Source organism: Streptomyces sp. NPDC031466 (genome assembly GCF_055581265.1).
The window spans coordinates 1-57671 of sequence record NZ_JBVIJT010000013.1 but is presented as its reverse complement, the minus strand read 5'-3'; the positions used below and the strand labels follow the sequence as shown (position 1 = coordinate 57671).

Genomic DNA, 57671 nt, shown 5'->3' with positions numbered 1-57671 from the left:
TGGAGTAACCGGCGCGCCGGTACGCGGAACCGATCCTGCCGCCTGAGGCGTCTTGGGGGGCGTGCGTCAAGGCTCGGGCGGCCGTACTGCCGCCATCCGCTTCCGTGCGGCAGGGGGATTCCTCCTCGTCGCACATCTTCTGCTCGTCGGATGGATCACGCTGCGTCCGCTGGACGTGCCCTGGGTGAGCGCCGCGAATCTGCGGCCGCTGGCCGGGATCAAGGCGGATCTGGCGCTCGGCGGCCTCCAGGCGGCCCGCCGGATCGGTGAGGCGGTGCTGCTGCTCGCCCCGCTCGGGGTGCTGCTGCCCCTGGCCGGCGGGCGGCTCGTCGTCTCGCCGTGGGGTTCGCTGGTGCGCACGGTCGCCGCCGGGGCGCTGCTCTCGCTCGGCATCGAGCTGTTGCAGACCGGCGTGCCGGGGCAGGTCGTCGACATCGATTCGCTGCTCCTGAACACCTTCGGGGTCGCCGTCGCGCATGTCGCCGTGGTGCCCTGCGCCCGGACGTGGCTGCGTCGCCGGACGGATCCCGCGCATGTCACGGCCCTCCTGCGGGAGGAGGCCTCTCAGGGGTCGACCCCGACGATTCCCAGGGTCGGGATCGCACCGTAGAGCGATGTTTTGGGGTACTTGGCAACCGTAGCTTTGAGGTATCGGGGTACACAGAGAGCCTCGGTCCCGACGGTTTGTGAAGGAGCCCGACATGAGTGCCCTTGCCCGCCCCACCCACGGCCGGATGATCGGCGGCGTGTGCGCCTCCCTGGCCCGGCGATTCGGCATGTCCGCGGCCAAGATGCGGGTGATCTTCGTGGTCTCCTGCCTGCTGCCGGGCCCGCAGTTCCTGCTCTACATCGCCCTGTGGATCCTGCTGCCCTCCGAGGACAAGGTCCGCCAGGCCTGGTGACGCCACGCGAAGGGCGCCCCTCCTGCCGGGAGGGGCGCCCTTCGCGTGCGTCGCGCGGGCGGGGCTCAGCCGAGCGGCAGGCCGTTGAGGCCGGTGCCGCCGAGGGGCACGCCGCCGAGCAGGCCGGAGAGCGGGGCGGCGGGGCCGCCGGGGCCCTTGCCGTGGGGCGCCAGGCTCTCGGGGGCGGCCTTGTCGAGGGCGGGCTGCGTGGCGGTCAGGCCGCCGGCGACGGCGTTCTGGGCGGCGGCGAGGGACTGGGGGGCGCCGGCGGGGAGCGTCTTGGCGGCCTGCTCCAGCGGAAGGACCGAGCTGACCGGACCCAGGGCCGAGGTGGCATCCGGGAGACCGGCGGCGGCGCTCGCGCCGCCCGCACCGGCGGCGGCGAAGACGGCACCGAGCGCGGCGACACCGAGGGTCTTGGCGGCAGACTGCTTCATCTTGAATGCGTCCTTGCGAATTCGATGACGGGGATCTGCGGGGTTCAACGACCGCGCGCATCCCGGATCACGGGCAGGGGACCGCGAAAAGCGGCCGGGTGACACGCACCCGGCCGCCATATCGTCGCGACAGACGCGAAAAGGCCGGCTAATCCGCCACAGACGCGCTGGTCGGGACGGTCTGGCGGAACAGCCATTCGGACTTCAGCTCGGCGTAGCCGGGCTTGATCACCTCGCTGATCATGGCGAGGCGTTCATCGAAAGGAATGAACGCTGATTTCATCGCATTGACTGTGAACCACTGCATGTCGTCGAGCGTGTAGCCGAAGGTGTCGACCAGGTGCTCGAATTCGCGGCTCATGCTGGTGCCCGACATCAGCCGGTTGTCGGTGTTCACCGTGGCCCGGAAATGCAGCTTCCGCAGCAGCCCGATGGGGTGCTCGGCGTAGGAGCTGGCGGCGGCCGTCTGGAGGTTGGACGTCGGGCACAGCTCCAGCGGGATGCGCTTGTCCCGTACGTAGGAGGCGAGGCGGCCGAGCTTGACGGTGCCGTCGTCGGCGATCTCGATGTCGTCGATGATCCGCACGCCGTGGCCCAGGCGGTCGGCGCCGCACCACTGGAGGGCCTGCCAGATCGAGGGCAGGCCGAAGGCCTCGCCCGCGTGGATCGTGAAGTGGTTGTTCTCGCGCTTGAGGAACTCGAAGGCGTCCAGGTGGCGGGTGGGAGGGAAGCCCGCCTCCGCGCCCGCGATGTCGAAGCCGACGACCCCGAGGTCGCGGTAGCGGTTGGCCAGCTCGGCGATCTCCAGCGCGCGGGCGGCGTGCCGCATGGCGGTGAGCAGGGCGCCGACGCGGATGCGGTGGCCGTTGTCCTTCGCCCGGCGCTCGCCCTCGCGGAAGCCCTCGTTGACCGCCTCGACGACCTCTTCGAGGGTGAGGCCGGCCTCCAGGTGCTGCTCGGGGGCGTAGCGGATCTCGGCGTAGACCACGCCGTCCTCGGCGAGGTCCTCGGCGCACTCGGCGGCCACGCGCCGCAGGGCGTCCTTGGTCTGCATCACCGCGCAGGTGTGGGCGAAGGTCTCCAGGTAGCGCTCCAGGGAGCCGGAGTCGGCCGCCTCGCGGAACCAGATCCCGAGCTTGTCGGGGTCGGTCTCGGGCAGTCCCTCGTACCCGCACGCGCGGGCGAGGTCGACGATCGTGCCGGGGCGCAGGCCGCCGTCGAGGTGGTCGTGGAGGAGCACCTTGGGGGCGCGGCGGATCTGTTCGGCGCTGGGCGTTTCGCGGTCCGTGTGACCGCCCTTGATGGTCTGGCTCGTCATTTCGGCACTCTAACGCCTACGCGCGTAGAACTCACTGGTCGATACGTAACAGTGACCCTGCGGACGGGTGGCGTACACCGGGCCTTCTGACACTGTTCTGTCATGGCACACCAAGGGACGGCGCGGTCCACGGACGCGCCGCGGCTCGGGCGCGTGATCGGCACGGCACCTTCCGCGGTGGGCGGCGCGGTCCTGCTGCTGCCCGGCGGCTGCGAGACCTCCACCCGCAGACCATCGCCGCTCGCGGCGGGCGCCGTGCGCGCGCTCGGACGCCGCCTCGCGCGGGACGGGCGCGCGGCGGGCCTCGCCACGCATGTCGTGCGCTACCGCTGCCGGGGCTGGAACGGCGTGCGGGCCCAGCCGGCCGAGGACGCCGCCTGGGCCGCGGACGAGATCGTACGGCTGTACGGCGACGTCCCCGTCTGTCTCGCCGGGGTGGACATGGGCGGCCGGGCCGCGCTGCGCGCGGCGGGGCATCCGGCGGTCGACTCCGTGCTGGCGCTGGCCCCTTGGCTGCCCGAGGACGATGTGGCGGCGCCGCCGGAGCCGGTGCGGCAGCTCGCGGGGCGGCGGGTCCTGATCGTGCACGGCACGAACGACGAGCGGACCGACCCCGAGCTGTCGTTCCGGCTCGCGGCGCGGGCGAAGAAGGCCAACCGTGACGTGTGCCGGTTCGAGGTGCACTCCGACGGGCACCGGCTGCATCAGCACCACGCGGAAGTCCTGGCGCTCGCCTCCGACTTCGTACGGGGCACGCTCTTCGGGGAGGACTTCGCGCGGCCCTTGCGGGACGCCCTCGCGGCGCCGCCGCCCCTGGGGTTGCGGATGCCGCTCGCCTCGGGGTTCGGGCGGTCGCTTCGGCGGTGAGCCCCCGGGTGTGAGGCGCGGTCATCACCGGCTTCGCCGAGTTCGTCCTCAAGCGCCGGACGGGCTGTTGCCCGCTTCCGGCAGCAGTTTTCCCTTTCTGCTCAGCAGGAACTGCTTGAACGCCGCCACCGGTGGTGTGTCCGGGTGGCCGTCCAGCCAGGCCACGCCGATCTCCCGGACCGCTCGCTGGCCGGTCACCGTCAGTTCCACCACTCCGGGGCGGGGCACGGCGGGCGGCGGCAGCAGGGCGACGCCGAGGCCGGCCGCGACGAGGCCGCGCAGGGTCTCCGCCTCCTCGCCCTCGAAGGCCACGCGGGGCTTGAAGCCCGCTTCCTGGCAGAGGTCGTCCGTGATGCGGCGCAGGCCGTAGCCGGGCTCCAGGGTCACGAAGGCCTCGTCGGCGGCCTCGGCCAGGCGCACGCGCTTGCGGGACGCGAGGCGGTGGTCGTCCGGCACGACCAGGCGCAGCCGCTGCTCGTCGAGGCGGCGGGCGACCAGGTCGGGGGCGTCGGGCACGGGTGAGGTGAGGCAGAGGTCCAGCTCCCCCGCCCGCAGGCGCTCCAGCATCGCCTCGCCGTAGTTCTGCACGAGGCTGAAGCGCACCCTCGGATGGTCGGCGCGGAAGGCGCGGATGAGGCCGGGCACGGTCTCCGAGCCCATGGTGTGCAAGAACCCGAAGGCGACCTTGCCCGAGGCCGGGTCGGCGTCGGCGCGCACCGACTCGGCGGCGCGCTCCACCTCGCCGAGCGCCCGCTCGACCGAGGCCAGGAAGGCGCGGCCCGAGGGGGTGAGCGAGACGGTGCGGCCCCGGCGGGCGAACAGGTCGACGCCCAGGTCGCGTTCGAGCCGTACGAGGGCGCGGGAGAGCGTCGACTGGGGGATCTGCATCTCCTGCGCGGCGCGGGTGACGTGCTCGGTGCGGGCGACGCCCGCGAAGTACGCGAGGCGCGGCGCGAGCAGCGTCACGATGTCCTCCACGTCACTGTCGCGTGACAGGCGCTGCTGTGACCTCTGCTGATGCGGCATGGGAACGATTATGGCGATTCCATGCATTGGACGCATCAAAATGCGGATCGTACGTTCATGGCATGCCTCCCGCCAGTAGCGGGGCGTCCGCCCTCCACGCGGACGCCCTCACCCCGTCGTCCCCCGCCGCCGATTCCCGACTGTTCCCGGGCGGTCCCGGCTACCGCCGGATGAGCTTCGCGCTCTTCCTCGCGGGCGTCGCCACCTTCGCCCTCCTCTACTCCACGCAGGCCCTGCTCCCCCTGCTCTCCGCCGACTTCGGCGCGAGCGCGAGCACGGCGAGCTGGACGGTCTCGGCGGCCACGGGCGCACTGGCTCTCCTCGTCCTGCCGCTGAGCGCGCTCAGCGAGCGCTTCGGGCGGCGCGCGATGATGACCGCGTCGCTGGGCGTCGCGGTGGTGGTCGCCCTCCTGGTGCCCCTGGCCCCGTCGGTCGAGGTGCTCATCGCGCTGCGGGCCGTGCAGGGCGCGGCCCTCGCGGGGCTCCCGGCGTCCGCGATGGCGTTCCTCGCCGAGGAGGTGCGGCCCAAGGCGCTGGTCGGCGCGATCGGCATGTTCGTGGCGGGCAACTCCATCGGCGGGATGAGCGGCCGCATCGTCACGGGCTGGGTCGCGCAGGCCTGGGGCTGGCGTGCGGCGCTGGCCGTGGTGGGCGTCGTGGCGGTGCTCTGCGCGGTGGCCTTCCGCGCGCTGCTGCCCGCGCCGAGGCACTTCACGCCGGGCTCGCCGACCCCCAGGTCGCTGGCGCGGACGGTCCGCACACATCTGTCGGACCCGCTGCTGTGCAGGCTGTACGCGATCGGGGCGCTGTTCATGACCGTGTTCGGCGCGGTCTACACCGTGATCGGATACCGGCTCACCGAGGCGCCGTTCTCGCTCCCCCAGGGTGTCATCGGCTCGATCTTCCTGGTCTACCTCGTCGGCACGGTCTCCTCGGCGGCCGCCGGGAAGCTGGTGGCCCGGCTGGGGCGGCGCGGGGCGCTGTACCTGGCGGTGGGCACCACGGCGGGCGGGCTGCTGATGTCCCTGTCCTCGTCGCTGGTCCTGGTGCTGCTGGGACTCGTGCTGATCACCGCCGGATTCTTCGCGGGGCACGCGGTGGCGTCCTCGTCGGTGAGCCGTACGGCCACCACGGGCCGCGCGCAGGCCTCCGCGCTCTACCAGTCGGCGTACTACCTGGGCTCCAGCGCGGGCGGCACGCTCGGCGCCGTCGCCTTCCACTCGGGCGGCTGGGCGGGGACCGTCGCGCTCGGGCTGTTCGCGGTGCTCGGCGTCGTGTCGGTGACCGTATGGGGCTCGCACGCGGCGCGGGCGGAGCGCCGGCGCGGCCTCATCGCCCGCTCCTGCTGATTTCACCTGCGGGTTATCCCACTCCGTGGGCCGTTGTCGGTGGGCTGCGGTAGCTTCCGTTGTGTCGGGCCTCAAGGTGGTCCGGCGCCGGTAGCCGCAGGGGTGGGTGGGGATGGGCGACATCGCAGGGACGACGACCGATCTGGACGTCACGCTGGAGAAGTACCGGGTCGAACTGACCGGGTACTGCTATCGGATGCTCGGTTCCGCGTTCGAGGCCGAGGACGCCGTGCAGGACACGATGGTCCGCGCCTGGCGCAGCTTCGAGAAGTTCGAGGGCCGCTCCAGCGTCCGCTCCTGGCTGTACCGCATCGCGACGAACGTCTGCCTGGACATGCTGAACGCCGGCAACCGCCGCGCCCGCCCCATGGACCTGACGGCCGCCGCCCCGCTGGCCCAGGCGGCGCTCACCCCCCGCCCGGACAACACCTGGCTGGAGCCGATGCCGGACGCCCGTGTGCTGCCCACGCCCAGTGACCCCGCCGAGGCCGCCGTCGCCAAGGAGTCGGTGCGCCTGGCGTTCGTCGCCGCCCTGCAGAGCCTGCCGCCCAAGCAGCGCGCGGTGCTGATCCTGCGGGAGGTCCTCGCCTGGAAGGCCAGTGAGGTCGCCGAGCTGATCGACACCTCGGTCGCCTCGGTGAACAGCGCGCTCCAGCGGGCCCGCGCCACGCTCGCGGAGCGGCCGCAGGACGACACGGCCGTCTCCGATCCGCTGGACGAGGAGCAGCAGAAGCTCCTGGAGCGCTATGTCGCCGCCTTCGAGGGGTACGACATGGTGGCGCTGACCGCGCTGCTCGCCGAGGACGCCGTCATGACGATGCCGCCGTTCGACCTGTGGCTGCGGGGCACGGCGGACATCACCGGCTTCATGGCCACGATGGGCGCCGCCTGCGCCGACGGCCGTCTGATCCCGGTGGACGTGAACGGCTCGCCGGGTTTCGCCCAGTACAAGCCCGACCCGGACAACGGCGGCTTCATGCCGTGGTCGATCCAGGTCATCGAGATCTCACAGGGCCGTATCGCCGGCTTCCACTGCTTCCTGGACACCGAGCGGTGGTTCCCGCTGTTCGGGGTGCCCCTGCACCTCGACGGCTAGCCCGAGCAGTTCGACCAGGCCGACGAGCCCGAGGAGGGACAGCAGCGCGGGGGCGGGGTTCCGCAGGCGGATCCGGGCCCCGGCCCTGCGGGCGGCGAGGTGCAGCCGGGCGAGGGCGTCGACGGTGGCGAGGTCGGCGGTGGTGACGCCGGAGACATCGCAGACGACGTCCCTGCTCGCGCCGTCGCCGGGCCCGTGCCGGGCGGCGGCGACCCGCTCGCACAGGGACGGGACGTCGGCCGGGCGCAGGGGCCCCGTGACATGGATGAGGTTCGCTTCGGAATCGGCCACGCAGGGTGGACCGGCGCGGCGGACGGAACTCATCGGTCCTCGCCCCCGCGATGGGCATGCCCGCGTCAGTCCCCGGGGAACGCGCTGGTGTCGATCGGCAGGTCGAAGGGGGCGGGCAGCTTGATGGTCTCGCCGAACTTGCAGGCGCTCAGGAGGCGGTAGACGCCGCCTCGGGGCTCGCCGTAGAGGGTGACGGTGGGGCCGCCGGGGGCCCAGCGGTCGATGAGGAGGTAGAGGGGGATGCCGGCGGCGGCGTAGGCGGCGGGCTTGCTGACGCGGTCGTGGCGGGCGTTGGAGGGGGACGTCACCTCGACCACAAGTTCGGCGGCGCCGGCCGGAACGTACGTCTCCGGCCCGTCGATGTCGGCCAGCGGGACCACGACCAGGTCGGGGACGAACATGCCGGCTTTCGACGGCACCGCGAGGGACAGCGTCTGGTAGACGCCCCAGTCATCCGGAAGCACGGAGTACAGCAGGCGGTGCACTTTCTCCGCGATGAGATTGTGGTAATTGGCAGGACTGGGCGACACGGTGATGACCCCTTCGATGATCTCCACCTTGCTGCCCTCGGGCCACTCCATCTCCTCCCAGAGCCGGACGAGGTCGTCCCAGTCCTGGCCGGATCCGTGGCCTACGGTGAGTGCGCTCATGGCGGTCTCCTCTATCGGTGCGTCACCGATCCCAGCATGCCGAACGGGACCGGCGGCGGTCCACCGATCCCGTTCACCCGTACGAGTAAGCCCTGGTCAGAGCAGCGCGGGCCCAGCTGTCAGCCGATCCGGTCCAGCACGATCGGCGGCGCCGAGAAGTCCGTCCCCGGGGCGGCGATGTCGTACGCGCCCTCCACCGACCGAAGCGCGTACTCGAACCGCTCCGGGGTGTCCGTGTGCAGGGTCATCAGCGGCGCGCCCGCCTCGACCGTGTCGCCCGGCTTGGCGTGCAGCTCGACGCCCGCGCCGGCCTGGACGACGTCCTCCTTGCGGGCGCGGCCGGCGCCCAGGCGCCAGGCGGCGACGCCGACGCCGTACGCGTCGAGCCGGGTCAGGACGCCGGACGTCGGGGCCTTGACCACGTGCGTCTCGCGGGCCACCGGCAGCTTCGCGTCGGGGTCGCCGCCCTGGGCCGCGATCATCCGGCGCCACACGTCCATCGCCGAGCCGTCGGCCAGCGCCTTCGCCGGGTCGGCGTCCTTCAGGCCGGCCGCGTCCAGCATCTCGCGGGCGAGGGCCAGGGTCAGCTCGACGACGTCCGCCGGGCCGCCGCCCGCCAGGACCTCCACGGACTCGCGGACCTCAAGGGCGTTGCCCGCCGTCAGGCCGAGCGGGGTCGACATGTCGGTGAGCAGGGCGACGGTGCGCACGCCGCTGTCGGTGCCCAGCTCGACCATCGTGGACGCCAGTTCCCGCGCGTCCTCGATGTTCTTCATGAAGGCGCCGGTGCCGACCTTCACGTCCAGGACCAGCGAGCCCGTGCCCTCGGCGATCTTCTTCGACATGATGGACGAGGCGATCAGCGGGATGGCCTCCACCGTGCCGGTGACGTCGCGCAGGGCGTAGAGCTTCTTGTCGGCGGGGGCGAGGCCGTCGCCCGCCGCGCAGATGACCGAGCCGACGGAGTCGAGGACGTTCAGCATCTCCTCGTTGGAGAGCAACGCGCGCCAGCCGGGGATGGCCTCCAGCTTGTCCAGGGTGCCGCCGGTGTGGCCGAGGCCCCGGCCCGACAACTGCGGGACGGCCGCGCCGCACGCGGCGACCAGCGGGGCGAGCGGCAGCGTGATCTTGTCGCCGACACCGCCCGTGGAGTGCTTGTCGGCGGTCGGGCGGGAGAGCGAGGAGAAGTCCATGCGCTCGCCGGACGCGATCATCGCGGCGGTCCAGCGGGCGATCTCCTTGCGGTTCATGCCGTTGAGGAGGATCGCCATCGCCAGGGCCGACATCTGCTCGTCGGCGACCGCGCCGCGGGTGTACGCGTCGATGACCCAGTCGATCTGTTCGTCGCTCAGCTCGCCCCGGTCGCGCTTGGTGCGGATGACGGAGATGACGTCCATGGCGGTCCTTCCAGCAGTACAGCGGCGTACGGAGATATGGGCCGACTCTACGCGCATAGAGCCGTGAGCTGAAGGTGGCCCCGCAGCCAAGATCTCCAAGGATGCGGGGCCAGGCGTCAGTTGAGGTGCTGCGGGCCGAACGCGTCGGGGAGCATGTCCGCGAGCGTGCGCACGCCCGAGGCCGTCTCCAGGAGCAGTTCGGGGCCGCCGAACTCGTACAGGAGCTGGCGGCAGCGGCCGCACGGCATCAGGATCTCGCCCTTGCCGTCCACGCACGTGAAGTGGGTGAGGCGGCCACCGCCGGTCAACTGTAGCTGGGAGACCAGGCCGCACTCGGCGCACAGGCCGAGGCCGTAGGAGGCGTTCTCCACGTTGCAGCCGACGACCGTCCTGCCGTCGTCCACCAGCGCCGCGGCGCCGACGGGGAAGCCCGAATAGGGGGCGTACGCGCGGGACATGGCCTCGCGCGCGGCCTCCCGCAGGGCGTCCCAGTCGGTGTCGGCGGTGGTCGTCACTTGCCCTGTCCCTTCCGGTACGGCATGCCGTCCGCCTTCGGCATCCGAAGGCGCTGGGCGGAGAGCGAGAGCACCAGCAGGGTCACCACGTACGGCGTGGCGGTGACGACCTGGTTGGGCACCTCGTCGGTCAAGCCGTACCACAGGAACATCAGCGCGGAGATGGCCGCGGTGATCACCGCGGGCACGTACCGCTTGCGCCAGGCGAGGTAGATCGCGCCGATGACCAGCAGGATCGCGAGGAGCAGCAGCAGCGCGTGGACGTTGGTGCCGCCACCCCGCAGCTTCAGGCTGTCGGTGTAACCGAACAGGCCGGCGCCGAGCGCGAGGCCGCCCGGCATCCAGTTGCCGAAGATCATCGCGGCGAGGCCGATGTAGCCGCGGCCGCCGGTCTGGCCCTCCAGGTAGATGTTGGAGGCGACCAGCGAGAGGAAGGCGCCGCCGAGGCCGGCGAAGCCGCCGGAGATGATCACGGCCAGGTACTTGTACTTGTAGACGTTCACGCCGAGCGACTCGGCCGCGATGGGGTTCTCGCCGCAGGAGCGCAGCCGCAGGCCGAACGAGGTGCGCCACAGCACCCACCAGCTCAGCGGGACCAGCGCGACGGCGACCACGGTGAGCGGCGAGAGGTTGGTGAACAGCCCGCCGAACAGGCCCGCGAGGTCGGAGACCAGGAACCAGTGCTTGCCGTTGAGGTCCATGAGCCAGTCGGACAGGCCCGGCACGGAGAAGTCGCCGAGGGATTCGACGGGCGGGGACTGCTTCGACGTACCGCCCTCCTCGCCCTCGAAGACGAAGGTGGCGAGGTAGCGGGTGACGCCGAGGGCGAGGATGTTCAGGGCCACACCGGAGACGATGTGGTTGACGTTGAAGGTGACCGTCACGATCGCGTGCAGCAGGCCGCCGAGCGCGCCGCCGAGGATGCCGAACAGGACGCCCGCCCACGGGCCCCACTGGAAGCCGGCCCAGGCACCGAACCAGGTGCCGAGGATCAGCATGCCTTCAAGGCCGATGTTGACGACGCCCGCGCGCTCGGCCCACAGGCCGCCGAGGCCCGCGAGACCGATCGGCACGGCCAGCTTGAGGGCCGTCGACATCTGTCCGGTGGAGGTGATGCCGTCGGCGCCGGTGATCACGCGCACCAGCGAGGTCAGCACCAGGACGCCCGCGACGCAGAGCAGGAGGACGGGGAGCGAGATGCGGCGGCGGCCCGCTGCGGGCTGCTTGACCGGGGGTTTGGCGACGGATGCCGTGCTCATCGGGCAGCCACCTCCTTCACGGAGTCGTTGTTGCCGTTGTTGGCGTTCGCCCGGGCGGCGGCGGCCAGTTCCTCACCGACGCGCCGCTGCTGGCGGCGCAGGCCCCAGCGGCGGACGGCCTCGGAGGAGACGACGACCGCGATCACGATGAGGCCCTGCATGATCACCGCGATCTCCTTGTCGTACGCGACCGGGGTGGCGTAGTCCAGGGCGGGTGAGGCCTTGTCGAGGAAGGCCCACAGCAGCGCGGCGAACGCGATGCCGACCGGGTTGTTGCGGCCGAGCAGCGCGATGCCGATGGCGGTGAAGCCGAGGCCCGCGGGGAAGCTGAGGCTGTAGGTGTGGGTGTCGCCGAGCAGGATCGGCAGGCCCGAGAGGCCCGCGACGCCGCCGGAGATCAGCATGGCCGTGAGCACCATGCGCTTGGCGTTCACCCCGGAGGCCGCGGCGGCGGACTCGGAGGCGCCGGTGGCGCGCAGGTCGAAGCCGAAGCGGGTGCGGTTGAGGACCAGCCAGTACAGGACGCCGGCGAGGACGGCGACGAAGACGAAGCCGTAGACCTCACCGCCCGCCAGCTTGATGCCGGGGAACCAGCCGGACTCCTTCATCACGCCGGTGGTCTGGTTGTTGCCGACCGGGACGCCGAAGTTGTCGGTGAGGGTGAGGTAGCCGATGACGCTCGTCGCGATGGCGTTGAGCATGATCGTGGCGACCACCTCGCTGACCCCGCGCGTGGTCTTGAGCAGGCCCGCGATGCCGGCCCAGGAGGCGCCGGTGAGCATGGCGACCACGATGAGCAGCGGGATCTGGAGGGCGGCGGGCAGCGCGACGTGCGCGCCGACGACGGCGGTCACCACCGCGGCGAGGCGGTACTGCCCGTCCACGCCGATGTTGAACAGGTTCATGCGGAAGCCGATGGCCACCGCGAGCGCCGCCAGGTAGTACATGCCGGCCTGGTTGATGGTCAGGACCTGGACGTCGGAGTAGGAGATCTGCTTCAGCATCAGGGTGTACGGCTCGATCGGGCTCTTGCCCGAGGCGAGCAGCACGACCGAGGTCAGCGCCACGGCCACGACCAGCGCGATGACCGGGGCGGCCACCGCGAGGAGCACGCGCTCCTTGTCGAACTTCTTCATCGGGTCTCGTCCTCCTGTGAGCCGTCACCGGGCTCGGTGTGTTCCAGGTGGCCGGAGGCCGCGCCCGTCATCGCCGACCCCAGCTCCTCCGGGGTGACGGTGGCCGGGTCGGCGTCCGCGACGAGCCGGCCGCGGTAGATCACGCGGAGGGTGTCGGAGAGGCCGATCAGCTCGTCCAGGTCCGCGGAGATCAGCAGGACGGCCAGGCCCTCGCGGCGGGCCTCGCGGATCTGGTCCCAGATCTGCGCCTGCGCGCCGACGTCCACACCGCGGGTGGGGTGGGCGGCGATCAGGAAGCGCGGCTTGTGGCTCATCTCGCGGCCGACGATCAGCTTCTGCTGGTTGCCGCCGGACAGCGAGGCGGCCGTCACGTCGATGCCGGGCGTACGGACGTCGTACTCCTGCACGATGCGGCGGGTGTCGGCCTGGGCGGCCTTGGGGTCGAGCCAGAAGCCGCGCGCGTTCGGCCGCTCCGTGACGTGGCCGAGGATGCGGTTCTCCCACAGCGGGGACTCCAGGAGGAGGCCGTGGCGGTGGCGGTCCTCGGGGATGTACCCGATGCCGTCCTCGCGCCGCTTGCGGGTCGGCACGGCGGTGATGTCCTCGCCCGCCATGCGGATCACGCCGGAGTCGGCGTGCTTGAGGCCGATGAGCGCGTCGATCAGCTCGGTCTGGCCGTTGCCCTCGACGCCCGCGATGCCGAGGACCTCGCCCTCGTGGATCGTGAAGGAGATGTCGTCCAGCAGGGCGCGGCCCGAGTCGCCCTCGGCGAGCAGCCTGAGGCCCTCCACCTGGATCATCGGGCGGTCGGTGACCGTGGACTCCGCCGTCTCGGGGGTGGGCAGTTCGCTGCCCACCATCAGCTCGGCGAGCTGGCGCGGCGTCGTCTCGGCGGGGATCGCCGTACCGACGGTCGTGCCGCGCCGGATGACGGTGATGTCGTCGGCGACGGACAGGACCTCGCCCAGCTTGTGCGAGATGAAGATGACGGACAGGCCCTCGGACTTGAGCTCGCGGAGGTTGTCGAAGAGCGCGTCGACCTCCTGCGGCACGAGCACGGCCGTCGGCTCGTCGAGGATCAGCGTGGTGGCGCCGCGGTAGAGGACCTTGAGGATCTCCACGCGCTGACGGTCGGCGACGCCGAGGTCCTCCACGTACGCGTCGGGGCGCACCCCGAGGCCGTAGCGGTCGGAGAGGTCGAGGATCGCGCGGCGGGCCGCGCCGCCGATGCCGTGCAGCTTCTCGCTGCCGAGAACGATGTTCTCCAGGACCGTCAGCTGGTCGGCGAGCATGAAGTGCTGGTGCACCATGCCGATGCCGCGGGCGATGGCGTCGGCGGGGCCCGCGAAGGCGACCTGCTCGCCGTCGACGGCGATGGTGCCCTCGTCCGGCTTCTGCATGCCGTAGAGGATCTTCATCAGCGTCGACTTGCCGGCGCCGTTCTCGCCGACCAGGGCGTGCACGGTGCCCTTGCGGACGGTGAGGTGGATGTCGTGGTTGGCCACGACTCCGGGGAACCGCTTGGTGATGCCGGCGAGTTCGACGGCGACGGGCGGAGGGTTGGTGGACGCGTCGATGGCGCACTCTCCTCGGGGGTGCCTGAAGGAAAGGGGCCGCCTACGCGCGCAGTGCCCCTGCTACTGGTGCTGCTGGGTGGTGCTGGTCGTCCCCCGTACGGGATCACCCCGTACGGCGGACGTCACGGCGTGGCCCGCGCGAACGGGGCGCGGGTGGACCATCGTCCCCCACACCCCGTCACACGAGAATCACGCTGCCGTCACGGCGGTCGGCCCGCCGCTCAGGCGGTCACGGCGTGGAGTCGACCTTGATCTTGCCGCTCTTGATGCCCGCCTCGGCCTTCGCGACCGCGGCCCGGACGTCCTTCATCTTCTGGAACTCCGGGTTGGAGTCGGCGAGCGCGACACCGCCCGACTTGAGGTCGGCGCGGACGACACCGCCCTTGGCCTTGCCGTCCTCGACGGCCTTGGCCAGGTTGTACACCGAGGCCGCGACGTCCTTGGTCGCCGAGGTGAGGATGTACTTCTTGTACTTGGCCAGCGCGTTCTGCTTGTACTGGTCGGAGTCGACGCCGATCGCCCAGATCTTCTTGGCGGCGGCGGCCTCGATGACGCCCTGACCGGAGAGGCCCGCGGCGTGGTAGACCACGTCGGCGCCCTTCTCGATCTGGCCCTGGGCGGCGGTCTTGCCCTTGTCGGGGCTGGTGAAGCCGCCGTCCTCGGCCTTCTCGGTCAGGTACTGCTTGACGACCTTGACCTTGGGGTCCGTGTCCTTGACACCCTGCGCGAAGCCCGCCTCGAACTTGTGGATGAGGGGGACGTCCACGCCGCCGACGAATCCGACGGTCTTGGACTTGGTCGCCTTGGCGGCGGTGACGCCCGCGAGGTAGGACGCCTCCTGCTCGCTGAAGACCAGGTCGGAGACGTTGTCGGCCTTGACGGTCTCGTCATCGACGATGCCGAAGGAGGTCTTCGGGAACTTCGCCGAGACCTCCTTGATGGCCGGGGCGTAGGCGTAGCCGACACCGATGACCGGGTTGTAGCCCTGCTTGGCGAGCTGCGTCAGGCGCTGCGCCTTGTCGGCGTCCGACTCGCCGTCGACCGGCTCGACGGCCTTCTCGCCGGTCTTGAACTCCTTGGCGGCCTTCTTCATGCCCTCGGTCGCGGCGTCGTTGAAGGACTGGTCGCCGGCGCCGCCGACGTCGTAGGCGAGGGCGACGCCCTTGTTCTTGTCGTCCTTGGCGGCGTCGCTGGACGTGCCGCCGCAGGCGGAGACGGAGACGGCGAGGGCTGCGGTCGCGGCGCCCGCGACAGCTATTCGAGACACCCGGCGCATAGGAACGAACTCCTTGAGGGAAGCAAGCACAAGCAGGTACGAGCGCCTACCCGGCGCTGATTTCGCCGCAGCGTAACGCGCGTAGACCTCACATAAGAACCCTTCTGTCCGGTCCGTTATCGAGCTGTGGCCACCAGGCGTCCGTGGCCTGAACGCGCGGTGGGCGCCCCCCAGATGGGAGGCGCCCAGGCGCCGCAGGACGTACTACGTACAACGGCGGGAGGCACGCGGGGAAGGTGCTACGTACAACCTTCGCGGGGTCCCGGGCGGGCCGGTGGCCTACGGAGCCGTCCGGACCTTCACCTTGCCGCTGATGATGTCCTTCCTGGCCTTCTCCACGGCGGCGACGACGTCCTTCATCGCCGTGTACCTCGGGTTGGAGTCGGCGAAGCCGACGCGGCCGGACTCCAGGTCGTAGCGCTGCTCGCCCTTCATCGGCTTGCCCTCGACGACCGACTTCGTCAGGTCGTACACCGCGCCGCCGACATCCTTGAAGGCCGAGCCGAGGATGTGGTCCTTGTACTTGGCGAGCGCCTTCTGCTTGTACTGGTCGGAGTCGACGCCGATCGCCCACTTCTTCTGCGAGCCGACCTCCTGGATGACGCCCTGACCGGAGAGCCCGGCCGCGTGGTAGATCACGTCCGCGCCGGCCTCCAGCTGGCCGCTCGCCGCGTTCTGGCCCTTGTCGGGGCTGGAGAAACCGCCCTCTTCGGGCTTCTCCGTCAGATAGCGCTTCTCGATTTCGATCTCGGGGTCGACGGACTTCACGCCCTGCACGAATCCGGCCTCGAATTTGTGGATCAGCGGAATGTCCACGCCGCCGACGAATCCGACGTGCTTGGCCTTGCTGGCCTTCGCGGCGGCGACGCCCGCCAGATAGGAGCCCTGTTCCTCGTGGAAGACCAGATCGGCGACGTTGTCCGCCTGCACGGTGTTGTCGTCGATGATCCCGAAGGTGGTCTTCGGGAACTTCTTCGCGGCCGCCTCCACGGCGGGCGCGTAGACGAAACCGACGCCGATCACCGGGTCGTACCCCTGCTTGGCGAGCTGTTCGAGCCGCTGGACCTTGTCGGCGCTGGACTCGCCGTCGCCCGGCTCCATGTCCACGCCGCCGATCTCGAACTCCTCGCGGGCCTTGCTGTAGCCCGCGTAGGCGGCGTCGTTGAAGGACTGGTCGCCCTGCCCGCCGATGTCGTACGCGAGGCCGATCCCCTTGCCCTGGTACGAGGACGACGTGCCGGAGCCCTCCTCCTTGCCGCCGTCCTCCCGCGAGGCCTCACTGCTGGTCTTGCCGCACGCCGAAGCGGCGAGGGCGAGCGACGCCACCGCCACGGCCACTTGGGAAAGTCTTGATACACGACGCACAGGACGCACCCCTCACATTTCCCAACACGCCGTTGACGGCGCGGATTTCGGCGCACATTAACGCGCGTAGAAAGGGAGGGGAACGGGTTTTCGCGGGGCCGTTACCCATTCGTGCCGAAGCCCGCGAATGCCGGCCTCGCTCGTCTTACGCCCCGGCCCGCTCCCCCGCGTCCTGAGTCCCCGGCGTGCTCCCGCGCGTCCTCACTCCCCGGCGCGCGCGTGGTCCAACAGGGCGGCGGCGGTGAAGAGTTCGACGCCGACCGCGATGGCCGACTCGTCCACGTCGAAATCCCCCTGGTGGAGGTCGCGGACGGTGCGCTCCCCGGGCCTGCGCACGCCGAGCCGGGCCATGGCGCCGGGCACGTGCTCCAGGTACCAGGAGAAGTCCTCGCCGCCGAGGCTCTGTTCGGTGTCCTCGACCGAGGCGATGCCGCACCGCTCGACCATGGCGTCACGCAGCAGGTCGGCGACGCCGCCGTCGTTGACGACGGGCGGGACGCCGCGGACGTAGGTGACGTCGGACTTGGCGCGGTAGAGGCCGGCGATCTCCTGGACGGCGTCGTGCACCAGGTCGGGCGCCTCCCGCCAGGTCTTGAGGTCGAGGCAGCGCACGGTCCCGGACAGCTCGGCGTGCTGCGGGATGACGTTCGCCGCGTGGCCGGACTCGATGCGGCCCCAGGTCAGCGAGAGGCCCGAGCGGGCGTCGGTACGGCGGGCGACCACGGCGGGGACCTCGGTGGCGACCTTGGCGACGGCCGTGACCAGGTCCGTGGTCAGGTGCGGGCGCGCGGTGTGTCCGCCGGCCCCGTCGAGCGAGACCTCCAGGCGGTCGCAGGCGGAGGTGATCGGGCCGTGCCGCAGGCCGATGCGGCCCGCGTCGACGCGGGGGTCGCAGTGCAGGGCGATGATCTTGCCGACGCCGTCGAGGACGCCTTCCTTGATGGCTTGCGCGGCGCCGCCCGGCAGGACCTCCTCCGCGGGCTGGAAGATCAGCCGCACCGCGAAGGGCAGCGTCCCCTCGCGTGCCATGGCGGCGAGGACCAGGCCGGTGCCGAGCACGACGGTGGTGTGCACGTCGTGGCCGCAGGCGTGGGCGCGGTCGGGCACCGTGGAGCGGTAGGGCACGCCGAGCTTGGTGTCGGGGATCGGCAGGGCGTCGATGTCGGCCCGCAGGGCGAGCATGGGGCGCGCGCCGCTGTGCGCGCCGCTCCCCACGTCGCAGACGAGGCCCGTGCCGCCGCCCAGTACCCGGGGCGCGAGGCCCGCCTCCTCAAGGCGGGCCTTGATCGCCGCGGTGGTGCGGAACTCCTGGTTGCCGAGCTCCGGGTGCATGTGCAGGTCGCGACGGAAGGCGACCAGCTCGGCACGCAGCGCTTCGGGCAGCTCGCCGGGGAGCGTTTCCGTGAGTTCGCACTCCATTGCGGACAAGCCGTCGGACACCTCTTCGGTCGCACAGGACATCAGTTGGTTCACCCTTTGAAGGGTAGGGCGATGCAACGGCCAACTGACCCACGATCAACAAAAGTTCAGCCCGATAGGGGAAGAAACTTTGGCCTCGTGGCGCATGGCCGCTGATCGGGATGGGTACATATTCACGCCGCCACGGGGGATGCGTAAGCCGTCCTTCGCCGGTAGTAGGCGAGGGCGACCGCTATCAGCAAGGGCGGCCAGGCGATCAGCGGTATATAGCAGAACACAAGCAGGGCGGTTTGCGCTGTACTGTCCGTCACACCCGTTTCGCTCCCCAATCCGGCTATCTGTACGTAGCAGGCCCAGCCCAGCAGGCAGAAGAGCCCCGCCGCGCCCAGCAGGGCCGGGACGACGGCGCCGAGCGGACGCACCGGCCGCCCGCCCAGCACGGGTACCCAGCCCGGGACGATCTCACCCCACTCACGCACCAGACCGAGCGTGAGCAACGCGAGCCCCTCGGACACTAGGCTGAGCATCAGGATGTACGCGGCCTCGCCGGCGCCGCTCTGCTCCCGCGCGGCGACGGGCAGCTCGGCCACCAGGGCCACCCGCCACAGCCCGGAGGGCAGCGTCAGCCAGGGCACGGCATGGGCGGCGAGGACGGCCCAGCGGGGGACATCGGGCAGTGCGGAGATTCTCGGCATGGGGCGATGCTGGCCGGGCGGGGGCGGCCGACGCGTCGTCGCGCGGGCGCATTCGGCCCTGGTGGACTCCCCCGGGCGGGGGAGGGAGTGCTGCCCCGGCGGGCTCGCCGGGCGGGGGCAAGGAGCGCCGGCCTGGCGGGCTCGCCGGGCGAGGCAAGGAGCGCCGGCCTGGCGGGCTCCGCCGGGAGCGGGCCTCAGGTCGTCACCTCACGGGCCGTTCTGGCGAATGCCGCCACCGCCCCCGTGTCGTGGCCGAGGCGCCACACCAGGCCGTAACCGGTCGGTTCCGCGTCCGCGAAGGGGACGTAGACGACACCCGGGCGGGCGTAGTAGACGGCCGTGTGGGCCGGGGCGAGGAGCGCGCCCCGGCCGGCCGCGACCAGGATCAGGCCCTCCTGCAGATTGATCACGCCGGGCCCCCGCTCGATCGGGCGCCCGCTCGGGGTGCGGGCGGGGACGTGGTGCTCCAGCCAGTAGTCGGGGACCTCGCCCGCGAGGGTGAGGAGCGGGACGTCCGCGAGGTCCTCCCGGGTCACCGTCTCCCGCGCGGCCAGCGGATGGGCGGCGGGCAGGGCGAGGACGCGGTCCTCGGCGAGCAGCTGCGGGCCGCCGTCGAGGTCGTCCTCCCGGACGGGGAACTCGGTGAGCTGCACGTCGAACTCGCCCCTGCGCAGCTGTCCGTACGGATCGGCGAGGGGGACCTCGCAGACCTCCACGGCGAGGCCGGGGTGGCTGACGCGCAGGGCTTCCGTCGCCTTCATGACGATCTCGCCGGTCAGCGGGTTGGAGAAGCCGACGTGCAGCACCGCCTCGATGCCCCGCGCGGTGGCGGCGGCCCGGTCCAGGGCGTCCTCGATGGCCCGGTGGTGCGGCGCGAGGTCGGCGCGCAGCTGCCGGCCGAGTCCGGTGAGGGCGACGCGGCGACTGGTGCGGACGAACAGCGCGGCGCCCACCCGGCGTTCGAGCCGCTGCACGAGCTGGGTCACGCGCGCCCTGGACAGCCGCATCCGCTCGGCGGTGCGGCCGAAGTGCAGCTCCTCGGCGAGGAGGAGGAAGCACTCCAGTTCGTCGCGCTCGATCGGCATCGGGCCCCCAGGTCGTCGGATCGTTCAGCCTGCTTGAACGAACGTTGCGATCTTCGGCGTTGTTCCGCTCCGCCGGCCCACCGAAGGTGGTTGAGGAGACAACAACAGCGATCGCCAGCAGGAGAGTTGAGCCGCCATGAGCGCCCATGCCCCCGGCCCCGCCGAAGGACCGACCCCCTCCTGGACCCCTCGTCAGTGGGGTGTCCTCCTCGTCCTGTGCGGGGCGATCTTCCTGGAGGGCATCGACATCGCCATGCTCAACGTCGCCCTGCCCGCCATCCGCGCCGACCTCGGCCTGTCCACCGGCTCCCTCCAGTGGGTGATGAGCGCGTACGTCCTCGGCTACGGCGGTTTCATGCTGCTCGGTGGGCGCGCCGCCGACCTCTTCGGGCGGCGCCGGATGTTCGTGTTCTGGCTCACCGTCTTCCTCGCCTTCTCCGGGCTCGGCGGGCTCGCCACCGAGGGGTGGACGCTGATCGCGGCCCGGTTCGTCACCGGGATCGCGGCGGCCTTCATGACGCCCGCCGGCCTCTCGATCATCACCACCGGGTTCGCGCAGGGGCCGCAGCGCAACAAGGCCCTGCTCTTCTACTCCGGCACCGCGGCCGGCGGCTTCTCGGTCGGGCTCGTCGCGGGCGGGCTGCTGGCCTCGGTCGGCTGGCGCTGGGTGTTCTTCGCGCCGGTCGTGCTCTGCGCCCTGATCCTGCCGGCCGCCCTCGCCCTGGTGCCGAGGACGGCGCGTCCGGAGCGGGTGGCGGGCGGGGGCTTCGACCTGGTGGGCGGGCTCACCGTCACCGGCGCCATCGTGCTGCTCGTCCTCGGTGTGGAGCGTGCCCCGCACGCCTCGGCCGGCTGGACCGCGGCCACGGTCGGCGCCGGTCTCGCCCTGCTCGCCGCTTTCGTCGCGGTCGAACGCCGCGCGGCGGCCCCGCTGGTGCGCCTCGGCATCCTGCGCGGCGGCGACCTCGTGCGCGCCAACCTCTCCGGACTGCTCTTCGCCGGGGGCTTCTTCGGCTTCCAGTTCCTGGTCGTGCTCTACCTCCAGGAGCTGCGGGGCTGGTCGACGCTGCAGACCAGCCTCGCGATGCTCGTCATGGGCACCGACGCGATCCTCTCCCCCCTGCTCACGCCCAGGCTGGTGGCCCGCTTCGGCAACGCCCGGGTGATCTTCGGCGGGCTGCTCCTGGCCGCGCTCGCCTACGCCCTGTTCCTGCCGGTCGGCGCCGACTGGACGTACGCGATGATGCTCCCGAGCCTGATCGTCGTCGGCCTCGCGTTCTCGCTGGCCTACGGGCCGCTCACCATCGCCGCCACCGAGGGGGTCGCCGAGGAGGAGCAGGGGCTCGCCGGGGCGCTGCTCTACACGTCCTTCCAGTTCGGCGCGGCGCTCGGCCTCTCGGCGGCCACGGCCGTGAACGTCGCCGCTACGGCGTCCGGTGCGCCCGACGACCTGCTGGACGGCTACCGCGCGGCCCTGTGGGTGCCCCTGGCCGCCGCCCTGCTGGCCGCGCTGGTCAGCGCCTTCGGGCTGCGCGGCAGGCGAAGTGCGCTGCCCCGGCCGGTGGCGGCGCCTAGTCTGCGGGCATGACCGGCAGTGAGAACACGGGTACGTGGCGGGCCGACGGCGCCGGGGTCCTGCGGCTGCCCTCCGGACGGCTCGTCCGGGGGCGGGGGCTCCGGCACCCCCTGCCCGAGGGGGACGCGCCCGACTTCGGCGTCTACCTCCTCGGCAAGCGGCCACCCGAAGTCCCTTGGGAGTCCCGGTGGTTGCGCTGGCCCGACTTCCGGCTGCCGAGCGACCGCGGCCGGGCGCGGGAGCTGCTGGGCGAGGTGTGGGAGCGGGCGGCCGGGGAGCGCGTGGAGGTGGCGTGCGGGGGCGGGCGCGGGCGCACCGGGACGGCCCTCGCCTGTGTGGCCGTGCTGGACGGGGTGCCCGCCCGGGAGGCCGTCACCTTCGTACGCGCCCACTACGACCGGCACGCGGTGGAGACGCCCTGGCAGCGGCGGTACGTGGCGCGGTTCGGCGGCTGAGCACTTGCCCGGCTCACCCGGCCGCCGGGGACCTCACACCCCTCGGGCCGCCGGCCGAGGTGATGACCGACGTCAGGCGGTGCACGTCCCGGGCCGTGCCCGTCACGCCGGACAGGAAGCCCTGGGCGCGCGGCGAGGCGTTCTCCGTGAGCCAGGCCGGATCGATGTCGCAGACCGCCACCTTCACCTCGGTGCCCGCGAGGGCCAGCGGCAGGGTGTGGACGACCGTGGAGGGGAAGCTGAGGATCGTGGGGCCGATGGGGCCGCGGCGGGCGATCAGCTCCAGCGGCAGGTCCGGGCGCACCACCTGTAGGCCCGTCTCCACCGCGAGCCGGTGGAGCTTCTCGGAGCTCTCCCGGCGGTGGGCGAAATAGCGCCGGGCGCCGTGGGCCAGGGCCAGTGCGCGGACCGCCTCCACATAGCGGTCGGGGTCCACCACGCCCGTCTCGACGAGGGAGGTGCCGACCAGGTCGGCGCCGCCGGTGATGCGGGGCGGGCCGAAGCGTTCCTTCGTCCAGGCGAAGGCGTTGACGGTGATCTCCACGCCGGGCGGCGCCTGGTCGATCGGCATGGCGGAGAAGACCTCCACCGTGCGCGCCCCGCCGGGGGTGAGGCGGCGCCGGGCCGAGGCGGAGACGGGGGCGAAGACGAGGTCGCGGGGGCCGGGCCGGCCGCCCTTGCGGTGCCAGCGCACCAGGCGCTCGCCGCGGGCGAGCTGGGAGACGAACTCCATCGTCGCCGTGCCGTCGTCCACCACCACCAGGGAGCGGGCGCGGGTGATCGTCAAGAGGAGTTGTACGTAGCGGGAGAACGGATCGCCTATGACGATCCGGTCCGCCTTGCGCAGCACGCCCGCGAGGCCGCCTATCGTCTGGAAGGGGGCGCTCGCGCCGCCGCGCGCCTCCTCCCAGCGCACTTCCACGCCCTCGTCGCGGGCGAGCTGCGCCATGCGGCGCAACTGGCCCCGCGTCATGGGGTCGTTGGGCGACAGGACGACGACGGTGAGGCCCCCGGCCGGGCCGGTCGCGGCCGCGGCGTGCGCCCACTCCAGGACGTTCAGCAGCTGAACAGGGCTCTCCACGAAGGCGAGCGTGGAGGGGGCGGTGGTGTCGGCCGTGCGGCCGGCGCGGGGGCTCATCGTCGTCTGTCCGTCTCCCGGTGCTCGGTGGGCGCTCAGACCGCGACCGGCTCGGCGTCCGCCGACTCGGCCTCGGCGACGACGCCCGTGACGCGGCGCAGCTTCTTCATCGGGCCGAGCTCCGACTCGTAGACCTTCTTGACGCCGTCGCCGAGGGAGGCCTCGATGGTGCGGATGTCGCGGACCAGCCGCGTCAGGCCCTGCGGCTCGACGGAGGCGGCCTGGTCGGAGCCCCACATGGCGCGGTCGAGGGTGATGTGGCGCTCGACGAAGGTGGCGCCGAGGGCGACGGCCGCGAGGGTGGTCTGCAGGCCCGTCTCGTGGCCGGAGTAGCCGATCGGGACGTTCGGGTACTCCTGCTGGAGGGTGTTGATGACGCGCAGGTTCAGCTCCTCGGCCTTCGCCGGGTAGGTGGACGTGGCGTGGCAGAGCAGGATGTTGTCCGAGCCGAGGACCTCGACGGCGTGGCGGATCTGCTTCGGCGTCGACATGCCGGTGGACAGGATGACGGTGCGGCCGGTGGCGCGCAGGGCGCGCAGCAGCTCGTCGTCGGTCAGCGAGGCGGAGGCGACCTTGTGGGCGGGCAGGTCGAACTTCTCCAGGAAGGCGACGGCCTCGGTGTCCCACGGGGAGGCGAACCAGTCGATGCCGCGCTTGGCGCAGTGCTCGCTGATGGCCCGGTACTCGGACTCGCCGAACTCCACGCGGTGGCGGTAGTCGATGTACGTCATGCGGCCCCAGGGCGTGTCGCGCTCGATGTCCCACTGGTCGCGCGGGGTGCAGATCTCCGGGGTGCGCTTTTGGAACTTCACCGCGTCGCAGCCGGCGTCGGCGGCCACGTCGATGAGCGCGAGGGCGTTCTCCAGGTCACCGTTGTGGTTGATGCCGATCTCGCCGGTGATGTAGACGGGGCGGCCGGGGCCGGCCGTCTTGGAGCCGAAGCGACGCAGACGGGAGGTGGCGTCGATCGAGGTGGTGGAGCTCATGGTGATGCGTTCCTTACTTGTCGGGGGAGTCGAGAGAGGGGCCGAGGATCCAGCTGGCGATCTCTCGGATCGCGCCTTCACCGCCGGGCAGGGAGGTGACCGCGCGGGCCGCGCCGCGTACGACGTCATGGGCGCTCGCGACCGCCACGGGCCAGCCCACGAGGGCGAAGCACGGCAGGTCGTTGACGTCGTTGCCGACGTAGAGCACGCGCTCGGGCGCGATGCCCTGTTCCTCGCACCACTGCTTCAGTGCGAGGTCTTTGCGGTCGATGCCGTGCAGGACCGGGAGCCTGAGCTTCCTGGCGCGCGCGGCGACGACCGGGTTCTGTTCCGTGGACAGGATCAGCATGTGCAGGCCGCTCTTGCGCAGCGCCGCGATGCCGAGGCCGTCGCCGCGGTGCACGGAGACGAATTCCCGTCCCTCGGAGTCGACCAGCACCCTGTCGTCGGTCTGGGTGCCGTCGAAGTCGAGGACCACCGCGTCGATGTCGGCGGCGGTGGGGAGCGCGCCCTCCGGGCGTTCCGCGTCGAAGAGCGGGGCGAGGGCGCGGGCGCGGGCGAGGTCGTGCGGGTCGTCGACCTCCAGGACGCGGGCCGGGTCGGTGCGGACCGGCTCGGTGTGCCCGAAGAAGCGGTGCTTGTGGGTGCGGAAGCCCGCCGCGTCCATCGCGTAGGCGGCGCCGGTCTCCAGGAGGTCCTGGGGGCGGTCCTGGCGGCGCGGCCGGAAGGACTTGTCGTGGTTGACGCCGTAACCGCCGCGGGTACGGGTGGAGTTGGCGAGGGTCGCCGTGCCGCCCACGGAGTCGGTGCGCTGCGCGGGGACGTCGGCGGGGCCGTCCGCGTCGTCGGCCGCGTCCCGCCAGATGAAGCCGTGGAAGGGGGCGACCGTGACGGCGGTGTCGGCGCCCTTGTCCAGGACGGCGCCGGCCACCCCGTCGACGTCCTCGCGGGTGAGGAAGGGGCTGGTGCACTGCACGAGCAGGACGACGTCGACCCGGGCGCCGTGCAGGGCCTCGTGGGCGTCCATGGCGTGCAGGACGGCGGCCTCGCTGGTCGCGGTGTCCCCGGCGATCGCGGCGGGGCGCAGCACCACCTCGGCGCCGGCGGCGCGGGCGGCCTCGCCGATCACGTGGTCGTCGGTGGAGACCACCACGTCCGTGACGTGCCGCGCGGCCAGGCACTCGCGGACGGCGCGCACCACCAGCGGCACGCCGCCGACCGGGGCGAGGTTCTTGGCGGGCACCCCCTTGGAGCCGCCGCGGGCGGGGATGACGGCGAGGACGCGGCGGACCGGCGGCTCCGCTGGGCCGGGGTGGGACATGGGGACTCCTGGGAGTGGGAGGTCGTGGGAGTTCACAGCTCGCCCATCCGCCGGATGACGGGGGCCACGCGCTGCACCCCGTGGCGGTAGGCGCCGCGGGCCGCGCGGCGCACGATCTGCCGTACGGGGCCCGGGTCCTTGTCGGCGGCGGGGGCGCCCGGCAGCGGGGAGCCGTCGGGGCCGAGGTGGTGGCGGGCGAGGATGCCGGGCAGATAGCCGCGGGCGGTGGTGAGGCTGTAGTACGGCTTCAGGGGTGCGATGCGGCCGGCGGCGGCGTCGGCGAGGAGGTCGGCGACCTTCCGCCGCGCCTCGTCGAAGGCCCGTTCGTAGGCGCCGTCGGCGGCGACGCCCTGCCGGGCCAGCCAGCGCTCGTCGGGCACGGGCAGGTGGCCCGCGTCCAGCTGGTCCCAGGAGGCGAGGCACCCGGAGCCGGTGAAGTGGTGGTTGCCGAGCGCCTCGCGCACCCCGAGGTCGGTGAGGACCGCGGTGGGCACGCGCCGGTGCAGGGACTCCAGGGCGGCCGTGGAGCTGACGGTGACCAGCAGGTCGGTGCGGTCCAGGACCTCGCCCATGTGTCCGTAGACGAGGCGGCAGTTGGCGGGCAGGCCGCCCTCCAGCCGCTGGACCAGCTTCTGGTAGGGCAGTTCCTCGATGTGGGTGGTGTGTTCGCCGGGCCTGCTGCGCAGTTTGAGCAGGACCTCGCGGTCGGGGTGCAGGCGGGCGTGCTCGGCGAGGCGGCGCAGCAGGTAGACGCGGTGGGCGGCGCTCTCCGGGACGGAGGGCTGGGCGGCGAAGACGACCGTGTACGGGTCGTGCCCGGTGTAGGGCGCGCCGCCGAGGAAGGGCAGGGCGGCCTCCGTGACCGACGAGGCGTCGGCGCCCACTCCTTCGTACACGGCGCGGAAACGTTCCGCGTCCTGGCGGGAGTTGGCGAGGACGACGTCGGCGCCGTGCCGCAGCAGGAGGCCGTCGGCGAGCTTCTCGTAGACGACGCCGACGTAGCCGGTGACGACGACGGGGCGCTTGGTGGGCCGCCCGGTCAGGCGGGCGTCCTCGGTGACGCGGGCGAGTCCGTGCAGCATCGCCTGGACCGCCCCGCCCACCAGGGCGAGCACGATCACATCGGGCGTGTCCCGCTCCATCTCGCGCAGGAACTCGACGGCGGTGACCTCGCGCAGGCTGTCCGCGCGCACCCCCACCTCGTCGAGCTGCCGGGGCGTCGGGGTGGCCCGGCCGCGGAGCAGGAACCCGCTGAGGCGGTGGCCGTCGGACCCGGACCGACTGTCCGACGCGATGCGGTGCGCGGTGAGGGCGCCCCACTTCCATCGTGTGTCGGAGTCGGCGAGCACGGCCACCCGCGGCGGGTTCTGGTTACTTGCTGGCACGCCCCAGACGCTAGGAAGCGATGTCGATTCGCGGCCCAACTCAGGTGCAACAAACGGTTAACAGCGTGCCGACGAATGGCGAAGCGGCTCCGGAAACGTCTCTTCGGCGGCCCGGTTAACCATTCCGCCACGCGTCGTTCACCTCGCATCCCCCTGCGGGTCGAGACGAATGACGGGCCGACACCTAACGTCACCCTCGTGGTTAAGCTCTCCGTCATCGTGCCGTTCTACAACGTGCAGCAATACGCGCCCGACACCTTGAGGAGTCTGCGCGCGAACGCGCGTGACGACTTCGAATTCATTCTCGTCGACGACTGTTCGCGCGACGAGACACCGGACATCCTGGAGCGTGCGGCGCGCGAGCTTCCCGGCGCCGTCCACCTCAGACACGAGAAGAACGGCGGCCTCGCGACCGCCCGCAACACCGGCCTCGACGCGGCGCGCGGCGAGTACCTCACGTTCCTGGACGGCGACGACTGGCTCGCCCCCGGGTACTACGAGCAACTCCTCGCGTCCATCGAGGAGTTGGGGTGCGACTTCGTGCGCACCGACCATGTGCAGTGCACCGCCCGGGCCCGTACGGTGCACCGGGTCCCGCACGGCAGGCGCGGCGAAGTGATGAGCCCGCGGGAGGTGATCCTGCCCGCCGACCGCTCGACGTCCGTCGACTACGCGTACGCCTGGGCGGGCATCTACCACCGCCGGCTCGCCGACGTGGGCCTGCTGCACTTCACCGACGGGCTGCGCACCGCCGAGGACCGGCCCTGGATCTGGCGGCTGCACCGCGAGGCCGAATCCTTCGCCGCGGTCGGACTGCTCGGGGTGTTCTACCGGCGCGGGGTCGCCTCCTCGCTCACCCAGATCGGTGACGTGCGCCAGCTCGATTTCATCAAGGCATTCGACCAGGTGGTACGGGAAACCGCGGCGGACCGGGACGCCGAAAAACTCCTGCCGAAGGCCGTGCGCACCTATTGCGCGATCATCTCCCATCATCTGGGATCCATCGAAAGGTTCGAGCCGGCCGTGGCGCGCAAATTGAAGTCGATGAGTGCGGCCGCCTTGAAGCGGATGCCGCAGGGCGTGCTGGACGACGCGCTGGACTCCATGGACATCCAGCGGGCGACCCGGCTGCGCAGGCTGCGCCGCCGCCCCGTCTCCGCGGAGGTGGCCGCGTGATGACGACCTCACCCACCGGCCGGCGCACCACGCAGATCTTCCTGGCCTCCACGCTGTACGGCGTCGCGACGCTCGCCGCGGCCCTGGACGCCGACCTCTTCGGCCCCGCCGACCGCCGCGTCCTGCTCGTCAGCAACAACGCGGCGACCCCGGAGACCACGACCTCGCTCGACGGGATGCCGGGCTTCGAGCGGCTGCGCGGCCGCTTCGACGACGTACGGTCCTGGAACGAGGCCATCGCCCCCTTCCACCCCGGCGGCTGGTCCCCGCGCGGCGACGACGTCGTGCTGTGGGAGCGGTACGTGCGGCTGCTCTGGGACCTCGGTGACGACCAGGTGGAGCTGGCCGTCGAGTCGATCCAGGTCCATCCCGCGCTCGCGCTGACCCAGATCTTCACCGGCGCCCCCGTGGACGTCTACGCCGACGGCCTGATGAGCTACGGCCCCACCCGCAACAAGCTCGACCCCCTGGTGGGCACCCGCGTGCGGCGGCTGCTCCACCTGGACCTGGTGCCGGGGCTCACCCCGCTGCTGCTCACCGAGTTCGGCGTCCGGCCCGAGATCGTGCCGACGGACGCCTTCGTCAAGGTGCTCGCGGTACTCGCCGAGGACGGAGCCGAGTTGGAGGGGGCGGCGCCGTCCGGTCCCGAGGCGCCCGCCCTCGTCCTCGGCCAGTACCTGTCGGCGCTGTCCATCCTCACCGCCGAGGAAGAGGAGGAGCTGCACATCCGCATGGTGCGCGGCGCCGCCGAACTCGGCCACACCCGTGTGGTGTTCAAGCCGCACCCCACCGCGCCCGCCCGCTGGTCGCGCGCCCTGGAGAAGGAGGCGGAGGCGATCGGCGTCGAGCTGACGGTGCTCGACTCCCCCGTACTCGCCGAGGTCCTCTACCAGCGGATGCGGCCCGCGCTGGTGATCGGCTGCTTCTCCACGGCCCTGCTCACGGCGTCCGCGCTCTACGGCCTGCCCGTCGCCCGCACCGGCACCGATCTGCTGCTGGAGCGCCTCGCGCCCTACCAGAACAGCAACCGCGTCCCCGTCACGATCGTCGACGCGCTGCTGCCCGAACTGGGCGACCGCGCGGCGGTCGAGGAGCGGCGTCCCGGCCTTGGCACCGGCGAGCTGACCGACCTGCTCAAGGCGGTCGGCTTCGCCATGCAGCCCCAGATCTACCCGGCGCTGCGCCCCGCCGCCGAGCGCTATCTGACCCAGCACCTCGGCGCCGGTACCTGGCGCTACTTCAAGCGGCGCCGCCTCACCGCGCTCGCCCTGCCGGGAGCGCTGCCCTCCCAGCTCGCGTTCATCCCGCGCAACGCGGCGGTGCGGCGCGTGGCCCGCCGGGCCCGTTCGGTGCAGCGCTCCATCAAGCGGACCGCGCTCGGATGACGGCCCCCACCCCCACGCTCCCGGAGCTCTCCCCGGGGGCGGGCGCCGCCCCGCGCGCGGCCACCATCGTGCCCGCGCGCGCGAGACCCCGGCTGCGCGCCCTGGACGGGCTGCGCCTGATCGCCGCGCTCATGGTCGCCGCCTACCACTACGGCGGTCGGGACGGAGAGATAACCAAGGCCTGGGGCAGCTCGCCCAGGCTTCAGTTCCCGACCGCCCACGAGTGGTTCGCCTACGGCTGCCTCGGCGTCCAGATCTTCTTCGTGATCAGCGGTTTCGTCATCTGCATGAGCGGCTGGGGCAGGCCCCTGCGCTCCTTCTTCGCCTCCCGGGCGTCCCGGCTGCTGCCCTCCTACTGGGCGGCGATCGTCCTGGTGACGGCGGTCTTCGCGCTGCCGGCCGTGGCCTGGGCCGCGGCCTCCCCCAGTGACACGCTGGTCAACCTCACCATGCTCCAGCAGCCGCTGGGCGCCGACCGGGTGCTCGGCGTGTGCTGGACGCTCTGGGCCGAGCTGCGCTTCTACGCCCTGTTCGCGCTCTGCGTCGTGCTGCCGGGGGCGACCCGCGCCCGGGTGGTGCTGTTCTGCGCGGTGTGGACCCTGGCGGCGGCGATCGCGGCCGGGGCCGGCCAGCCGCTCCTCGACGTGGTCCTGATGCCGCAGTACGCGCCCTTCTTCGTCGGCGGCATCGGCATGTACCTCCTCCACCGTGACCGCGCCGACCTCACCGCGTGGGGCATCGTGGGCGTGAGCTGGCTGATCGGCCAGCACTTCGCGGTCGCCGGGCTGTGGCACGCGCCGGACCCGGCCTTCTTCTCCCAGCGCTCCTCAGCCGTGATCATCGCGGTCGTCACGGCCGGCTTCGCCGCGGTGCTGCTCATCGCGCTCGGCCACCTGGACCGGGTGAACTGGCGCTGGTTGACGGTCGCGGGCGCCCTGACGTACCCCTTCTACCTGGTGCACGAGCATCTGGGCTGGGTGGCGGTGGAGGCACTGCACCAGGGCCTCGGGCTGCCGTCGCACGCGACCTTCGGGCTGACGATCGCCGGGATGCTGGCCCTCGCGTGGCTCCTGAACCGGTACGTGGAGGAGCGGCTGACGCCGCTGATCCGCACCGGCCTCTCCCGGAGCCTCACGCCCCCGAGGTGACGAGCGTCGCCGCGACGCCCGCCACGACCGCGGCGAGCCCCGCCTCGAAGCCGCGGTCGTGGTCGGCGAACATCTCCTCGCCCGCCGCCGCGGCCAGCGGGTACGCGGCCAGGCGCTCGGCGCGCGCCGCGAGGTCGTAGCCGCCCTCGCCGCCGCCGGGGGCGGGGGCCGTGGACTGCTCCTCGATGACGTATCCGATGGTGTAGCTGTACACGGTGAACCAGGCGCGGGCGGCCGCGCCCGGCGTGAAGCCCGCCGCGACGAGCGTGCGCAGGAAGGCCTCCAGGGGGGCCGCGTACGACAGGTCCGTGTAGCGGGTGCCGCTGAACACCTTGGCGCCGTCGCGGTGGCGCAGCAGATGGCCGCGGAGTCCGCGCATCGCGCCGGTGAGCGCCTCGCGCCAGTCGTCGGCGGGCGCGGCCAGGAAGTCGTCGGCCATGCGCCGCATCATCTCCGTCGCCATCTCGTCGAGCAGCGCCTGCTTGTCCTTGAAGTGCCAGTACAGGGCGGGCGCCTGCACGTCCAGGCGCCGGGCGATGGCGCGCAGGGTCAGCCCTTCCAGGCCGGTCTCGTTCAGCAGGTCGAGCGCGGTGCGCGCCACGCGGGTGCGGTCCAGCTTCGTCGTAGCCACCTTGACAATTTAACACCGTTAAGCGCAGGCTCTGCGGCATGGAACTTAACAGCGTTAAGGAAACTCCGGTGCTCGTCGTGGGCGCCGGCCCCACCGGGCTCGCCCTCGCCTGCGACCTGGCCCGGCGCGGTGTGCGCGCCCTGGTCGTCGAACGGGCCCCCGCCCTCTTCCCCGGCTCGCGCGGCAAGGGCCTCCAGCCCCGCACCATGGAGGTCTTCGACGACCTCGGCGTGACCGGCGCGGTCCTCGCGGCCGGCGGCCCGATGCCGGTCGGGATGGTGTGGCGGGACGGCCGACGCCACGGCGAGCACCGCATGTTCGACGCACCGGAGGCCACGGAGAGCGCCCCGTACGCCGAGGCCCGCATGCTCCCCCAGTGGCGCACCCAGGAGATCCTCCTGGCGCGCCTGCGGGAGCTGGGCGGCGACGTCGCGTTCGGCACGGCCGTGACGGGCCTGACGCAGGACGCCGAGCGGGTCACCGCAGAGCTGTCGACGGGTACGCGGGTGCGGGCGGCGTACGCGGTGGCGGCGGACGGCGGGCGCTCCACCCTGCGCCGGGCCCTCGGCATCACCATGACGGGCGAGACGGTCGACCCGAACCCGATCCTGGTGGCCGACATCCGCGTGCCCGCGCTGGACCGCGACAACTGGCACCTGTTCCCGGCCGCCGACGACAGCGGCCTGTACACGGCGATCTGCCCGCTGCCCGGCACCGCCGACTTCCAGCTGACCGCGCAGTTCCCCGCGGGCACGACACCCGACCTCTCCCTGTCGGGCATACGTGATCTCGTCGCCGCCCGCACCCATCTGCGCGCCGACGACGTGACCGAGGTCCGCTGGTCCTCCGACTTCCGGCCGCGCGCGGCACTGGCGGACCGCTTCCGGGAGGGCCGCGTCCTCCTCGCCGGGGACGCGGCGCACGTCCACTCGCCCGCGGGCGGCCAGGGCCTGAACACCAGCGTCCAGGACGCCTACAACCTGGGCTGGAAGCTGGGCGCGGTCCTGCGCCACGGCGCGCCCGAGGCGCTGCTCGACACCTACGAGGAGGAGCGGCGGCCCAACGCCGCGGCGATGCTGGGCCTGTCCACCCGCATCCACCGCGGTGAGGAGCGGCGCGGCGCGGCCACCCGGCAGCTCGGCATCGGCTACCGCGAGGCGTCGCTGGCGGTGGAGACCCGGACGGGTCTGCCGCCGCAGGCGCTGCGGGCGGGCGACCGGGCGCCCGACGGGCCGTGCGGCACGGGGACCCTGTTCGACGCGTTCCGGGGCCCGCACTTCACCCTGCTCGCGGTGGGCACGGACACCGTGCTGCCGCCACTGGAGGGCGCGGAATTGCGGGCCCACCGCGTGCCCGCGTACGCGCCGTACGGGACGGGCCTGTTCCTGGTCCGGCCCGACGGGTACGTCGGGTGGGCGGGCGAGCGGGCGCGGGACGGGCTGGTGGACTACCTGGTCCGGTGCGGCTTGACCTCAAGTCGACTTGAGGTCCTACGTTCGGGCGCATGACGACCTTCACGTACTCGCACAGTGACGCGGACCTGCTCAACCAGCCCATCGGCTACTGGAGTTCGGCGGCGGGCGCGGCCGTGGTCAACCACATCCGCACCGCCCTCGCCGAACTCGGCCTCACCCAGCCCCAGTGGTGGATTCTCAACCAGCTCCTGGACGCGCCACCGGAGGGCCGCGACCGCGACGAGGTCGTGGCGGTCCTGCGCGGTTACCTGGAAACCGGCGAGAGCGCCCTGCGGCACAACATCGGCGCGCTGCACGACCGCGGCCTGGTCACCGAGGACGCCGCCGGCCGCATCGCCCTCACCGAGGCGGGCCGCGAGCTGCGGGACGGCGTGGCCGCGCGCCAGCGGGACATCCTCGCGGAGATCCGCGAGGGCGTCACGGACGAGGACTACGTCCACACCCTGAAGGTCCTCCAGCGGATGATCCACAACGTGGGCGGCTCGGCCTGGCACCACTGAGCGGACCCCGTGCCCGGCTTCCCTCAGAACGCGTCGACCGGCACGTACGCGCCCCACACCGCGCGCAGCGCGTCGCACACCTCGCCCACCGTGGCGCGGGCGCGCAGGGCGTCCTTCATCGGAGGGAGGACATTGGCGTCGCCCTTCGCCGCGTCCTTCAGGGCGGCGAGGGCGGCGTCCACCGCCGCCTGGTCGCGTTCGGCGCGCAGCCGGGCCAGCCGGGCGGTCTGCCGCGCCTCGATGGCGGGGTCCACGCGCAGCGGCTCGTAGGGCTCCTCCTCGTCGAGCCGGAAGTGGTTGACGCCGACGACGACGCGTTCGCCGCTGTCCGTCTCCCGGGCGATGCGGTAGGCGTTGCGCTCGATCTCGCCCTTCTGGAAGCCCCGTTCGATGGCGTGCACCGCGCCGCCCAGCTCCTCGACGCGCTCCATCAGCCGCACCGCCGCCGCCTCCATGTCGTCCGTCATGCTCTCCACGACGTACGACCCGGCGAAGGGGTCGACGGTCGCCGTCACGTCCGTCTCGTACGCGAGGACCTGCTGGGTGCGCAGCGCCAGCCGGGCGGAGGTGTCGGTGGGCAGCGCGATGGCCTCGTCGAAGGAGTTGGTGTGCAGCGACTGGGTGCCGCCGAGGACCGCGCCGAGGCCCTGGACGGCGACCCGGACGAGGTTCACCTCGGGCTGCTGGGCGGTGAGCTGGACGCCGGCCGTCTGGGTGTGGAAGCGCAGCATCAGCGACTTGGGGTTCCGCGCGCCGAACTCCTCCCGCATGACGCGGGCCCAGATGCGCCTGGCCGCGCGGAACTTGGCGACCTCCTCCAGGATCGTCGTACGTGCCACGAAGAAGAAGGACAGGCGCGGCGCGAAGTCGTCGACGGCCATGCCCGCCTTGATCGCCGTGCGCACGTACTCGATGCCGTCGGCGAGGGTGAAGGCGATCTCCTGCGCGGGCGAGGCACCCGCCTCCGCCATGTGGTAGCCGGAGATGGAGATGGTGTTCCACTTCGGCATCTCGGCCCCGCAGTACCGGAAGATGTCCGCGGTCAGCCGCAGGGAGGGCTGCGGCGGGAAGATGTACGTGCCGCGCGCGATGTACTCCTTCAGTACGTCGTTCTGGATCGTCCCGGTGAGCCGGGAGGCGGCCACGCCCTGCTCCTCGGCGACCAGTTGGTACATGAGGAGCAGCAGCGCGGCGGGCGCGTTGATCGTCATGGAGGTCGAGACCTGGTCCAGCGGGATGCCGTCGAACAGCACCCGCATGTCCTCGACCGAGTCGACGGCGACCCCGACCTTGCCGACCTCGCCGTGCGCGAGGGGCGCGTCGGAGTCGTGGCCCATCTGGGTCGGCAGGTCGAAGGCGACCGACAGGCCGGTCGTGCCGTGCTCGATCAGCCGCCGGTAGCGGGCGTTGGACTCGGCGGCGGTGCCGAAGCCCGCGTACTGGCGCATCGTCCAGGGGCGGCCGGTGTACATCGTCGGATGGACGCCGCGGGTGAAGGGGTACGCGCCGGGGGCGCCGAGCTTGTGTTCCGGGTCCCAGCCCGCGAGGGCCTCGGGGCCGTACACGGGTTCGATGGGCAGTCCGGACTCCGACTCGTGTGTCATGCCTTCAGCTTGCGCCTGCCGCCGGGACGCGTCACGCGCGGCAAACCGGGAAACACTCCCAGAAATGTTGTCCGGAGGCACCGGAGGCGTGATGGGCAGGGTCGCGATATCGGTGGGGGCCGTGGCGGTACTGGCGTTGACCGCGGGGTGCAAGGCGGTCGCGGTCGACGCGGAGGGCGGGGGGCCGGGCGGGGCGGGCCCGGTCGGCGCGGACGGGAAGCCGCGGGTCTCGGCGGCGCCGCCTCGGGGTCATTCGACAACCCCCGGTGGTCCGAGCCCGCGGACGCTGCTGCGCGAGGGCGACCGGGGTGCCCGGGTGCGCGAGCTGCAGGCGCGGCTCCGGCAGATCGGGTGGTTCCGCCAGGGCCCCTCGGGTACGTACGGCCCGGTCACGGCCGAGGCGGTCCGGGGCTTCCAGGGCAAGCGCGGCCTGCCTCCCACCGGCAGGACCGACACCGTCACCTGGCGACGGCTCCTCGCCATGACGCGCGAGCCGACGCGCTCCGAGCTGCACGCGGGCGGGGGCAGGCCGGCGGCGGCGCCCGCGCTCGCGCCGGACAAGCGGTGCCTGACCGGCCGGGTCCTGTGCCTCGCCAAGGGCAGCCGGACGCTGACCTGGATGATCGACGGCAGGGCCGTGTCGACGATGGACGTGCGGTTCGGCTCGCAGTACACGCCGACCCGCGAGGGCACCTTCCGCGTGTACTGGAAGTCCCGGCACCACGTCTCGACGCTCTACGACACGGCCATGCCGTACGCCCTGTTCTTCAGCGGCGGCCAGGCGGTGCACTACTCGGCGGACTTCGCGGCCAGGGGCTACGCGGGCGGTTCGCACGGCTGTGTGAACGTCCGGGACGAGAAGAAGATCGCGGCGCTCTTCGCGCAGGTACGGGAGGGCGACCGGGTCGTCATCTACAAGTAGCGGGCCTCCCTTGGGAGGCGTCCCCCGGGAGGCATCCCCCGGAAAAGCGGCGTGGGCGGGATCGGGGGAACAGATCCCGCCCACGCCGATGGCACGGAGCCGAAGGTACGGGGGGAACCCCCGGCTCGTGCCCGGGCCGATGACCAGTCGGCTCACTTCTTACTGCGCCGCGCCTCCGAAAAACGTCACACCTGGGGGTGGGCGGATTTTCCGGGGCGGGCAGCTACTCCGTGGGGGTGGGGGGCGTCCGTGCCTGCCCGGCGGGTCCGGTCACATGGGGAGCCGGCAGGGCGGTGTGCCGGGCCCCGCGGCGCGTGACGGGGTCCGCCCGATATGGGTCGTGCGGCAGGCCGGTGTGCCGACCCAGCGGGCCGGGACGCGTTCCGCCGGACAGGGGCTGGTGCGGCAGAGCGGTGGGCCGGGCGCCGTGGGCCGGGGTGGGGGGTGTGGTCCACCCGGGGCGGGGGTCAGCGCGGCGGGTGGGGGAAGTGGGGCAGGGCGCTGTAGGAGGTGGTGGGGGTGGGGTGCGGGAGGCCGGGGGCCGGGATGGTGTCGCCGCCCGAGCTGCCACCTGCCTCGCCGCCCGAGCTGCCGCCGGCCCCGCCGCCCGCCTCGCCGTCCGGGGCGCCAGTGCTCCCGCCGTCTCCACCGCTTCGGCCACCGCCGCCCTGGCCACCGCCGCCGTGTCGGCCGCCGGCGGCCGTGCCGCCGAGGATCCGGCCGCAGAAGTCCCCCACCCGGGAGGAACCCTTGGCGGCCTCTTCGAGGCGGCGCCGCTTGTCGCCCTGGAGGACGCCGCTGCGGTAGTCGCGGCAGGCGGATATCACCTTGCGGTGCCACTTCTTGGTGTCGCCGACGCGCGGCGTCCCCTCGGCGTCGGGGAGCGGTGTGGCACCGCCGGGGTGCTCGCCCCCGGCCTCCGCCTCGGGGGGCGTACGGGTGTGGGGCTCACGCGTGGCTTCCCCGCCGGGCGGCGCCGTGCCGTCCGGCAGCAGCTCCTCGGACGGCTCCTCGGCCTCGGCCGACGGTGAGGTCCGGGACGCCTCGGGGGTGGCGGCAGCCGACACGGACGCGGCGGGGGCCGGCGCGTCGTGCCCGCTGAACGGCGACGACAGCACGCCCGTCCCCGCCGCCACGGCGACACCGCCGGCCATGCAGGCCGCGAGCGTCGCTGCGAGCCCGAAACGCACCGGTCTGCCCCAGCGGCTGGGCCCCGGGCGATCGGCGGCCCGGCTCCGGCGTACGGTCTCGGCCGCGGCGGCCGCATGGGCGGACGTCGCGTACGCGGCCGAGGCTCGGGCGTCCTTCGCGGGGCCGCTCCGGGCGGCGCGGAACGCGGCCAGCGCGGCGGCCTCGCCCGGGAGTTCGCGCGGCTCGGCACCGCTCCCGCCGGGCGCCGCCGACGGGTCGCCGGCGGCCAGCGCGCCGAGCGCCCGGGCCAGCCGGTCGGCCTGGACGCGTGCGTGAGGGTCGACGTCCTCGAGGGGCTCACCGCGCAGCAAACGCTCCGCGGCCTCGCGGTCCAGCCACTTGTCCTGCTCGTCGGCCATCACATGTCCTTCTGCGTCCGCGTACGCGTTTGCGTCACACCGGCGGACGTCCCCGCGCGCACGCGCGGCTCTCTCTGAGGGGGTACGGCGCCCAGGGCGCTCGCGGGGTCGGCGGGGTCCGCGCCGATCAGTTCGGCGAGCCGTTTCAGACCCCGGTGGGCCGCCGTGCGGACGGCTCCGGGGCGCTTGCCGAGGGTCTGGGCGGCGGTCTTGGCGTCGAGGCCGACGACGACCCTGAGCACGACGGCCTCGGCCTGGTCCTGCGGGAGCTGCGCTATCAGGGCCAGCGCCTCACCGGTGGCGAGGGACTCCATGGCTTCCCCGGCGGTGTCGGCCTCGCCGGGCTTGCCGGTCAGCTCCGACTCGTCGCCGCCTATCGCGGGGCGGCGGCCCCGCATGCGTATGTGGTCCAGGGCGCGGTTGCGCGCGATGCGGGCCGCCCAGCCGCGGAACCGGTCGGCGTCGCCGCTGAACCGGTCGAGGTCGCGCGCTATCTGCAGCCAGGCCTCGGAGGCGACGTCCTCGGCGTCCGCGTCGGGGACGAGCGTGCGTACGTATCCCAGCAGCCGTGGGTGCACGGCGCGGTACACAGTCCGGAACGCGGTCTCGTCCCCGTCCTGCGCCGCAAGCACCGCGGCGGTCAGCTCCGCGTCGTCCCCCAGCACTCTCTCAATCCCGCCCACTCGGAGATCTGCGCCCGGCCGCGGCGCGAAGCAGCACGGTACGGCCTTGTCAGGGCCTACGTCCATGTTTGTACAACCTGCAACCAGCGGGTGACGGAACGCGGTGTGACACAAAACGCACGCACGGCGCTGAAGAGAGTACGGACCGCACGCCGGTCCGTGCCGTGCGCCGGCCGAGGCCTCTCCTGTGGGGGGTGGCGGCCTCGGTCGGTCGCTCGCTCCGCCGCTCGGACCACCGGTGACGAAGTCCGCTCCCGTGCCGGCGCCCCGTTCTCCGGTGGCACCAGCACCACCACGAAGTCGGATGCTGGTAGGGGCGAACCGGCGCATCCCACCGGCCAGACTCGGGGCGGCACCCGTGCGACGGGCGACGACGGCGGCAGCGGAGGACTTCTGCGGTGGACATCTTGCGGAACCAGGAATCTCCCCGTCCCCTCCACCAGACGTGGGCGGGGCTCGGGGACGCGCCCTGGCTGGTGCGGCTCGGCCCGGCCTCCCTGGGGCGCGTCGCCCTGGAGGTGTACGTCGCCGGAGCCCTCGTCGACGTGGTGGTGCCCAGTTCCCTGATGCCCGGCACGCTGCGGGGCGCCTGCTGTGCCACGGGAGGCGACCGCCGCCGGTTCACCCTGGCCTGGGGCGTACGCGAAGGCGGCCGGGCGACCCCGCCCGAGGTGGTGTTCCGGCGCGGACGGCTGCGCGGGGCGCTGTACCGGGAAGGGGAGACCCTCTCGTTCGACGACCGGTTCTGGCTCAGCACGGCGCGAGGGCGCTTCACCACCGTCTCCGTCACGGACTCCGAGGGCGTCGAGCAGCGCCAGGGCGTGCCGGTGCTGCGCGGCCGCGCCTTCCTCCGCGTGGGCGGCGGGGCGGGGGACCCGGACGTATAGGCGCAGGATAGGGACGGCTCCCACACTCGAGCGACATGACGACACAAGATCCCGTACGAGGCGCCCGCATTCTGGGGATCGGCACCTACCGGCCGCGGCGAATTGTCGGGAACGACGAGTTCGAGGCCCGTACGGGCCGCTCCGACGCCTGGATCCGGCGCCGTACCGGCATCGTCGAGCGCCGTTACGCGGATCCCGGTGAGACGGTGATGGACATGGCCGTCGAGGCCGCCCGCAAGGCGCTGGCCGAGTCCGGTCTGCCTCCGGGCCGGGTGGACATGGTGCTGCTGACGAGCATGTCCCACGTCCGGCAGAGCCCGGGCGGTGCCCCGGAGGTGGCCCACCGGCTCGGCACCGGGTCGGCGGCGCTCGATCTCGACGCGGCCTGCGCGGGGTTCTGTTACGGGCTGGGCGTGGCCGACGGGCTCGTGCGCAGCGGCACGGCCGAGCACGTGCTCCTGGTGGGCTCCGACAAGATGAGCGACATCGTCGACCCGTGCGACGCCTCCACCGCGTTCCTCTTCGCCGACGGTGCCGGCGCCGTGGTCGTGGGACCGGGCCCCGAAGGCGGCATCGGACCGACGGTGTGGGGCGCGGACGGCGGGCAGCGACAGCTCATCGCGCATTCGGCGACCTGGGTGGAGCACCGCGACGACCCGGGCCTGCCCTGGCCGACGATGCGGATGGCCGGCCCCGAGGTGTTCCGCTGGGTGGTCGAACGGATCCCCGCGGTCGCCGAACAGGCCCTGTCCGCCGCCGGTGTGCACGCGGCCGACCTGGCGGCGTTCGTCCCCCATCAGGCCAATCTGCGGATCACCGACGCGCTGGCCGCCCGGCTGGGCCTGCCGCCGCGGGTCGCCGTGGCGCGGGACATCCAGTACGCCGGCAACACCTCCTCCGCCTCCGTTCCCCTGGCCCTCGACCGCCTCCGGGAGACCGGAGCCGTGGCCCCCGGCGGCCGTGCGCTGCTCACCGCGTTCGGTGCGGGGCTCTCCTGGGCGGCTCAGGTCGTGCTGCTGCCGTGACGGCCGGCTCCCGGTCGGCGTGCCGGTGACGGCGGGCCGACCGGGGTGCGCTCAGGCGACCGAGCGGACCGCCGTCGCGGGCGCCGGGAGGGTGCGGGCGAACAGCCGTACCAGCTCGTGGAAGCCGTACTGGGGGCGGCTGCCGGTGCTCACCTCCAGCAGCCGGGCCTCGACCAGGTCGTCCAGCACCTGCTCGGCCGGGCCCACCGCGGTGCCCAGGGCCAGGGCGGCGGCCTCGGCCGGGAACCTCGCCACGGGCAGGGCGGCCAGCCTCGGCAGGGCGCCTCTGGCCCGCTGGTCGAGGCCCATGAGCGAACTCAGCAGCCTTTGCTCCACGTCGAGTTCGCCGAAGCTCATCTCCTCCAGGCGGTCCCGCGGCACGGACAGGCGGCGGGCCAGTCTGCCGGTGGACCAGTGCGCGTGGGCGGCGAGCCGCATCCCGCAGACCCGCAGCGCGAGCGGCAGGCCGGCACAGGCCTCGATGATCGCCCGGGTGGCGTCGGCGTTCTCCTGGATCCGCTCGGGGCCCGCCAGCGTGCCGAGGAACTCCAGCGCTTCGGCGGCGCCGAGCAGCGGCACGGTCAGCGCCACCCCGCCGGGCAACGCGGCGGGATGCGTCCGGCTGGTGACGATCAGGCCGATGCCGGGGTCGCTGGGCAGCAGAGGGGCGATCTGCCGGTCGTCGGCGGCCCGGTCGAGCACCATCAGCAGCCGCTTGCCGACGGTATGGGTGCGGTAGAGGCCGACCAGTTCATCGAGGTCGGCGGAGTCCGCGGGGGCGGCGCCGAGTGCCCGCAGGAAGCGCGAGAGCACCTCCCACGGGCTCCGCGGGGAACCGTCCGGGCGTCTGAGGTCGGCGTAGAGCTGGCCGTCGGGGAAGTCCTGCCGGCAGGCGTGTGCGGCCCGGACCGCGAGCGTGCTCTTGCCGATGCCGGGCATGCCGGTCAGCAGGACCGTGCCGGACCGACCGGGCTGCCCGGTCAACACCGCCCGGATGCGGCTCAGTTCGCTGCGGCGCCCGGTGAAGTCGGCGGGCTGTGGGGGCAGCATGGCGGGCACCGGACGAGGCCGCGGCAGGGTGGCGGACCAGGCCGGGGCGGTCTCCACCTCTGACAGGAGAGTGCCGCGCAGGATCGCCTGGTACGTGTCGTTGAGCACCGGCCCGGGGTCGACGCCGAGTTCCTCCGCCAGTGTCCGGCGGCCAGCGTGGTAGGCGCCGAGCGCGTCGGCCTGCCGGTCGCAACGGTACAACGCGGTCATCAGCTGGGACCGCAGCCGCTCGCGCAGCGGGTGCTCGCCGAGCAGGCCGGTCAGCTCGGGAACGAGTTCGAGGTGCCGGCCGAGCGCCAGGTCGGCCTCGATGCGGTGCTCCAGCGTGACCAGTCGCGCCTCCTCCATGCTCGGCCGCTCCCGCTCGGCGAGGTGCTCGGTGACATTGGCCAGGGCGGAGCCCCGCCAGAGGGCGAGTGCCGACCGCAGGTGCGTCGAGGCGTCGTAGTAGCGGTGTTGGTCCAGGGCCTCGCGGCCGAGGCGGGCGGCACGGTCGAAGTCCTCCACGTCCAGGCGTGCTGAGCCGATGCGGATGAGGTACCCCTGGGCCAGGCGGACGAGATCGGCTTCCGGGCCGAGGTGTTTGCGCAGCCGGGACGCGTAGGTGTAGATCTGGGCGCTCCTGGTCGCCGGCGGGTCGCACCCCCACAGCGCGGTGCTCAGCCGGGCGTCGGAGACCAGGGTGCCGTGGTTCAGCAGCAGGGTCGCGAGCACCGTGTGGATCTTCGTCCCGGAGAGCGGGACCGGCCTGTCGGCCCGGCGCGCCTCGACGGGACCGAGCAACTGGAATTCCATCATTCCTCCTGCCACGCACACGCCGCGCGGATCTCGCGGCGTGTGGATGAAGCGGCGAAGGGGGTGAGCTCTCCCCCGTGGATCAGCTCGGACAGTGGGTCCTTGGCGGCCTGACGGCCGTCGGACCCGCGCTCGCAATTGTGCGCCCGGGCGACCGCCCGGACCGTGCCCGACGGGTGTCAAGAGGTTGCATGGGCAACCTCCTGCCATCGCTCCCGCGGCTCCCGCTTCTCCGGCGTCCGCGCAGGTCAGCCGCGTGGCCCCGCCGGTATCGGCCCGGCGGCACCGCTACCGCGCCACACCCGACAACCGCAGGTCGGCGGCGAGATGGCCGGCGAGGTGGCGCAGGAGGTCCGGCTCCCGGGGTTCGAGGTAGAAGTGGCCACCGGGGAACGTGCGGTACTCGGCGCGGGCCGCGGTCAGTTCGGACCAGGCGGCGAGGCGTTCGGGGGTGCAGCCGTGGTCCTGGTCGCCGGAGTACGCCACGATCGGGCAGGGCAGCCGCTCGGGGGAGGCCGGGCGGTAGGTCTCGATCAGGCGGAAGTCGGCGCGCAGGGCGGGCAGGACGACCTCGCGCAGGGCGGGGTGGGAGACCAGGTGGCCCGAGGTGCTGCCGAACCGGTCGATCTCGGCGCACAGCCTCAGGTCGTCGGCGAGGTGCAGCCGGGACGGCGGCACGGTGTGCGGGGCGCCCCGTCCGGAGGCGAACAACCGGGTCGGTCGAACGCCACGGCGCCGGTGCAGCCGCAGCGCGGTCTCGTAGGCCACCGCGCTGCCCATGCTGTGGCCGAACAGGGCCAGTGGCCGGTCGAGGAAGGGTTCGAGAGCCTCGGTGACCCGGTCGGCCAGCTCGGCCATGTCGGTGACCGGCGGTTCGGCAAGCCGGGTCTGTCGGCCCGGATAGCAGACCGAGAGCAGTTCGACGTCGGCCGGCAGCCTGGGCTGCCAGGTCCGGTAGCAGGTCGGCGACCCACCGGCGTGCGGAAAGCACACCAGGCGCAGCCGCGGATCGGCCGGGGCGCCGTAGGAGTGGAACCACCCGCCATGCGTCATCTGGTCATCCTCGTCCCGGTCCTTCCTCAGGCCCTCCCGGTTTCTGTCCAGGAGTGCGGGCATCGCCCGTTCAGGCTGCCCGGGGCGTCCATACGCCTGCTATATCCGGGTCCGATATCGAAGCCGTATAGGTGTCTCCCGCACGGTCGCTTCGTGCGGCGGCGAGCCCGTCGCCACGAGCGCGTGAGGAGCACCTATGACGGCACCCCAACTGGCCTGGGCGCCACACGAGATCCGTCCGGCCGACGGCGCCGCACCGGCCGCCGCGGCAGGCCTGGCCGCCTCCCTGAGCGCCGGTCCGGCGGCCCTGGACGCACAGCTGGTCGAGAACAAGGCGCTGGTCTTCCGGGGCTTCGGGGTCACCGAGGCGGGCCTGGACCCGGTCCTCGACCTGCTGCTGCCCGACCGGCTCTCCTACGTGCACGGCAACTCGCCGCGGACCAAGGTCGGCCAGAACGTCTACACCTCGACCGAGTACCCGGCCGAGTTCACCATCTCGATGCACAACGAGCTGTCGTACAGCACCAGTTGGCCCACCCGTCTGCTGTTCTTCTGCGCCGAGGCGGCCGCCTCGGGCGGAGCCACCCCGGTGGTGGACGCCGCGCACTGGTTGAACTCGCTGGACGATGAGGTGCGGGACGCCTACGCCGGCGGCGTGCGCTACACCCAGAACCTGCACAGCGGCCTCGGCCTGGGCAGGAGCTGGCAGGCGACGTTCGAGACCACTGACCGCGACCGGGTGGAGGAGTTCCTCGCCGAAGCCGCGGCCGAGTGGGAGTGGCGCCGGGACGGCGGCCTACGGATCAGTCAGGTCCGGCCGGCCACCACCCGCCACCCCGTGACCGGCGCGGAGGTCTGGTTCAACCAGTCCGACCAGTGGCACCCGGCCGCGCTCGGCGAGGAGGGGGCCGCGCTGGCCCGCATGCTCCCGGCCGACGAGCTGCCGCAGTCGGTCAGCTTCGCCGACGGCCACCCGATCCCGGACAGGTACGTGCTCCAGGTGCGCGACCGCGGTCTGGCCGGGGCCGTCGACGTCGACTGGCGCCCAGGTGACCTGCTGCTCATCGACAACGTCCTGGTCGCTCACGGCCGCAGACCGTTCACCGGCCACCGTCGGGTGCTCGTCGCGATGTCCGGCTGAGACCGGCCGCCGCGCGGGCGGCCCGCAAGAGAAGGGACCTATTTTCATGACCATGGCTACCCGGGCGGCCCCGGCAGCGGACGCCGACGCCCTCACGATCCGTCTGACCGGGCACGAGCAGCAAGAAATGGCGCTTCTCGCCGAGGAGTTGAGTGTGCCGGGGTCAGGTCACGTGGACGACCCCGACTGGCTGGCGGCGGCACGGCAGCTGACGTGCCGGATACCCCTGCGGCTGCGCGAGACGGTGCGCCGGTACCGGTACGACTGCGGCCCGGACGCCGTTCTGCTGATCCGGAACCTGCCGGTGGACGAGGAGTCGTTGCCGCAGACCCCTGCCGTGCGCGAGTCCGTGGAGCGGCGGGCCACCGGGCCGGCCGCCGTGTCGGCCCTGCTGTCGCTCCAGCTGGGCGAGGTGATCGCGTTCCGGGACGAGAAGTCCGGCGCCCTGGTGCAGAACGTGGTGCCGGTGCCGGGGCTGGAGAGTTCGCAGAGCAACGCCGGGTCGGTGGATCTGGAGATGCACACCGAGAACGCCTTTCATCCGAACCGTCCGGACTACGTCGGTCTGCTGTGCCTGCGCAACGACCACACCGGGACGGCCGGCACCCTCGTCGCCTCGATCCGCCGGGCGCTGCCGCTGCTACCGGACCGGGCCCGCCGGGTGCTCGGCGAGCCCCGTTTCGTGACCGAGCCACCCCCCTCCTTCCACGCGGGCGGTACGACCGTGCCGCACCCGGTGCTGGGCGGCGACCCCGCCGACCCGGACATCCGGGTGGACTTCGCGGCCACCGTCGCCCTGGACGACGAGGGCAAGCAGGCCCTGGAGGAGCTGCGGGACGCTCTTGTGCCGGCGTCCGAGGTGGTCGTGCTGCACTCCGGGGACATGGCCTTCATCGACAACCGGCTCGCGCTGCACGGCCGCAGCTCCTTCGTACCCCGCTACGACGGCCGCGACCGCTGGCTGCACCGCACCTTCGTCCACCTGGACAACCGGCGCAGCCGGCCGGACCGGCCCGGCAACGGAGCCGTGCTGTCCTGACCCGCCTCGGCCGCCGCGCACCCCACCGTCCAAGCCCGGTGCGGTGCGCGGCGGCCCGATATAGACGCCCTATAGCGCGCCGTCCGAACCTTTGACCGGCCATCAGGCCGCCTACGGCCGCCGGTGGCGTTCGCCCACGCGAGGCCCGCGTGAGGCGCCCTCCCTCGCTTCCCGTTCCGCACCGATCGACCGTCCGCGCCCTTCCCATCCGCGAGGAGCACCCGTTGACCAGCCCCCTGCTTCTGCCCCGTTCCTTCGCGCAGCAGGCAGTCCGGTCACCTGCCGCGACGGCCGTGCTGGACCGGGACCGCGAGCTCAGCTACGAGCAGCTCACTGTCCGAAGCGGCCGACTGGCCGGCCGGCTGAGGTCCCTCGGCGTCGGCCCGGGCGAGCTGGTCGGGGTTCTCCTGCCCGCGGTGGCCGAGCTGCCGGTCGCGCTGCTCGCCGTCTGGCAGACGGGCGCCGCGCATCTGCTGCTCGACCCGACGCGGGGAGCGCCGTCGGCCGCGTTGATCGACGAGGCCGGGATCCGGGTCGTCGTGACCTTCGCGGACCTGGCCGCGCACAGTGGCTCCGCCCGGGCGGTGTGCCTCGACCTGCCGGCCGAGGCGGCCGATGGAGATGTGGGGGCGGCGCCGGTGTTCGCCGTCCGCGAGGAGGCTGTGGCATTCGTCTGCCGCACCGCCGACGGCGCCCTGCTGAGCGTCGACCATGCGAGCGCCGCCCACTACGCGCTGGGCATGGCCGAGCGGTACGGGTTGCGGGCCGGCGACCGGGTGCGTTGCGCGGGGACCCCGGGCCGACTGCCCTGGGAGGTGTTCGCGGCGCTGTCGGCCGGAGCCACCGTGGCGATGGGCGTCACCACCGGCGTGACCGTCATACCGATCGATCCAGGGGACGAGGGGCCCGCCGGTCTCGACGCGGTCCGCGTGGTCGTCGCGGCGGAGCGGGTGCCGGACGAGCTGCTGGCCCGCTGGGCGGAGCACACCGGCGCGGAGGTGTGGCGGTCGTACGGCCCGGAGATCTGCGGGGTGGAGTTCGCCGCCGAGCGGTTCGACCCGGCCGGGGCCGGTGGCGCCTTCTTGGCGGAGCAGCCCGAGGTGTGGGTGCTCGACGACTACGGCGACCCGGTGCCGCCGGGCGTCCCCGGTGAGCTGCACCTGGGCGGACTGGGGTCCGGCTGCGGCTTTCCGGGTCGGCCCGGGCTGACGGCCGAGCGGTTCGTCCCGGACCCCGACGGCCTCGCGGGAGGCCGTCTCCTGCGGACCGGGGCGCTGGTGCGGCTCCGTCACGACGGCCGGCTGGAGAGCCTCGGCACGGTGGAGCCCTCGGCGGTCTCCACCGCGACCGAACGCCCGCCCTACGTCCCCCCGCGCACCCCTGAGGAGCGGCTGGTCGTCGGGATCTGGTCCGAGCTGCTCGGCCAGGAGGACATCGGCGTCGACGACAACTTCTTCCAGCTGGGCGGCCATTCGCTGCTGCTGACCCGGTTGATCGAGCGCCTGCGGACCACCACGGGGCGACAGCTGCGGCTCGCCGATCTGTACGCCGCCCTGACCGTCGCCGACCAGGCGCGGCTCGTCTCACCCGACGGCGGCGGATCCGACGAGAGTGCCGGTTCCGTCGCACGTGACGCCGACGGTTCCCGCGACCGTCACGGCGCGGCGTCCGGGCTCCGGGCAATCCCCCGTGACCGTCCGCTGCCGCTGTCCTCCGGGCAACGTCGGCTGTGGCTGTTGGACCACGTCAGCCCCAGCCCGGAGTGGGTGATCCCGCTCTTCCTCCACCTGCCCGCCGAGGTCACCGACTCCGCCGCGCGACGGGCGCTCGACCTGCTGGCGCGGCGCCACGAGTCCCTGCGCACCCGTTACGTCGAGGTGGACGGCGAGCCGATGCAGCTGGTCGGGGACGCCGAGCCGGTCGCCTGGCAGGAGCTCGCGGGGGACGCGCCCGACCGCGAGGCCGTCTTCCGTGAGCAGTTCGCCGCCACCTTCGACCTGGCTTCGGGCCGGTTGTGGCGGGCGCTGCTGGTGCGCGAGCCGGACGGCGAGCGCTGGCTGCTGGTCACCCTGCACCACATCGCCTGCGACGGCTGGTCCGCGACCGTGCTGGAGCAGGAGTTCGCCCGACTGTGCTCGGGCCCTGCCGAGTTGCCGCCGGTCGACGTGCAGTACCCGGACTTCGCCGCCTGGGAGCGGGAGCACTCGTCCGAGGAGCGGGTGAAGGACCGTCTCGACTTCTGGCGCCACCGTTTGCGGGACCTGCCTCCCCTGGAGCTGCCGACCGACTTCGCCCGCCCGGCGGAGCGCGATCCCAGCGGCGATCTGGTGCCGTTCACCGTCCCGGCGCCGCTCGCCGAAGCCGTCCGCACGCTCGGACAGCAGCACAGCGCCACGCCGTTCATGATCCTGCTGACCGCCTTCGCCACTCTGCTCGCCCGGCACTCCGGGCAGTGGGATGTCCCGGTCGGCGTGCCGACGGCGGGCCGGGAACAGCCCGGCCTCGAACGCACGGTCGGCTTCTTCCTCAACTCCCTGGTTCTGCGCTGCCGGCTGGACGCGGCGCTCGGCTTCACCGAGGCGCTGGAGTCCGTGCGGCAGACCGCGCTGGAGGGTTTCGCCCATCAGGACGTCCCCTTCGAGCGTCTGGTCGAGGAGCTGCGCCCGGAGCGCGACCCCTCGCGCACCCCGCTCTACCAGGTGGCGTTCAACTTCACCGACGGGCCGGCCGGCGGCGGCATGCCCGACGAGGGGCACAGCGGGTACCTGTACCACCGGCGGGTCGCCAAGACCGACCTCACCCTGTACGTCCGCACCGAGCGGGACGGCAGCTGGAGCGGCGCCCTGGAGTACGCCACCGCCCTGTTCGAGCGGCGGACGGTCGAGCGGCTGGGTGCCGGTCTCGTGCGGCTGGTCGAGTCCGTCACGGCCGCTCCCGACCGCGCGCTGGGCGCGGTGGAGGTCATGTCGTCCGAGGCCCGCGCAGAGGCGCTGACCCGGTGGAACGACACGTCCGCCGACTGGGAGCGCGTCCCGGTCCTCGACCTCGTCGAGCAGCAGGCCGTCGCCACCGCCGACGCGGTCGCCGTCCGCTACGGCGACGAGGAGCTGACGTACCGCCTGCTGGACGAGCGCGCCAACCGGATCGCCCATCACCTGCGGGACCTGGGCGCCGGGCCGGGTACGACGGTCGGCGTGCTGCTCCACCGGGGTCTCGAGCTGCTGCCCGCGCTGCTGGGCGTGTGGAAGGCGGGCGCCGCGTACGTCCCGATGGACCCGGCGGCCCCGGCCGAACGCATCGAGCACATCCTCGCGGACAGCGGGGCCGCGCTGCTGATCACCGAGTCCGCCCTGGCCCCGGACGGCCACCGCGGGCCGCGGGTGCTGCTGGACGCCGACCGGACGGCCGTGGACGCCCGGCCCGCGACGCCGCTGCCCCGCGCGATCAGCCCGCAGGAGCTGGCGTACGTCATCTACACCTCCGGTTCCACCGGTCGCCCCAAGGGCGTGATGGTGACCCACGCGGGCCTGTCCAACCACCTCCAGTGGGCCGTGCGGGACCTTGTGACGACCCCGGGCGGAGCGCCGCTGTTCTCGTCGACCGCCTTCGACCTGCCGGTCACCAACCTCTTCGCCCCGCTGATGGCCGGACAGCCGGTCCACCTGCTCCCCGCCGACCTGGACCTCGGCGCGCTCGGCAGGACCCTGGCCGCCGGTGGACCGTACAGCTTCATCAAACTCGCCGCCGGACACCTGGAGCTGCTCGCCCACCAGCTGACCGACGAGCAGATGTCCGCTCTGGCGCGGTGGATCGTGGTCGCCGGGGAGGCGCTCGGCGCCCGGACCGCCAACCGCTGGCGGGAGGCGCTCGGTGACGGCCGGCTGATCAACGAGTACGGCCCGACCGAGAACTCCATCGGCTCCACGACGCACCCGGTCACCCGCCCGCACGACACCACCGTGCCGCTCGGCCTGCCCCTGCCGAACACCACGGCCTATGTGCTGGACGCCGGGGCCCGGCCGGTGCCGCCCGGGGTCGCGGGCGAACTGTGGGTCGGCGGGGAAGGACTGGCCCGCGGCTACCTGGGCCGCCCCGACCTGACCGCCGAAACGTTCGTGCCCAACCCCTACGGGCCGGCCGGCAGCAGGCTGTACCGCACCGGTGATCTCGCCCGGCGGCTGGCCGACGGCTCGATCGCCTTCCTCGGCCGGATCGACGACCAGGTCAAGCTGCGCGGCTACCGCATCGAACCGGGTGAGATCGAGAGCCGGTTGCTGGGCCTCCCCGCGGTCCGGGCGGCCGCCGTGGTGGTGCGGGAGACACCGGCCGGGGAGAAGGCGCTGGTCGCCTACCTGGTCCCGGCGGCCGGCGCGGCGCTGGACACGGACCAGGTCCGTGACCGATTGGCCGCCGCGCTGCCCGAGTACATGGTCCCCAGCGGTTTCGTCGCTCTGGACGCGCTGCCGCTCACCGCGAACGGCAAGCTCGACCAGCGGGCACTGCCCGCCCCCGAGGTCGCCGACGCCAAGCGGCCGGCGGTCGCCCCCGCCTCGCCCGCCGAGGAGCGGATCGCGGAGATCTGGTGCGAGGTGCTCGGCCTGGAGCGGGTGAGCGTCGAGGACGGCTTCTTCGAGCTGGGTGGTCACTCGATCCTGGCGATCCGGATGGTGTCGATGGTGCAGGACGCCTTCGACGTCGACATCCCGATCCGGGCCGTCTTCGAGAGCGCCACCGTCCGCCGCCTCGCCCAGGCCGTCGAGGACCTGATCCGCGCAGAGCTGGAGCAGCTGTCCGAGGCCGAGTTGGAGGAGTACTCGACATGAAGCCGTTCGCACTGATCACGGACGAGGACCGGCGGCGGCTGCCCGAGGACGTGACGGACGCGTACCCACTGTCCATGGTTCAGGCCGGGATGCTCGTGGAAATGCGGGCCGCGGACCACGGACCGGTCTACCACGCCCTGCACGCCCTGCGGGTCCAGGACGAATGTCCGTTCGATCAGACGGTCTTCGGCCGGGCGGTGGCGCTGCTCACCGAGCGCCTCGCGCTGCTGCGTACCTCGATGGACCTGACCGGCTACTCCCGCCCCTTGCACCTCGTCCACGCCGCGGGCCGGGTCCCCGTGAGCGTGCACGACCTGCGACAACACGACCAGGACCGGCAGGCGCGGGAACTGGCGGCCTGCACGGCCGCGCGGCGGGCCATCCCGTTCGACCCGGCCGCCGCGCCGCTGCTGCGGTTCGACGTCCACGTGGAGTCCGAGCGGGCCTGGCGACTCACCGTCACCTACTGCGGTGCGCTGATCGACGACGCCGACGCCTTGTGCGAGGGTCTGCTCGCCCTGTACCGCGGCCTGCGCGACAGCGGGCGGCCGCCCGTGCTCCCACCGCACGGCCCGGACCCGGCCGAGCGGGTGGCGGCCGAACTGGTCGTCCTGGGCGACCCCGACGCCCTCGCCCCCTGGCGGCGGCTCACCGCCACACACGCCCCCCTGGTACTGCCGGAGGCCTGGGCCGACCGGAACGGCCCCGTCGAGCGCTACCGGCTCGGCGTGACGTTCGAGGACCTGGCGGACGGGTTGCGCGCGCTCGCCGACCGGGCCGGCACCTCGCTGCGGACGGTGCTGCTCGCCGCGCACCTGAAGGTGATGGCCTCGCTCACCGCCGAAGAGGCCTTTCACACGGGCGTGGTCAGCCGCGACACACTCGGTGCGCCGGGCACCGAACGGGTCGTGGGGCCGCCGCCGGACACCCTGCCGTTCCCGCACCGCGGTGACCCGGCCAACTGGCTGCGGCTGGTCGCGCAGACCGAGGCCCAGGAGCGTGCGCTGCACCGCCACCCCCGCTGCCCGCTGCCCGCGATCCAGCGGGTGGCCGGGGTGAACCGGCTGGTCACGGTCGTCTTCGACCACCTCGACAGGCCCTCCCTCGGTGGCGAACGCCACCTCGCCGACACGGAGTTCGCGCTTCAGGTGACCAGTGTCGGCGGCCGCCTTGAGCTGGCCACCCGCACAGACGCCGTCGGGCGCGAGCACGCGGACCTGCTGACCGCGATGTACCGGCACGTCCTGGAATCGATGGCGGCCGACACGGAGGGCGACACGGGGATCGCACCCGCGCCGGAGCCGCTCCGGCAGCATGCCCTCGTCGGCGCTCCGCCCGCCCTCTGTGTGCACCGGGCCTTCGAGGCGCAGGCCGCCCGCACCCCGGACGCGGTCGCTCTGGTCTTCGAGGACGAGCAGCTCACCTACCGCGAACTGAACGAACGGGCCAACCGCATCGCCCACCGCCTGCGTGCCCTCGGGGCCCGCCCCGACACCCTGGTCGGCGTCTGCCTGGAACGCGGCACCCACCTCATCCCCGCCCTTTTGGGCGTCCTCAAATCCGGCGCCGCCTACCTCCCCCTGGACCCCGCCAACCCCCCCGAGCGCCTCGGCTGGATCCTCCAGGACGCACACGCCTCACTGCTGATCGCCGACGACACCGCCGCCGCGGCCGTCCCTCCCACCTACCGCGGCACTCTCGTGCCCCCGGACGGCGGTGACGAGCCCCCGGATGACAGCGATCCGGACGTCCCCGTCTCCCCCGGCAACCTGGCGTACGCCATCTACACCTCCGGCTCCACCGGCCGCCCCAAGGGCGTGGCCGTACCGCACAGCGCCCTCGCCACCCTTGTCGGGGCCTTCGGACGGCTGTCCGGCGGGCCCGGGGCCACCTGGCTCGCGTCCACCTCGGTGTCGTTCGACATCTCCCACCTGGAGATCCATCTGCCGCTCACCACGGGCGCCCGGATCGTGCTCGCCTCGCGTGCGCAGGCCGGCCGTCCCGACGCCCTGACCGCGCTGGTCGCGGTGCATGGCATCACCCACGTCCAGGCGACTCCCTCCGGCTGGCGGGTGCTGCTCGCCGCCGGTTTCGACCGGCCGGGGTTGGTGGCGCTGGCGGGCGGTGAGGAGTTGCCCGTGCGGCTGGCGCGAGAGCTGCGCTCCCGGGTCGGCCGTCTGGTCAACGTGTACGGCCCGACCGAGGCGACGATCTGGGCGTCGGCCTGGGAGGTGCCGGACGCGCCTCTGCCCGGCGTCCCGCTCGGCGCGCCGCTCGCCCACTACCAGTTGCACGTGCTGGACCGCGCCGGCCGTCACACCGTGCCCGGCGTGCCCGGGGAACTGCACATCGGCGGCCTGGGTCTGGCCCGCGGCTATCTGGGCCGCCCCGACCTGACCGCCGAGAAGTTCGTCCCCGATCCGTACGGCCCGCCCGGCAGCAGGTTGTACCGCACGGGGGACCTCACCCGCCGGCTGCCGGACGGCACCCTCGAATTCCTCGGCCGGATCGACACCCAGGTCAAGATCCGCGGCTACCGCATCGAACTGGGTGAGATCGAGTCCGCGCTCACCGGCCATCCCCGTATCCGCGAGGCCGTGGTCACCCTGCGGGAGAACGGCATGCTGGCCGCCCATGTGGTGGGCGGTGGCCGGATCGACGCGGCCCGGTTGCGCCGCTATCTGGGCAGCACCCTGCCGTCGTACATGATCCCCGGCACCTTCGTGCCGGTCGACCGGATCCCGCTCACCATCAGCGGCAAGGCCGACCGCCGGGCACTGCCCTGGCCGGACAGTCCGGCCGCCGTCTCCCGGCCACCCGAAGGAGAGCTCCAGGAACTGCTCGCGGACTGCTGGAAGGACGTCCTCGGCAGCGCACCGGCGGGCATCGACGACGACTTCTTCCAGTCCGGCGGCACCTCCGTACTCGCCGTCCGGCTGGCGGAGCGGCTGCACCGTGAACTCGGGTGCGGCGTCGGCGTCCGCACCGTCCTGGACCACCCCACCGTCGGCCGACTGGCCGAGGCGGTCGAACGACTTCGTACCAACGTCCTTACCGAGGAGTACACGGCATGAACACCGACGACATGGTTGCCCACCCGCAGGATGCGGTCTCGGTACGTGCCGAACTGCTCCGCCGCCGACTGGCCGGGGAGGGCGGCCGCACCGCGCGCCGCCCCCTGATCGACCGTGCGGACCGCGACGCGCCGCTGCCGCTGTCCTTCGGCCAACAGCAGATGTGGTTCCTGAACCGGATGGACCCGGACTCCGTCGAGTACGTGGTGCCGCTCGTGCTGCGGCTGCGCGGTCCGCTGGACGTCGAGGCGCTGGCCGCCGCCTGGGAGCGGATCCTGGAGCGCCACGAGGTCCTGCGCACCCGCTACACGCTCGGCGCGGACGGCGAGCCGGTACAGCTGATCGACGCGCCGCGGCCGGTCGGCCTGCCGGTGCTCGACGTGCCCGACGAGGCCGGGATGCGGGCCGCGGTGGAGGCCGAGATCGCGCTCCCCATCGACCTGGAACGGGACTGGCCGGTGCGGGCCACGCTGGTCGGGCTGTCCGAACACGAGCACGTCCTCGTCGTCGTCTTCCACCACATCGCCTGCGACGCCTGGTCGATGCGGGTGTTCGCCGACGAACTCAACACCCTGTACGGGGCTTCGGTCACCGGCGCCACCGCCACGCTCGAACCGCTCCCCGTCCAGTACGCCGACTATGCCGCATGGCAGCGCCGGCACCTGACCGGCGAGACGCTTGAGCGTGAACTCTCCTATTGGCGCGCCCAGTTGGCGGGCAGCGGTCCGCTCGAACTGCCGACCGACCGGCCCCGGCCCGCGGTCCGCGCCTGGGCGGGCGACTCCGTGCCGTTCACCGTCCCGGCCGCCCTGGCGGACCGGGTGCGCGAACTGAGCCTGGAACACGGCACCACGCCGTTCGCCTTCCTCCTCGCCGTCTACCAGGTGCTGCTGTCCCGCTATACCGGTACGTCCGACATCCCGGTCGGCGTCACGGTGTCCGGTCGCAACCGCCCGGAACTCCAGCAGGTCATCGGCTACGGCATCAACACTCTGGTCGCCCGCGGCCGCTGGTCCGGTGACCCGGGCTTCAGCGCGCTGCTCACGGCCACCGCCGCGACCGTCCTGGACGCCTTCGAACACCAGTCGGTGCCCTTCGCTCGTCTCGTCGACGACCTCCAGCCGGAACGCGATCTCGCCCGCACCCCGCTCTTCCAGGTCGACTTCGTCATGCACGAGGACCGGACGACAGCCTTCCACCTGCCCGGCCTGGATGTGGAGCCGGTCCTGGAGGACCGGATCGCCAAGTTCGACCTGACGCTGAATGTGACGCACGCCCCCGAGGGGCAGCCGATGCAGGCCCGACTCGGGTACGCCACCTCGCTGTTCGACCGCGCGACGGTCGAGCGGATGACCGGGCACTACCTGCGGCTCCTGGAGTCGGTCACGGCCCGCCCCAAGGACCCTCTGTCCGCGCAGGCCATGCTGCCTGCCGAGGAGACGGAGCAGTTGCTCGGCGAGTGGAATCGTTTCGTTCCTGAGCCGGTCGATGTCTGTGTGCACCAGGCCTTCGAGGCGCAGGCCGCCCGCACCCCGGACGCGGTCGCTCTGGTCTTCGAGGACGAGCAGCTCACCTACCGCGAACTGAACGAGCGGGCCAACCGCATCGCCCACCGCCTGCGTGCCCTCGGTGCCCGCCCCGACACCCTGGTCGGCGTCTGCCTGGAACGCGGCATCCACCTCATCCCCGCCCTTTTGGGCGTCCTCAAATCCGGCGCCGCCTACCTCCCCCTGGACCCCGCCAACCCCCCCGAGCGCCTCCGCTACATCCTCCAGGACGCACACGCCTCACTGCTCATCACCCAGAGCACCGTCCAGGACCGCCTCCCCGCCGACCACACCGGCACCCGCCTCCTCCTGGACACCGACACCCTCCCCACCGAACCAGCCACCAACCCCACACCCACCACCACCCCCGACAACCTGATCTACGTCATCTACACCTCCGGCTCCACCGGCCGCCCCAAGGGCGTCACCCTCACCCACACCAACGTCGCGCGCCTCATGCGCTCCGCCGACCACCACTTCCACTTCAGCACCGACGACGTATGGACCCTCTTCCACTCCTACGCCTTCGACGTATCCGTATGGGAGATGTGGGGCGCCCTGCTGCACGGCGGCAGACTGGTACTGGCCCCCTTCGACACCCTGCGCTCCCCCGACGAATTCCTCGACCTGCTGGTCACCCAGCAGGTGAGCGTGCTGTGCCAGACACCGACCGCCTTCCACTCCCTCACCGCCCTGGCCGCCGCAGACGACCCCCGCATCAACCGACTCGCCCTGCGCGCCGTGGTGTTCGCCGGCGAACGGCTCGACCCCGGCAACCTCCGGCCCTGGACCGACCGGCTGGGCCCGGCGACACCCGCCCTCATCAACATGTACGGCATCACCGAAACCACCGTGCACACCACCTACCACGAGCTGTCCGAGAACGACCTGGGCGACATCACGCGCAGCTTCGTGGGACGCCCGTTGTCGGATTTGAGCGTGCACCTGCTGGATGGGGACGGGAACCTGGTGCCCGTCGGCGTCCCCGGTGAGATCCACGTCGGTGGCGCCGGCGTGGCCCGCGGCTACCTCGCCCGCCCCGACCTGACCGCCGAACGCTTCGTCCCCGACCCCTTCGGACCGGCCGGCAGCCGCCTCTACCGCTCCGGCGACCTCGCCCGACGCCTGCCCGACGGCTCACTGGAGTTCCTCGGCCGCATCGACACCCAGGTCAAGATCCGCGGCTACCGCATCGAACTCGGCGAGATCACCCACCGCCTGCGCGACATCAACGGCATCACCGACGCCGCCGTCACCGCACACGACAACACCCTCACCGCCTACCTCGTCGGCAACACACCCGACCCCACCGAACTACGCACCCACCTCGCCACCACGCTGCCGGACTACATGATCCCCAGCGCCTACATCACCCTCGACCACATCCCCCTCACCCACAACGGAAAACTCGACACCAAAGCCCTCCCCGCACCCGGGCACGACGCGTACGCGACGGTCGCGCACGTCGCCCCCAGGAACGAGGTCGAGCGGGCCATGGCGGGCGCCTGGGCGGACATCCTCGGCCGGGACGTCGAGCGCATCGGTGTCCACGACAGCTTCTTCGACCTCGGCGGCGACTCCATCCGCGCCGTCCGGCTGGCGGGCGCGCTGCGGGAGCTCGGGTACGAGGTGAGCGTCCGGGACGTCTTCGAGCACCGGACCATCGCGACGTCGGCCGCGCATGCGCTCCCCGCGGCAGAAGGGGGCGGGTTCACGCCGGTCGAGCCGTTCGCGCTGATCAGCGGGACGGATCGGGCCGCGCTGCCGGCCGATGTGGTCGACGCCTACCCGCTGTCCCAGGTGCAGACCGGCATGCTCGTGGAGATGCTCACGGGTGAGCGCCCCGGCACCTACATCAACATCAACTCCTTCCGCATCCCGGCCCCCGACGGCCAGGGTTTCTCCGCCGAAGCCCTCCACGAAGCACTCCGAACCGTGGCCGACCGCCACGACATCCTGCGCACCTCCATGCACCTGGACGGCTACTCCCAGCCCCTCCAACTCGTCCACGCCTCCGTCGACGTACCGATGACGGTGGAGGACACGCGCGGCCTGTCCCCCGCCGAACTACAGGCCGGCCAGGAAGACTTCGTCGCGGCCCAGCGGGCGGCATCGTTCGACCCGACAGCCGCGCCGCTGCTGCGGGTGCACGTGCGAGTCGAGTCGGACGACGCCTGGCGCCTGACCCTGGTGCAGAGCCACGCGATCACCGAGGGCTGGAGCGTCAACGCGCTCATCATGGAGCTGGTGGAGCTCTACGCCGCGATCGCCGAGGAGCGTGCACTTCCGCCCGTCCACGAGGCTCCTGTTGTCCGGTACGCCGATTTCGTGGCCGCCGAGCTGAAGTCGCTGGAGGACGCGGACGATCAGCGGTTCTGGGCAGAGGTCACCGGTACGCATGTGCCGCTCGCCCTGCCCGAGGCCTGGGGTTCCGGCACGGACACGGGTGCGGGTGCGGGTGCGGGTGCGGCCGAAGCGGTGCGGGTCACCGCCCGGTACGCCGATCTGGAGCCACAGCTCAGGGAGTTGGCACGCCGCGCTGATGCCTCACTGAAGAGCGTGTTGTTCGCAGCGCACCTGAAGGTGATGAGCGCGCTCACCACCGAGGACGCCTTCCACGTCGGGCTGGTCACCCACGGCCGCCTGGAAGCCACGGGTGCCGAGAAGGTCCTGGGCATGCACCTCAACACCCTGCCCGTCCCCTTCCGGACCAGTGCCATACCCCGCACCTGGCTGGAACTGGTCCAGCAGGCCTTCACCCGAGAAACCGAAGTCTGGGGCCACCGCCGCCATCCGCTGCCCGCGATCCAGCACGCGGCCGGATCCGAACGGCTGATCAGCGTCCTGTTCGACTACCTCGACTTCCACCACGTCGACACCCACACCATCGACACCACCGGCACCCTCGGCGGAGCCATCAACGAATTCGCCCTCAACGCCATCGCCCAGAACGGCCACATCCACCTGACGGCCACCACCGACGTCCTGACCCCTGAGTACGCCCAGCGCCTGGCCGCGATGTACCGCACCGTCCTGGAAGCCATGGCCACCGACCCCCAGGGCAGCGCCCTGGCCAGTGTCCTGCCCCCCGCCGAACACGCCCACCTCCTCGCCATGGGCACCGCCCCCCAACAACCACTCCCCGCACTGGCCATCGACCAGTTCGAAGCACAGGCCGCCACCACACCCAACGCCCTCGCCCTCACCTTCGGCGACACCGAACTGACCTACCAGCAACTCGACGAACGCGCCAATCAGATCGCACGGCTCGTACGGGAACAAGGCCACGGTGGTGCACCCATCGGCATCTACCTGGAACGCTCACCCGACCTGGTCGCCGGTCTACTGGCCGCCTGGAAAGCCGGCTCCCCCTACCTGCCCCTCGACCCCACACTGCCCGGCGAACGCCTGACCCACATCCTCACCGACACCGGCACCCCCCTCATCCTGACCACTTCAAAGCTGGCAGCCGCACTTCCGCAGGGACCCGCTGCCGTACTGCTGGACACTCTTGAGCCTTCCCCGGCCCATGCGCCGGACCGTCGTATCCATCCCCTGGACATCGCCTACATCATCTACACCTCAGGCTCCACCGGAACACCCAAGGGCGTCCTGGCCCACCACCAAGGCCTCGCCAACTAC

General features: G+C 72.5%; 46 protein-coding genes (1 of these 46 running past the window's edge). 21 read left to right on the top strand and 25 right to left on the bottom strand.

Annotated elements, in window-relative coordinates; translation table 11 throughout:
* The 3 genes from ACZ5GP_RS29610 to ACZ5GP_RS29600 form a co-directional block, all read left to right on the top strand.
* Positions 1–8: the 3' portion of a hypothetical protein gene (locus tag ACZ5GP_RS29610; protein ID WP_468753765.1), read on the top strand. It extends 604 nt beyond the left edge of the window; the window shows 8 of its 612 coding nt (coding positions 605–612); the start codon falls outside the window, past its left edge; its stop codon occupies positions 6–8.
* A gap of 53 nt (positions 9–61) precedes the next feature.
* Positions 62–610, top strand: coding sequence for a VanZ family protein (locus ACZ5GP_RS29605; protein ID WP_468753764.1), 549 nt, complete (start codon positions 62–64; stop codon positions 608–610).
* Between the two features lie 91 nt (positions 611–701).
* Positions 702–902, top strand: a complete 201-nt coding sequence (locus tag ACZ5GP_RS29600; RefSeq protein WP_358698992.1) for a PspC domain-containing protein — start codon at positions 702–704, stop codon at positions 900–902.
* Positions 903–967: 65 nt separating this feature from the next.
* Here the strand turns inward: ACZ5GP_RS29600 and ACZ5GP_RS29595 are convergent, their stop codons facing one another.
* Together ACZ5GP_RS29595 and ACZ5GP_RS29590 are read right to left on the bottom strand one after the other, a co-directional pair.
* The gene (locus ACZ5GP_RS29595) at positions 968–1339 is read right to left on the bottom strand and encodes an ATP-binding protein (RefSeq protein WP_468753763.1); all 372 of its coding nucleotides are present in this window, start codon (positions 1337–1339) and stop codon (positions 968–970) included.
* 148 nt (positions 1340–1487) lie between these two features.
* A complete protein-coding gene (locus ACZ5GP_RS29590) occupies positions 1488–2657 on the bottom strand; it encodes an adenosine deaminase (RefSeq protein WP_468753762.1) in 1170 nt (389 codons plus the stop codon).
* 102 nt (positions 2658–2759) lie between these two features.
* Between ACZ5GP_RS29590 and ACZ5GP_RS29585 the strand changes: the two genes are divergently transcribed.
* Positions 2760–3524 (top strand): alpha/beta hydrolase, encoded by a 765-nt coding sequence (locus tag ACZ5GP_RS29585; RefSeq protein WP_468753761.1) that lies wholly within the window; start codon positions 2760–2762, stop codon positions 3522–3524.
* Positions 3525–3572: 48 nt separating this feature from the next.
* Here the strand turns inward: ACZ5GP_RS29585 and ACZ5GP_RS29580 are convergent, their stop codons facing one another.
* Positions 3573–4550 (bottom strand): LysR family transcriptional regulator, encoded by a 978-nt coding sequence (locus tag ACZ5GP_RS29580; RefSeq protein ID WP_468753760.1) that lies wholly within the window; start codon positions 4548–4550, stop codon positions 3573–3575.
* A 62-nt stretch (positions 4551–4612) separates the two neighbouring features.
* Between ACZ5GP_RS29580 and ACZ5GP_RS29575 the strand changes: the two genes are divergently transcribed.
* Positions 4613–5899 carry an MFS transporter gene (locus ACZ5GP_RS29575; RefSeq protein ID WP_468753759.1) on the top strand — a complete coding sequence of 429 codons (1287 nt, stop codon included), beginning with the start codon at positions 4613–4615 and terminating at the stop codon, positions 5897–5899.
* A gap of 112 nt (positions 5900–6011) precedes the next feature.
* Positions 6012–6995 carry a sigma-70 family RNA polymerase sigma factor gene (locus ACZ5GP_RS29570; protein WP_468753758.1) on the top strand — a complete coding sequence of 328 codons (984 nt, stop codon included), beginning with the start codon at positions 6012–6014 and terminating at the stop codon, positions 6993–6995.
* Here ACZ5GP_RS29570 and ACZ5GP_RS29565 read toward each other — a convergent pair.
* From ACZ5GP_RS29565 to ACZ5GP_RS29510, 12 genes are all read right to left on the bottom strand, one after another.
* Positions 6906–7286: an STAS domain-containing protein gene (locus ACZ5GP_RS29565; protein ID WP_468753757.1), complete on the bottom strand. Its 381-nt coding sequence runs from the start codon at positions 7284–7286 to the stop codon at positions 6906–6908. The genes ACZ5GP_RS29570 and ACZ5GP_RS29565 overlap by 90 nt on opposite strands.
* A gap of 65 nt (positions 7287–7351) precedes the next feature.
* Entirely contained in the window at positions 7352–7936 is a 585-nt protein-coding gene (locus ACZ5GP_RS29560) for a Uma2 family endonuclease (protein WP_468753756.1), read from the bottom strand.
* 119 nt (positions 7937–8055) lie between these two features.
* Entirely contained in the window at positions 8056–9333 is a 1278-nt protein-coding gene (locus ACZ5GP_RS29555) for a thymidine phosphorylase (protein ID WP_468753755.1), read from the bottom strand.
* Positions 9334–9449: 116 nt separating this feature from the next.
* Positions 9450–9848, bottom strand: a complete 399-nt coding sequence (locus tag ACZ5GP_RS29550) for a cytidine deaminase (RefSeq protein WP_358585302.1) — start codon at positions 9846–9848, stop codon at positions 9450–9452.
* Positions 9845–11107, bottom strand: coding sequence for an ABC transporter permease (locus ACZ5GP_RS29545; protein ID WP_468753754.1), 1263 nt, complete (start codon positions 11105–11107; stop codon positions 9845–9847). The genes ACZ5GP_RS29550 and ACZ5GP_RS29545 overlap by 4 nt, the downstream gene beginning before the upstream one ends.
* Entirely contained in the window at positions 11104–12243 is a 1140-nt protein-coding gene (locus ACZ5GP_RS29540) for an ABC transporter permease (RefSeq protein WP_468753753.1), read from the bottom strand. The genes ACZ5GP_RS29545 and ACZ5GP_RS29540 overlap by 4 nt, the downstream gene beginning before the upstream one ends.
* A complete protein-coding gene (locus ACZ5GP_RS29535; protein WP_468753885.1) occupies positions 12240–13820 on the bottom strand; it encodes an ABC transporter ATP-binding protein in 1581 nt (526 codons plus the stop codon). Before ACZ5GP_RS29535 ends, ACZ5GP_RS29540 begins: the two co-directional genes overlap by 4 nt.
* A 229-nt stretch (positions 13821–14049) precedes the next feature.
* Entirely contained in the window at positions 14050–15096 is a 1047-nt protein-coding gene (locus ACZ5GP_RS29530) for a BMP family lipoprotein (RefSeq protein WP_358585296.1), read from the bottom strand.
* Positions 15097–15375: 279 nt separating this feature from the next.
* A complete protein-coding gene (locus ACZ5GP_RS29525; protein ID WP_468753752.1) occupies positions 15376–16461 on the bottom strand; it encodes a BMP family lipoprotein in 1086 nt (361 codons plus the stop codon).
* A gap of 201 nt (positions 16462–16662) precedes the next feature.
* Positions 16663–17880, bottom strand: coding sequence for an amidohydrolase (locus ACZ5GP_RS29520; RefSeq protein WP_468753884.1), 1218 nt, complete (start codon positions 17878–17880; stop codon positions 16663–16665).
* Between the two features lie 173 nt (positions 17881–18053).
* Complete coding sequence (locus tag ACZ5GP_RS29515) at positions 18054–18575, bottom strand: hypothetical protein (protein ID WP_468753751.1); 522 nt, start codon at positions 18573–18575, stop codon at positions 18054–18056.
* Positions 18576–18769: 194 nt separating this feature from the next.
* On the bottom strand, positions 18770–19660 hold the full coding sequence (locus tag ACZ5GP_RS29510) for a LysR family transcriptional regulator (protein ID WP_468753750.1): 891 nt from the start codon (positions 19658–19660) through the stop codon (positions 18770–18772).
* A gap of 136 nt (positions 19661–19796) precedes the next feature.
* Between ACZ5GP_RS29510 and ACZ5GP_RS29505 the strand changes: the two genes are divergently transcribed.
* Positions 19797–21248, top strand: coding sequence for an MFS transporter (locus tag ACZ5GP_RS29505; RefSeq protein ID WP_468753749.1), 1452 nt, complete (start codon positions 19797–19799; stop codon positions 21246–21248).
* Positions 21245–21691: a protein-tyrosine phosphatase family protein gene (locus tag ACZ5GP_RS29500; protein WP_468753748.1), complete on the top strand. Its 447-nt coding sequence runs from the start codon at positions 21245–21247 to the stop codon at positions 21689–21691. The genes ACZ5GP_RS29505 and ACZ5GP_RS29500 overlap by 4 nt, the downstream gene beginning before the upstream one ends.
* 13 nt (positions 21692–21704) lie before the next feature.
* On the opposite strand, the gene ACZ5GP_RS29495 is transcribed toward ACZ5GP_RS29500, so the two are convergent.
* The 4 genes from ACZ5GP_RS29495 to ACZ5GP_RS29480 are packed head-to-tail and all read right to left on the bottom strand — an operon-like array spanning position 21705 to position 26521.
* Entirely contained in the window at positions 21705–22829 is a 1125-nt protein-coding gene (locus ACZ5GP_RS29495) for a hypothetical protein (RefSeq protein ID WP_468753747.1), read from the bottom strand.
* Between the two features lie 35 nt (positions 22830–22864).
* Positions 22865–23815: an N-acetylneuraminate synthase family protein gene (locus ACZ5GP_RS29490; RefSeq protein ID WP_468753746.1), complete on the bottom strand. Its 951-nt coding sequence runs from the start codon at positions 23813–23815 to the stop codon at positions 22865–22867.
* A 13-nt stretch (positions 23816–23828) separates the two neighbouring features.
* On the bottom strand, positions 23829–25136 hold the full coding sequence (locus ACZ5GP_RS29485; protein WP_468753745.1) for a cytidylyltransferase domain-containing protein: 1308 nt from the start codon (positions 25134–25136) through the stop codon (positions 23829–23831).
* A 32-nt stretch (positions 25137–25168) separates the two neighbouring features.
* Positions 25169–26521, bottom strand: a complete 1353-nt coding sequence (locus tag ACZ5GP_RS29480; RefSeq protein ID WP_468753744.1) for a DUF6716 putative glycosyltransferase — start codon at positions 26519–26521, stop codon at positions 25169–25171.
* Positions 26522–26719: 198 nt separating this feature from the next.
* Between ACZ5GP_RS29480 and ACZ5GP_RS29475 the strand changes: the two genes are divergently transcribed.
* Genes ACZ5GP_RS29475 through ACZ5GP_RS29465 form a run of 3 tightly spaced genes read left to right on the top strand, consistent with a single transcriptional unit; the run spans position 26720 to position 30230 of the window.
* On the top strand, positions 26720–27697 hold the full coding sequence (locus ACZ5GP_RS29475; protein WP_468753743.1) for a glycosyltransferase family 2 protein: 978 nt from the start codon (positions 26720–26722) through the stop codon (positions 27695–27697).
* Positions 27697–29082 (top strand): polysialyltransferase family glycosyltransferase, encoded by a 1386-nt coding sequence (locus tag ACZ5GP_RS29470; RefSeq protein WP_468753742.1) that lies wholly within the window; start codon positions 27697–27699, stop codon positions 29080–29082. Before ACZ5GP_RS29475 ends, ACZ5GP_RS29470 begins: the two co-directional genes overlap by 1 nt.
* A complete protein-coding gene (locus ACZ5GP_RS29465) occupies positions 29079–30230 on the top strand; it encodes an acyltransferase family protein (protein ID WP_468753741.1) in 1152 nt (383 codons plus the stop codon). Before ACZ5GP_RS29470 ends, ACZ5GP_RS29465 begins: the two co-directional genes overlap by 4 nt.
* On the opposite strand, the gene ACZ5GP_RS29460 is transcribed toward ACZ5GP_RS29465, so the two are convergent.
* Positions 30214–30861 (bottom strand): TetR/AcrR family transcriptional regulator C-terminal domain-containing protein, encoded by a 648-nt coding sequence (locus tag ACZ5GP_RS29460; protein WP_468753740.1) that lies wholly within the window; start codon positions 30859–30861, stop codon positions 30214–30216. The two genes, ACZ5GP_RS29465 and ACZ5GP_RS29460, sit on opposite strands and share 17 nt — an antisense overlap.
* A 38-nt stretch (positions 30862–30899) precedes the next feature.
* Between ACZ5GP_RS29460 and ACZ5GP_RS29455 the strand changes: the two genes are divergently transcribed.
* Positions 30900–32369: an FAD-dependent monooxygenase gene (locus tag ACZ5GP_RS29455; RefSeq protein ID WP_468753739.1), complete on the top strand. Its 1470-nt coding sequence runs from the start codon at positions 30900–30902 to the stop codon at positions 32367–32369.
* Positions 32366–32836: a MarR family winged helix-turn-helix transcriptional regulator gene (locus tag ACZ5GP_RS29450; protein ID WP_468753738.1), complete on the top strand. Its 471-nt coding sequence runs from the start codon at positions 32366–32368 to the stop codon at positions 32834–32836. Before ACZ5GP_RS29455 ends, ACZ5GP_RS29450 begins: the two co-directional genes overlap by 4 nt.
* A 23-nt stretch (positions 32837–32859) precedes the next feature.
* Here ACZ5GP_RS29450 and ACZ5GP_RS29445 read toward each other — a convergent pair whose 3' ends face one another.
* Positions 32860–34440 (bottom strand): acyl-CoA mutase large subunit family protein, encoded by a 1581-nt coding sequence (locus ACZ5GP_RS29445; protein WP_468753737.1) that lies wholly within the window; start codon positions 34438–34440, stop codon positions 32860–32862.
* Between the two features lie 64 nt (positions 34441–34504).
* Between ACZ5GP_RS29445 and ACZ5GP_RS29440 the strand changes: the two genes are divergently transcribed.
* Positions 34505–35362, top strand: coding sequence for a L,D-transpeptidase family protein (locus ACZ5GP_RS29440; RefSeq protein WP_468753736.1), 858 nt, complete (start codon positions 34505–34507; stop codon positions 35360–35362).
* A 467-nt stretch (positions 35363–35829) separates the two neighbouring features.
* Here the strand turns inward: ACZ5GP_RS29440 and ACZ5GP_RS29435 are convergent, their stop codons facing one another.
* On the bottom strand, positions 35830–36912 hold the full coding sequence (locus ACZ5GP_RS29435) for a hypothetical protein (protein ID WP_468753735.1): 1083 nt from the start codon (positions 36910–36912) through the stop codon (positions 35830–35832).
* Complete coding sequence (locus tag ACZ5GP_RS29430) at positions 36912–37577, bottom strand: RNA polymerase sigma factor (RefSeq protein ID WP_468753734.1); 666 nt, start codon at positions 37575–37577, stop codon at positions 36912–36914. Before ACZ5GP_RS29430 ends, ACZ5GP_RS29435 begins: the two co-directional genes overlap by 1 nt.
* A gap of 416 nt (positions 37578–37993) precedes the next feature.
* Between ACZ5GP_RS29430 and ACZ5GP_RS29425 the strand changes: the two genes are divergently transcribed.
* Together ACZ5GP_RS29425 and ACZ5GP_RS29420 are read left to right on the top strand one after the other, a co-directional pair.
* A complete protein-coding gene (locus ACZ5GP_RS29425; protein ID WP_468753733.1) occupies positions 37994–38482 on the top strand; it encodes a hypothetical protein in 489 nt (162 codons plus the stop codon).
* A 35-nt stretch (positions 38483–38517) separates the two neighbouring features.
* The gene (locus ACZ5GP_RS29420; protein WP_468753732.1) at positions 38518–39507 is read left to right on the top strand and encodes a beta-ketoacyl-ACP synthase 3; all 990 of its coding nucleotides are present in this window, start codon (positions 38518–38520) and stop codon (positions 39505–39507) included.
* A gap of 51 nt (positions 39508–39558) precedes the next feature.
* Here the strand turns inward: ACZ5GP_RS29420 and ACZ5GP_RS29415 are convergent, their stop codons facing one another.
* Together ACZ5GP_RS29415 and ACZ5GP_RS29410 are read right to left on the bottom strand one after the other, a co-directional pair.
* Positions 39559–41352 carry an AfsR/SARP family transcriptional regulator gene (locus ACZ5GP_RS29415; RefSeq protein ID WP_468753731.1) on the bottom strand — a complete coding sequence of 598 codons (1794 nt, stop codon included), beginning with the start codon at positions 41350–41352 and terminating at the stop codon, positions 39559–39561.
* Between the two features lie 288 nt (positions 41353–41640).
* Entirely contained in the window at positions 41641–42405 is a 765-nt protein-coding gene (locus ACZ5GP_RS29410; RefSeq protein ID WP_468753730.1) for a thioesterase II family protein, read from the bottom strand.
* A gap of 196 nt (positions 42406–42601) precedes the next feature.
* Here ACZ5GP_RS29410 and ACZ5GP_RS29405 point away from each other — a divergent pair, with 196 nt between their 5' ends.
* The 5 genes from ACZ5GP_RS29405 to ACZ5GP_RS29385 form a co-directional block, all read left to right on the top strand.
* Positions 42602–43546, top strand: a complete 945-nt coding sequence (locus ACZ5GP_RS29405) for a TauD/TfdA family dioxygenase (protein WP_468753729.1) — start codon at positions 42602–42604, stop codon at positions 43544–43546.
* Between the two features lie 52 nt (positions 43547–43598).
* Complete coding sequence (locus ACZ5GP_RS29400; RefSeq protein WP_468753728.1) at positions 43599–44585, top strand: TauD/TfdA family dioxygenase; 987 nt, start codon at positions 43599–43601, stop codon at positions 44583–44585.
* Positions 44586–44809: 224 nt separating this feature from the next.
* Entirely contained in the window at positions 44810–49408 is a 4599-nt protein-coding gene (locus tag ACZ5GP_RS29395) for an amino acid adenylation domain-containing protein (protein WP_468753727.1), read from the top strand.
* Positions 49405–52482 (top strand): non-ribosomal peptide synthetase, encoded by a 3078-nt coding sequence (locus ACZ5GP_RS29390; protein ID WP_468753726.1) that lies wholly within the window; start codon positions 49405–49407, stop codon positions 52480–52482. Before ACZ5GP_RS29395 ends, ACZ5GP_RS29390 begins: the two co-directional genes overlap by 4 nt.
* On the top strand, positions 52479–57671 hold a 5193-nt coding region (locus ACZ5GP_RS29385; protein WP_468753725.1), incomplete at its 3' end, for an amino acid adenylation domain-containing protein. The genes ACZ5GP_RS29390 and ACZ5GP_RS29385, both read left to right, overlap by 4 nt.

Excerpts from the sequence above, each read along its gene's own strand:
- ACZ5GP_RS29600 (WP_358698992.1), top strand. The coding sequence starts at position 702 with ATGAGTGCCCTTGCCCGCCCCACCCACGGCCGGATGATCGGCGGCGTG.
- ACZ5GP_RS29595 (WP_468753763.1), bottom strand. The coding sequence starts at position 1,339 with ATGAAGCAGTCTGCCGCCAAGACCCTCGGTGTCGCCGCGCTCGGTGCC.
- ACZ5GP_RS29590 (WP_468753762.1), bottom strand. The coding sequence starts at position 2,657 with ATGACGAGCCAGACCATCAAGGGCGGTCACACGGACCGCGAAACGCCC.
- ACZ5GP_RS29585 (WP_468753761.1), top strand. The coding sequence starts at position 2,760 with ATGGCACACCAAGGGACGGCGCGGTCCACGGACGCGCCGCGGCTCGGG.
- ACZ5GP_RS29580 (WP_468753760.1), bottom strand. The coding sequence starts at position 4,550 with ATGCCGCATCAGCAGAGGTCACAGCAGCGCCTGTCACGCGACAGTGAC.
- ACZ5GP_RS29575 (WP_468753759.1), top strand. The coding sequence starts at position 4,613 with ATGCCTCCCGCCAGTAGCGGGGCGTCCGCCCTCCACGCGGACGCCCTC.
- ACZ5GP_RS29570 (WP_468753758.1), top strand. The coding sequence starts at position 6,012 with ATGGGCGACATCGCAGGGACGACGACCGATCTGGACGTCACGCTGGAG.
- ACZ5GP_RS29560 (WP_468753756.1), bottom strand. The coding sequence starts at position 7,936 with ATGAGCGCACTCACCGTAGGCCACGGATCCGGCCAGGACTGGGACGAC.
- ACZ5GP_RS29555 (WP_468753755.1), bottom strand. The coding sequence starts at position 9,333 with ATGGACGTCATCTCCGTCATCCGCACCAAGCGCGACCGGGGCGAGCTG.
- ACZ5GP_RS29545 (WP_468753754.1), bottom strand. The coding sequence starts at position 11,107 with ATGAGCACGGCATCCGTCGCCAAACCCCCGGTCAAGCAGCCCGCAGCG.
- ACZ5GP_RS29540 (WP_468753753.1), bottom strand. The coding sequence starts at position 12,243 with ATGAAGAAGTTCGACAAGGAGCGCGTGCTCCTCGCGGTGGCCGCCCCG.
- ACZ5GP_RS29530 (WP_358585296.1), bottom strand. The coding sequence starts at position 15,096 with ATGCGCCGGGTGTCTCGAATAGCTGTCGCGGGCGCCGCGACCGCAGCC.
- ACZ5GP_RS29520 (WP_468753884.1), bottom strand. The coding sequence starts at position 17,880 with ATGGAGTGCGAACTCACGGAAACGCTCCCCGGCGAGCTGCCCGAAGCG.
- ACZ5GP_RS29515 (WP_468753751.1), bottom strand. The coding sequence starts at position 18,575 with ATGCCGAGAATCTCCGCACTGCCCGATGTCCCCCGCTGGGCCGTCCTC.
- ACZ5GP_RS29510 (WP_468753750.1), bottom strand. The coding sequence starts at position 19,660 with ATGCCGATCGAGCGCGACGAACTGGAGTGCTTCCTCCTCCTCGCCGAG.
- ACZ5GP_RS29505 (WP_468753749.1), top strand. The coding sequence starts at position 19,797 with ATGAGCGCCCATGCCCCCGGCCCCGCCGAAGGACCGACCCCCTCCTGG.
- ACZ5GP_RS29500 (WP_468753748.1), top strand. The coding sequence starts at position 21,245 with ATGACCGGCAGTGAGAACACGGGTACGTGGCGGGCCGACGGCGCCGGG.
- ACZ5GP_RS29495 (WP_468753747.1), bottom strand. The coding sequence starts at position 22,829 with ATGAGCCCCCGCGCCGGCCGCACGGCCGACACCACCGCCCCCTCCACG.
- ACZ5GP_RS29490 (WP_468753746.1), bottom strand. The coding sequence starts at position 23,815 with ATGAGCTCCACCACCTCGATCGACGCCACCTCCCGTCTGCGTCGCTTC.
- ACZ5GP_RS29485 (WP_468753745.1), bottom strand. The coding sequence starts at position 25,136 with ATGTCCCACCCCGGCCCAGCGGAGCCGCCGGTCCGCCGCGTCCTCGCC.
- ACZ5GP_RS29470 (WP_468753742.1), top strand. The coding sequence starts at position 27,697 with ATGACGACCTCACCCACCGGCCGGCGCACCACGCAGATCTTCCTGGCC.
- ACZ5GP_RS29465 (WP_468753741.1), top strand. The coding sequence starts at position 29,079 with ATGACGGCCCCCACCCCCACGCTCCCGGAGCTCTCCCCGGGGGCGGGC.
- ACZ5GP_RS29455 (WP_468753739.1), top strand. The coding sequence starts at position 30,900 with ATGGAACTTAACAGCGTTAAGGAAACTCCGGTGCTCGTCGTGGGCGCC.
- ACZ5GP_RS29450 (WP_468753738.1), top strand. The coding sequence starts at position 32,366 with ATGACGACCTTCACGTACTCGCACAGTGACGCGGACCTGCTCAACCAG.
- ACZ5GP_RS29445 (WP_468753737.1), bottom strand. The coding sequence starts at position 34,440 with ATGACACACGAGTCGGAGTCCGGACTGCCCATCGAACCCGTGTACGGC.
- ACZ5GP_RS29440 (WP_468753736.1), top strand. The coding sequence starts at position 34,505 with ATGTTGTCCGGAGGCACCGGAGGCGTGATGGGCAGGGTCGCGATATCG.
- ACZ5GP_RS29435 (WP_468753735.1), bottom strand. The coding sequence starts at position 36,912 with ATGGCCGACGAGCAGGACAAGTGGCTGGACCGCGAGGCCGCGGAGCGT.
- ACZ5GP_RS29420 (WP_468753732.1), top strand. The coding sequence starts at position 38,518 with ATGACGACACAAGATCCCGTACGAGGCGCCCGCATTCTGGGGATCGGC.
- ACZ5GP_RS29415 (WP_468753731.1), bottom strand. The coding sequence starts at position 41,352 with ATGGAATTCCAGTTGCTCGGTCCCGTCGAGGCGCGCCGGGCCGACAGG.
- ACZ5GP_RS29410 (WP_468753730.1), bottom strand. The coding sequence starts at position 42,405 with ATGACGCATGGCGGGTGGTTCCACTCCTACGGCGCCCCGGCCGATCCG.
- ACZ5GP_RS29405 (WP_468753729.1), top strand. The coding sequence starts at position 42,602 with ATGACGGCACCCCAACTGGCCTGGGCGCCACACGAGATCCGTCCGGCC.
- ACZ5GP_RS29400 (WP_468753728.1), top strand. The coding sequence starts at position 43,599 with ATGGCTACCCGGGCGGCCCCGGCAGCGGACGCCGACGCCCTCACGATC.
- ACZ5GP_RS29390 (WP_468753726.1), top strand. The coding sequence starts at position 49,405 with ATGAAGCCGTTCGCACTGATCACGGACGAGGACCGGCGGCGGCTGCCC.